This is a genomic window from Nocardiopsis sp. FIRDI 009 (assembly GCF_003386285.1).
Classification (GTDB): Bacteria; Actinomycetota; Actinomycetes; order Streptosporangiales; family Streptosporangiaceae; genus Nocardiopsis.
The window spans coordinates 1-56,029 of sequence record NZ_QPNC01000020.1; the positions used below are offsets into that span (position 1 = coordinate 1).

General features: G+C 71.8%; 53 protein-coding genes and 1 other RNA gene. 21 read left to right on the forward strand and 33 right to left on the reverse strand.

Going from position 1 to position 56,029, the window contains the following annotated elements; all coding sequences use genetic code 11:
* Positions 1-103: 103 nt before the first annotated feature.
* On the reverse strand, positions 104-901 hold the full coding sequence (locus DVR05_RS18045) for a cyclase family protein (RefSeq protein WP_116247085.1): 798 nt from the start codon (positions 899-901) through the stop codon (positions 104-106).
* Positions 902-1,187: 286 nt separating this feature from the next.
* Between DVR05_RS18045 and DVR05_RS18050 the strand changes: the two genes are divergently transcribed.
* From DVR05_RS18050 to DVR05_RS18065, 4 genes are read left to right on the forward strand one after another with little or no spacing between them, the layout of a single operon-like run.
* Positions 1,188-2,219 (forward strand): iron-siderophore ABC transporter substrate-binding protein, encoded by a 1,032-nt coding sequence (locus tag DVR05_RS18050; RefSeq protein WP_116247086.1) that lies wholly within the window; start codon positions 1,188-1,190, stop codon positions 2,217-2,219.
* A 19-nt stretch (positions 2,220-2,238) separates the two neighbouring features.
* Positions 2,239-3,255 carry an iron ABC transporter permease gene (locus DVR05_RS18055; RefSeq protein ID WP_116247087.1) on the forward strand — a complete coding sequence of 339 codons (1,017 nt, stop codon included), beginning with the start codon at positions 2,239-2,241 and terminating at the stop codon, positions 3,253-3,255.
* Positions 3,256-3,290: 35 nt separating this feature from the next.
* Positions 3,291-4,310: an iron chelate uptake ABC transporter family permease subunit gene (locus DVR05_RS18060; protein WP_116247190.1), complete on the forward strand. Its 1,020-nt coding sequence runs from the start codon at positions 3,291-3,293 to the stop codon at positions 4,308-4,310.
* Positions 4,307-5,101, forward strand: a complete 795-nt coding sequence (locus tag DVR05_RS18065) for an ABC transporter ATP-binding protein (protein ID WP_232832206.1) — start codon at positions 4,307-4,309, stop codon at positions 5,099-5,101. Before DVR05_RS18060 ends, DVR05_RS18065 begins: the two co-directional genes overlap by 4 nt.
* Before the next feature lies 1 nt (position 5,102).
* On the opposite strand, the gene DVR05_RS18070 is transcribed toward DVR05_RS18065, so the two are convergent.
* On the reverse strand, positions 5,103-5,591 hold the full coding sequence (locus tag DVR05_RS18070; protein WP_116247089.1) for a GbsR/MarR family transcriptional regulator: 489 nt from the start codon (positions 5,589-5,591) through the stop codon (positions 5,103-5,105).
* Between the two features lie 10 nt (positions 5,592-5,601).
* On the reverse strand, positions 5,602-6,219 hold the full coding sequence (locus DVR05_RS18075; RefSeq protein ID WP_116247090.1) for a TetR/AcrR family transcriptional regulator: 618 nt from the start codon (positions 6,217-6,219) through the stop codon (positions 5,602-5,604).
* Positions 6,220-6,301: 82 nt separating this feature from the next.
* On the opposite strand from DVR05_RS18075, the gene DVR05_RS18080 reads away from it, so the two are divergent.
* The 3 genes from DVR05_RS18080 to DVR05_RS18090 all read left to right on the forward strand — a co-directional run bounded on the left by DVR05_RS18080 (position 6,302) and on the right by DVR05_RS18090 (position 7,972).
* The gene (locus tag DVR05_RS18080; protein ID WP_116247091.1) at positions 6,302-6,712 is read left to right on the forward strand and encodes a VOC family protein; all 411 of its coding nucleotides are present in this window, start codon (positions 6,302-6,304) and stop codon (positions 6,710-6,712) included.
* Positions 6,713-6,802: 90 nt separating this feature from the next.
* Positions 6,803-7,228 carry an HD domain-containing protein gene (locus tag DVR05_RS18085; RefSeq protein WP_116247092.1) on the forward strand — a complete coding sequence of 142 codons (426 nt, stop codon included), beginning with the start codon at positions 6,803-6,805 and terminating at the stop codon, positions 7,226-7,228.
* A 111-nt stretch (positions 7,229-7,339) separates the two neighbouring features.
* On the forward strand, positions 7,340-7,972 hold the full coding sequence (locus DVR05_RS18090) for a TetR/AcrR family transcriptional regulator (RefSeq protein WP_198659235.1): 633 nt from the start codon (positions 7,340-7,342) through the stop codon (positions 7,970-7,972).
* Between the two features lie 79 nt (positions 7,973-8,051).
* Here DVR05_RS18090 and DVR05_RS18095 read toward each other — a convergent pair whose 3' ends face one another.
* The 4 genes from DVR05_RS18095 to DVR05_RS18110 are packed head-to-tail and all read right to left on the reverse strand — an operon-like array spanning position 8,052 to position 11,818.
* Complete coding sequence (locus DVR05_RS18095; RefSeq protein ID WP_116247094.1) at positions 8,052-9,263, reverse strand: acyl-CoA dehydrogenase family protein; 1,212 nt, start codon at positions 9,261-9,263, stop codon at positions 8,052-8,054.
* On the reverse strand, positions 9,263-10,282 hold the full coding sequence (locus tag DVR05_RS18100; protein ID WP_116247095.1) for a phosphotransferase family protein: 1,020 nt from the start codon (positions 10,280-10,282) through the stop codon (positions 9,263-9,265). Before DVR05_RS18100 ends, DVR05_RS18095 begins: the two co-directional genes overlap by 1 nt.
* Positions 10,279-11,061: an SDR family oxidoreductase gene (locus DVR05_RS18105; RefSeq protein WP_116247096.1), complete on the reverse strand. Its 783-nt coding sequence runs from the start codon at positions 11,059-11,061 to the stop codon at positions 10,279-10,281. The genes DVR05_RS18100 and DVR05_RS18105 overlap by 4 nt, the downstream gene beginning before the upstream one ends.
* A 1-nt stretch (position 11,062) precedes the next feature.
* Positions 11,063-11,818: an SDR family oxidoreductase gene (locus tag DVR05_RS18110; RefSeq protein WP_116247097.1), complete on the reverse strand. Its 756-nt coding sequence runs from the start codon at positions 11,816-11,818 to the stop codon at positions 11,063-11,065.
* A gap of 154 nt (positions 11,819-11,972) precedes the next feature.
* Here DVR05_RS18110 and DVR05_RS18115 point away from each other — a divergent pair, with 154 nt between their 5' ends.
* Both DVR05_RS18115 and DVR05_RS18120 read left to right on the forward strand, forming a co-directional pair.
* The gene (locus DVR05_RS18115) at positions 11,973-12,278 is read left to right on the forward strand and encodes a GNAT family N-acetyltransferase (protein ID WP_116247098.1); all 306 of its coding nucleotides are present in this window, start codon (positions 11,973-11,975) and stop codon (positions 12,276-12,278) included.
* Entirely contained in the window at positions 12,275-13,213 is a 939-nt protein-coding gene (locus tag DVR05_RS18120; protein WP_116247099.1) for an LLM class flavin-dependent oxidoreductase, read from the forward strand. Before DVR05_RS18115 ends, DVR05_RS18120 begins: the two co-directional genes overlap by 4 nt.
* On the opposite strand, the gene DVR05_RS18125 is transcribed toward DVR05_RS18120, so the two are convergent.
* Positions 13,191-14,147, reverse strand: a complete 957-nt coding sequence (locus DVR05_RS18125) for an NADPH:quinone oxidoreductase family protein (protein WP_116247100.1) — start codon at positions 14,145-14,147, stop codon at positions 13,191-13,193. The two genes, DVR05_RS18120 and DVR05_RS18125, sit on opposite strands and share 23 nt — an antisense overlap.
* A gap of 162 nt (positions 14,148-14,309) precedes the next feature.
* Here DVR05_RS18125 and DVR05_RS18130 point away from each other — a divergent pair, with 162 nt between their 5' ends.
* The 3 genes from DVR05_RS18130 (at position 14,310) to DVR05_RS18140 (ending at position 19,355) form a co-directional block, all read left to right on the forward strand.
* Positions 14,310-15,785: a carboxylesterase/lipase family protein gene (locus DVR05_RS18130; protein WP_116247101.1), complete on the forward strand. Its 1,476-nt coding sequence runs from the start codon at positions 14,310-14,312 to the stop codon at positions 15,783-15,785.
* A 233-nt stretch (positions 15,786-16,018) separates the two neighbouring features.
* The gene (locus DVR05_RS18135; protein ID WP_116247102.1) at positions 16,019-17,362 is read left to right on the forward strand and encodes an acetyl-CoA carboxylase biotin carboxylase subunit family protein; all 1,344 of its coding nucleotides are present in this window, start codon (positions 16,019-16,021) and stop codon (positions 17,360-17,362) included.
* Entirely contained in the window at positions 17,325-19,355 is a 2,031-nt protein-coding gene (locus DVR05_RS18140; protein WP_116247103.1) for a CocE/NonD family hydrolase, read from the forward strand. The genes DVR05_RS18135 and DVR05_RS18140 overlap by 38 nt, the downstream gene beginning before the upstream one ends.
* A 39-nt stretch (positions 19,356-19,394) precedes the next feature.
* Here the strand turns inward: DVR05_RS18140 and DVR05_RS18145 are convergent, their stop codons facing one another.
* The 15 genes from DVR05_RS18145 to DVR05_RS18215 all read right to left on the reverse strand — a co-directional run bounded on the left by DVR05_RS18145 (position 19,395) and on the right by DVR05_RS18215 (position 33,148).
* Positions 19,395-21,779: a Tex family protein gene (locus tag DVR05_RS18145; RefSeq protein ID WP_198659236.1), complete on the reverse strand. Its 2,385-nt coding sequence runs from the start codon at positions 21,777-21,779 to the stop codon at positions 19,395-19,397.
* Positions 21,780-22,036: 257 nt separating this feature from the next.
* On the reverse strand, positions 22,037-23,242 hold the full coding sequence (locus DVR05_RS18150; RefSeq protein WP_116247105.1) for a site-specific integrase: 1,206 nt from the start codon (positions 23,240-23,242) through the stop codon (positions 22,037-22,039).
* A 79-nt stretch (positions 23,243-23,321) separates the two neighbouring features.
* Positions 23,322-23,540, reverse strand: coding sequence for a helix-turn-helix domain-containing protein (locus DVR05_RS18155; protein WP_116247106.1), 219 nt, complete (start codon positions 23,538-23,540; stop codon positions 23,322-23,324).
* A 76-nt stretch (positions 23,541-23,616) separates the two neighbouring features.
* Complete coding sequence (locus DVR05_RS18160) at positions 23,617-24,726, reverse strand: AAA family ATPase (RefSeq protein WP_116247107.1); 1,110 nt, start codon at positions 24,724-24,726, stop codon at positions 23,617-23,619.
* Positions 24,723-25,625: a bifunctional DNA primase/polymerase gene (locus tag DVR05_RS18165; RefSeq protein ID WP_116247108.1), complete on the reverse strand. Its 903-nt coding sequence runs from the start codon at positions 25,623-25,625 to the stop codon at positions 24,723-24,725. The genes DVR05_RS18160 and DVR05_RS18165 overlap by 4 nt, the downstream gene beginning before the upstream one ends.
* Complete coding sequence (locus DVR05_RS18170) at positions 25,622-26,029, reverse strand: RRQRL motif-containing zinc-binding protein (protein WP_116247109.1); 408 nt, start codon at positions 26,027-26,029, stop codon at positions 25,622-25,624. The genes DVR05_RS18165 and DVR05_RS18170 overlap by 4 nt, the downstream gene beginning before the upstream one ends.
* A gap of 130 nt (positions 26,030-26,159) precedes the next feature.
* Positions 26,160-26,594, reverse strand: coding sequence for an SsgA family sporulation/cell division regulator (locus tag DVR05_RS18175; RefSeq protein WP_157982472.1), 435 nt, complete (start codon positions 26,592-26,594; stop codon positions 26,160-26,162).
* A 217-nt stretch (positions 26,595-26,811) separates the two neighbouring features.
* The gene (locus DVR05_RS18180; protein ID WP_116247111.1) at positions 26,812-29,100 is read right to left on the reverse strand and encodes a cell division protein FtsK; all 2,289 of its coding nucleotides are present in this window, start codon (positions 29,098-29,100) and stop codon (positions 26,812-26,814) included.
* Positions 29,097-30,377 (reverse strand): hypothetical protein, encoded by a 1,281-nt coding sequence (locus DVR05_RS18185; RefSeq protein ID WP_116247112.1) that lies wholly within the window; start codon positions 30,375-30,377, stop codon positions 29,097-29,099. Before DVR05_RS18185 ends, DVR05_RS18180 begins: the two co-directional genes overlap by 4 nt.
* The gene (locus tag DVR05_RS18190; RefSeq protein ID WP_116247113.1) at positions 30,377-30,577 is read right to left on the reverse strand and encodes a hypothetical protein; all 201 of its coding nucleotides are present in this window, start codon (positions 30,575-30,577) and stop codon (positions 30,377-30,379) included. Before DVR05_RS18190 ends, DVR05_RS18185 begins: the two co-directional genes overlap by 1 nt.
* Complete coding sequence (locus tag DVR05_RS18195) at positions 30,574-30,948, reverse strand: hypothetical protein (protein WP_116247114.1); 375 nt, start codon at positions 30,946-30,948, stop codon at positions 30,574-30,576. Before DVR05_RS18195 ends, DVR05_RS18190 begins: the two co-directional genes overlap by 4 nt.
* A 120-nt stretch (positions 30,949-31,068) precedes the next feature.
* The gene (locus tag DVR05_RS18200) at positions 31,069-31,332 is read right to left on the reverse strand and encodes a hypothetical protein (protein WP_116247115.1); all 264 of its coding nucleotides are present in this window, start codon (positions 31,330-31,332) and stop codon (positions 31,069-31,071) included.
* 95 nt (positions 31,333-31,427) lie between these two features.
* The gene (locus DVR05_RS18205; RefSeq protein WP_116247116.1) at positions 31,428-32,003 is read right to left on the reverse strand and encodes an NUDIX domain-containing protein; all 576 of its coding nucleotides are present in this window, start codon (positions 32,001-32,003) and stop codon (positions 31,428-31,430) included.
* A 31-nt stretch (positions 32,004-32,034) separates the two neighbouring features.
* Complete coding sequence (locus tag DVR05_RS18210; protein ID WP_116247117.1) at positions 32,035-32,760, reverse strand: DUF4097 family beta strand repeat-containing protein; 726 nt, start codon at positions 32,758-32,760, stop codon at positions 32,035-32,037.
* 85 nt (positions 32,761-32,845) lie between these two features.
* On the reverse strand, positions 32,846-33,148 hold the full coding sequence (locus tag DVR05_RS18215) for a WhiB family transcriptional regulator (protein ID WP_157982473.1): 303 nt from the start codon (positions 33,146-33,148) through the stop codon (positions 32,846-32,848).
* A gap of 167 nt (positions 33,149-33,315) precedes the next feature.
* On the opposite strand from DVR05_RS18215, the gene DVR05_RS18220 reads away from it, so the two are divergent.
* The gene (locus tag DVR05_RS18220) at positions 33,316-33,693 is read left to right on the forward strand and encodes a GntR family transcriptional regulator (RefSeq protein WP_116247119.1); all 378 of its coding nucleotides are present in this window, start codon (positions 33,316-33,318) and stop codon (positions 33,691-33,693) included.
* Position 33,694: 1 nt separating this feature from the next.
* Here the strand turns inward: DVR05_RS18220 and DVR05_RS26660 are convergent, their stop codons facing one another.
* Positions 33,695-33,859 (reverse strand): hypothetical protein, encoded by a 165-nt coding sequence (locus tag DVR05_RS26660; protein ID WP_157982474.1) that lies wholly within the window; start codon positions 33,857-33,859, stop codon positions 33,695-33,697.
* 254 nt (positions 33,860-34,113) lie between these two features.
* Here DVR05_RS26660 and DVR05_RS18225 point away from each other — a divergent pair, with 254 nt between their 5' ends.
* Positions 34,114-35,262 (forward strand): XRE family transcriptional regulator, encoded by a 1,149-nt coding sequence (locus DVR05_RS18225; protein WP_232832207.1) that lies wholly within the window; start codon positions 34,114-34,116, stop codon positions 35,260-35,262.
* Between the two features lie 1,040 nt (positions 35,263-36,302).
* Here DVR05_RS18225 and DVR05_RS18230 read toward each other — a convergent pair.
* From DVR05_RS18230 to DVR05_RS18240, 3 genes are all read right to left on the reverse strand, one after another.
* Complete coding sequence (locus DVR05_RS18230; protein ID WP_116247120.1) at positions 36,303-36,656, reverse strand: hypothetical protein; 354 nt, start codon at positions 36,654-36,656, stop codon at positions 36,303-36,305.
* Positions 36,657-36,815: 159 nt separating this feature from the next.
* Positions 36,816-37,688, reverse strand: a complete 873-nt coding sequence (locus DVR05_RS18235) for a deoxyribonuclease IV (protein WP_116247121.1) — start codon at positions 37,686-37,688, stop codon at positions 36,816-36,818.
* A gap of 72 nt (positions 37,689-37,760) precedes the next feature.
* Positions 37,761-39,140, reverse strand: coding sequence for an FAD-binding oxidoreductase (locus tag DVR05_RS18240; protein WP_116247122.1), 1,380 nt, complete (start codon positions 39,138-39,140; stop codon positions 37,761-37,763).
* Positions 39,141-39,201: 61 nt separating this feature from the next.
* On the opposite strand from DVR05_RS18240, the gene DVR05_RS18245 reads away from it, so the two are divergent.
* The 6 genes from DVR05_RS18245 (at position 39,202) to DVR05_RS27090 (ending at position 43,318) form a co-directional block, all read left to right on the forward strand.
* Positions 39,202-40,197 carry a YafY family protein gene (locus DVR05_RS18245; RefSeq protein WP_232832208.1) on the forward strand — a complete coding sequence of 332 codons (996 nt, stop codon included), beginning with the start codon at positions 39,202-39,204 and terminating at the stop codon, positions 40,195-40,197.
* 10 nt (positions 40,198-40,207) lie between these two features.
* Positions 40,208-41,068, forward strand: coding sequence for a Nif3-like dinuclear metal center hexameric protein (locus DVR05_RS18250; protein ID WP_116247124.1), 861 nt, complete (start codon positions 40,208-40,210; stop codon positions 41,066-41,068).
* A 98-nt stretch (positions 41,069-41,166) separates the two neighbouring features.
* Positions 41,167-41,928 carry a zinc ribbon domain-containing protein gene (locus DVR05_RS18255; RefSeq protein WP_116247125.1) on the forward strand — a complete coding sequence of 254 codons (762 nt, stop codon included), beginning with the start codon at positions 41,167-41,169 and terminating at the stop codon, positions 41,926-41,928.
* The gene (locus tag DVR05_RS18260; protein ID WP_116247126.1) at positions 41,925-42,584 is read left to right on the forward strand and encodes a histidine phosphatase family protein; all 660 of its coding nucleotides are present in this window, start codon (positions 41,925-41,927) and stop codon (positions 42,582-42,584) included. The genes DVR05_RS18255 and DVR05_RS18260 overlap by 4 nt, the downstream gene beginning before the upstream one ends.
* Positions 42,585-42,599: 15 nt before the next feature.
* Positions 42,600-42,986, forward strand: an RNA gene (gene rnpB / locus DVR05_RS18265) — RNase P RNA component class A.
* Positions 42,987-43,168: 182 nt separating this feature from the next.
* On the forward strand, positions 43,169-43,318 hold the full coding sequence (locus DVR05_RS27090; RefSeq protein WP_198659238.1) for a hypothetical protein: 150 nt from the start codon (positions 43,169-43,171) through the stop codon (positions 43,316-43,318).
* On the opposite strand, the gene DVR05_RS18270 is transcribed toward DVR05_RS27090, so the two are convergent.
* From DVR05_RS18270 to DVR05_RS18285, 3 genes are all read right to left on the reverse strand, one after another.
* Positions 43,267-45,621: a bifunctional SulP family inorganic anion transporter/carbonic anhydrase gene (locus DVR05_RS18270; RefSeq protein ID WP_116247192.1), complete on the reverse strand. Its 2,355-nt coding sequence runs from the start codon at positions 45,619-45,621 to the stop codon at positions 43,267-43,269. The genes DVR05_RS27090 and DVR05_RS18270 overlap by 52 nt on opposite strands.
* 351 nt (positions 45,622-45,972) lie before the next feature.
* Positions 45,973-47,976 (reverse strand): hypothetical protein, encoded by a 2,004-nt coding sequence (locus tag DVR05_RS18275; RefSeq protein ID WP_157982475.1) that lies wholly within the window; start codon positions 47,974-47,976, stop codon positions 45,973-45,975.
* 351 nt (positions 47,977-48,327) lie between these two features.
* Positions 48,328-48,933 (reverse strand): YbhB/YbcL family Raf kinase inhibitor-like protein, encoded by a 606-nt coding sequence (locus tag DVR05_RS18285; protein ID WP_116247128.1) that lies wholly within the window; start codon positions 48,931-48,933, stop codon positions 48,328-48,330.
* A 170-nt stretch (positions 48,934-49,103) separates the two neighbouring features.
* On the opposite strand from DVR05_RS18285, the gene DVR05_RS18290 reads away from it, so the two are divergent.
* Entirely contained in the window at positions 49,104-52,391 is a 3,288-nt protein-coding gene (locus DVR05_RS18290) for a BTAD domain-containing putative transcriptional regulator (protein ID WP_116247129.1), read from the forward strand.
* Between the two features lie 80 nt (positions 52,392-52,471).
* On the opposite strand, the gene DVR05_RS18295 is transcribed toward DVR05_RS18290, so the two are convergent.
* The 3 genes from DVR05_RS18295 to sepH form a co-directional block, all read right to left on the reverse strand.
* Positions 52,472-53,311, reverse strand: a complete 840-nt coding sequence (locus DVR05_RS18295; protein ID WP_116247130.1) for an ABC transporter permease — start codon at positions 53,309-53,311, stop codon at positions 52,472-52,474.
* Complete coding sequence (locus tag DVR05_RS18300; protein WP_116247131.1) at positions 53,308-54,282, reverse strand: ATP-binding cassette domain-containing protein; 975 nt, start codon at positions 54,280-54,282, stop codon at positions 53,308-53,310. Before DVR05_RS18300 ends, DVR05_RS18295 begins: the two co-directional genes overlap by 4 nt.
* Positions 54,283-54,451: 169 nt before the next feature.
* Entirely contained in the window at positions 54,452-55,681 is a 1,230-nt protein-coding gene (gene sepH / locus DVR05_RS18305; RefSeq protein WP_116247132.1) for a septation protein SepH, read from the reverse strand.
* Positions 55,682-56,029 lie beyond the last annotated feature (348 nt).

Below are 56,029 nucleotides of genomic sequence, written 5' to 3' on the forward strand. Positions count from 1 at the left end.
GTGGGTCAGGTGATCATCACGCGGGAGACGGTGATCGACAACGTCAACCCCACCATCGTCCCCCGGCGCCCGGACGGGCGGTCCGGGCGCCGCTCGGCCTGAGTCACCAGAGCGCGAGGACCCGGCAGGGGCCGCCCGAAGCGTCCTGACCGGGGAACACGCCCACCACGATCGTCGCTCCGCTCGGCGGCAGCTGGTCCAGGCCCCGCAGGCACTCCAGGCCCCAGCGGTCGGCCCGTCCGACCACCTCGTGGGCCGGGTACTCCGTGGAGTTCCCCGGGTCGGTGCTCAGGGTGTCCACCCCGACCCCGGCCACGCCGCGCCGCGACAGGAGGAACTCGCACGCCTGTGGGCCGAACCCCGGGAAGTGCCAGGTCCCGTCCTCGCCCACACCCCGCACGGCCTCGTCGCCCCGGTCCCAGCGGGCGTCCCAACCGGAGTTCATCAGCACCGCCGCCCCGGAGGGGACCGGCCCGTGGACCCGTTCGAAGGCCAGCACGTCGTCCACCGTCACCACCGTGTCGGGGTCCTCGGCCGCCCGGTCCCGGACGTCGATGACGACCGCGGGGACGACCAGTTCGTGCGGGAGGATCTCCGGGACGGTCCGGCCGCCGCCGATCACGTGCCCCGGCGCGTCCAGGTGGGTGCCGGTGTGCTCGGTGAACGTCCACCGCTGCAACCAGAAGCCGAACTCCCCCTCGGGCAGGGCCGGGCCGGTCGGCTCCCGGAGCGGTTTCTCGGCGTCGAAGGTCGGCATCGTCGGCGAGACCACGTGGCTCAGGTCGGCGATCCGCCGGTGGCCGCCCGGCAGGGGTCGGGGTTCCGGCGCGACCGCCGGAACCCCGGCCGCCGCCTCCCCGTTGCGGGAGCGGACGGTCTCACCGGTTCCACGCAGGCACATGTCTTCCCCTCGTCTGTCCCGGGCTCCGGCCGCGTGCCGGGCCTGTCCGGATCCACCCTGGCACAGGTCCCCGTGCGCCGGGTGTCAACGCCCCTGAGGTGGGGCGTTGAGGCACCCGAACGTTTCAGATTTTTTGAAATAGCGGAGAAGTGAGGTTAGACTAACCTTGCTTCTCGCCGGGGTCGTCCTGCTCAGCCCTCTGTGGCACCCCCCCGGGGTCCCCACCCCGCGCGGCCTCCCGGACACGAGGCGACCTCCTCCCCGTCACGAAGAAAGCAGCGTCAGCATGGACTCCACCCTCCGCCGTCTGGGCGGTATCGGAACGACCACCCTCCTGGCCCTGGGGCTGGCCGCCTGCGGCGCCGAGCCCGCCGACCAGGGCGGCGGCGAGAGCGCCGCGGCGGACGGGACCTTCCCCGTCAGCATCGAGCACGCCCTCGGCTCGGCCGAGATCCCCGAGGCGCCCGAGCGCGTGGTCACCCTCGGCCAGGGCTCGGCCGAGACCGCGATCGCCCTCGGTGTGACCCCGGTCGGCATCGAGAGCTACGAGTGGGGCAGTGACGAGACCGGCTACCTGCCGTGGATCCACGAGGCCGTCACCGAGGCGGGCGACGAGCTGCCCACCCAGTTCACCGGGGCCGACGACATCGACTTCGAGGCCATCATCGAACTGGAGCCCGACGTCATCCTCGCCCCCTGGTCCGGGATCACCCAGGACCAGTACGACATCCTCACCGACATCGCGCCCACGGTCGCCTACGCGGAGGAGGCGTGGAACGCCGAGTGGGACGAGCAGATCGAGGTCATCGGGACCGCGCTCGGCCAGCCCGACGAGGCAGCCGGGCTCATCGAGGACGTCGAGGACCAGTTCGCCGCGGTCGCCGCGGAGCACCCCGAGTTCGAGGACCTGGTCTTCTCCTACATCTACACCGACGGCCCCGGCACCCTCGGCGTGCTCATGCCCACCGAACAGCGCGTGGCCATGGTCAGCAACATGGGGCTGACCGTCGACCCGGTCGTGGAGACCTTCCCCGAGACCGAGGGCACCGACTCGGCGGTCATCGGGCTGGAGAACGCCGACCAGCTCAGCGACAGCGACCTGATCTTCACCTTCTACAGCGACCCCGAGACCCGGGCGGAGATCGAGGCGCAGGAGCTCTACCAGGCCATCCCCGCCATCGAGCGCGGATCCGTGGTCGCCAGCGACGACACCTCCCTCGTCACCGCCTCCTCCATCATCAACCCGCTCACCGTCCCCTGGGTGATCGACCGCTACGTGCCCCTGATCCAGGAGGCCGCGGAGAAGGTCGACGGCTGACCCGTCCGGCACACCGATCGTGAACACGCTCTCGGCGCCGCCCCGGAGGAGGCCCGTCCGCACCGCCGCCGCGCTCGGCGCGGGTGCGGCGGCCCTGGTCGGGGCGGCCGTCCTCAGCCTCGTCCTCGGCGGGCGGCCCACGCCCCCCGCCGATCTGTGGGCGGTCCTGACCGGTGAGGCGGACGGGTTCACCGCCGCCGTGGTGGCCGCCCGCGTCCCGCGCACCGTCGTGGGAGCCCTGGTCGGAGCCGCGCTGGCCCTGGCGGGCACCCTCATGCAGGGCGTCACCCGCAACCCGCTCGCCGATCCGGGCCTGCTCGGCGTCAACGCCGGCGCGGCCGCCGCCGTGGTCACCGCCACCGCTCTGTTCGGGCCCACCACGACCACCGGGGCCCTGTGGTGGGCCCTGCCCGGCGCGCTCACGGCCGGGCTGGTCGCCCACGCCGTCGGCACCCGGGGCGGAGACGGCGGGATGGCCCGGCTCGTCCTGGCCGGAGCGGTGGTCTCCGCCGTCCTGACCGCCTACGTCCAGGCGGTCTCGCTGAGCATGCCCGAGGTGTTCGACACCTACCGGTACTGGGTCGTCGGCTCCCTGGCCGGCCGGGACCTGGACGTCGCCCTGGCGGTGCTGCCCGTCATCGCCGCCGCGACCGTCGTGGCCCTGCTGTCGTCCGGCGGGCTCAACGTCCTGGCCCTGGGAGAGGAGGCCGCCGTGTCCACCGGCGCCAACACCGCCGTGGTGCGCGCCGGCGCCCTCGTCGCGGCCACCGTCCTGGCGGCCGCCGCGACCGCGGCCGTGGGACCGATCGGCTTCGTGGGACTGGCCGTCCCCCACGTCGTCCGGGCCCTGATCGGCGTGGACTTCCGCCTCCAGGTGCCCTTCGCCCTGCTCGTCGGCCCCACCCTGCTGCTGCTCTCCGACGTCGTGGGCCGCACGATCGCCCGGCCGATCGAGCTCATGGTCGGCGTGGTCACCGCCTTCATCGGGGCGCCCGTGCTGCTGTACGCGGTGCGCCGGATGCGGGGGGCGACGTGAGCCGGGCCGCCGGACGCCGGGCGGCGGCGGGCCCCGTGCTGCGGGTGGGGAGCGTGATCGCCCTGCCGCTGCGTCCGCGCGCCCTGGCGTGGGCGGCGCTGTACGCCCTCCTCCTGGTCGCGGTCGCCGCGCTCACGCTCACGCTCGGCCGGCTGGGCGTCCCGCTCACCCGTCTGCCCGCCGTCGTCACGGGGGCGGGGGAGGCCACCGAGACCTTCGTCCTCGACCGCCTGCGCGGACCGCGCCTGACCGTCGCCCTGGGGACCGGTGCGGCCCTGGGCATGGCGGGCGCCCTGTTCCAGTCCGTGACCCGCAACCCGCTGGGCAGTCCGGACGTGATCGGGCTGGGCGCGGGCGCCGGGGCCGGAGCCGCGGCGGCCGCGCTGCTGCTGCCCGGCACCGTCTCCGTTCCCCTCGGCGCGCTGGCCGGATCGGCGCTGGCCATGATGGCCGTGGCCGTGACCACCGGCACCGGGCTGCGCCACCCCGGCCGCCTCATCGTCGCGGGCATCGGCGTCGCCGCCATGGCGCACGCCTTCACGCAGTACACGGTCGCCGTCCTGGCCAGGAACGAGGCCACCGTCCTGTCCGCCTACCTGTACGGCAACCTGGGCGCCCGGTCCTGGGACCACGCCGCGACCATCTGGCTCGTGGTGGCCCTGGCCGTCCCGTTCGTCGCGGCTCTGGCCGGGCCGGTCACGGTCAACGAGATGGGCGACGAGTTGGCCGAGTCGCTCGGCGCCCGGGCCGGGCGGACCCGGACGGTCGCCGTCGTGCTGTCGGTGGTGCTGTCGGCCGTCGCGGTCAGCGTCGCGGGTCCGATCGCGTTCGTGTCCCTGACAGCGCCGCAGATCGCGCGCCGGACCACCGGGGTCCCCGGACCGAACCTGGCGGTGTCCGCACTGGTCGGGGCGCTCCTGCTGGCCGCGGCGGACCTGGTCGTGCAGCAGGCCCCGGCGGCCGAGGGGTTGCCGGTCGGCGTCCTGACCATGGCGTTGGGCGGCGTGTACCTGGGTTGTCTGTTGGTTCGTGAATGGCGGAAGGGTGTTCTGTGAGTGAGGGCAACGGTCCGGTGCTGGTCGCGGAGGGCCTCACCCTGGGGTACGGGGCCGACCCCGTCGTGCGCGACCTCGACCTGGCGGTGGCCGCGGGCGAGTTCACCGTCATCGTCGGTCCCAACGGCTGTGGCAAGTCCACCCTGCTCAAGGCGCTGGGCCGGGTGACCCGGCCGGTGTCCGGCCGGGTCCTGCTGCACGGCCGCGACATCCGCTCCCAGCGGGCCAAGGCGGTCGCCCGCCGACTGGCGCTTCTCCCGCAGAGCCCCCTGGCCCCGGAGGGCATCACCGTCCGGGCCCTGGCCGCGCGCGGCCGGTTCCCGCACCACACCCTGCTGCGGCAGTGGAGCCCGCGCGACGAGGAGGCGGTCGAGGAGGCCCTGGCGCTCACGGGCATGGCGGACCTGGCCGACTCCCTGGTGGGGTCGCTGTCCGGCGGGCAGCGCCAGCGCGCCTGGGTGGCGATGGTCCTGGCCCAGGACACCGGCGTGCTGCTGCTGGACGAGCCGACCACCTACCTGGACATCGCCCACCAGTACGAACTGCTGGAGCTCTTCGCCGACCTGCACCGACGGGGGCGGACGATCGTCGCGGTCCTGCACGACCTGGCGCAGGCGGCTCGGTTCGCGACCCGGCTGGTGATGATGGGCGGCGGCCGGGTGGTCGCCGACGGCGTGCCGGAGGACGTGGTCACCGCGCGGCTCGTGGGGGAGGTCTTCGGTCTGGACTGCGACGTGGTGCCCGACCCGCGTACCAGGACCCCGCTGGTCATCCCGCACGAGCGGTCCTGATTCAGCGGTCCCGCCGCGCCTTGTACTCCTCCCAGTGCGCCAGGAGGGTGTCATGGTAGTCGTCGAGCCAGGTCATGTAGTCGTACATGTTGCGCAGACGGTTGCGGGAGGGGGCGCTCAGCCGGGGGAGCCGGTCCAGCGCGGACCTGGCCAGATCGCGCTGCTGCCTGAGATAGCCGCGCTCGTTGCGCAGGAAGCCGCCCCACACGTCCTCGTCCATGGTGATCAGCCGCGAACGCCGGTCGGGCGCCTCGGTCAGGGTGACGAAGCCCAGGTCCGCCAGGCGGCGCACCGACTGCGAGACCGACCCGCGGCTGACCTGGGCGCCCTCGACGACCTCCTCGGCGGTGACCGCCTCGCGGTCGGCAACCAGGAGGAAGCCCACGATGCGCCCCTCGGCGCGGGGACGGCCCTGCGACTGCCAGTACTCGGAGAAGCGCCGGACGAAGTCGGCCCTGAACTCCCGCTCCTCCCGTTCGCTCTCCGACATGCGGGTCAGCTTATCGTCCGCCGCTCGCCGTCGCGGCCGGATCGGCCCGCAGCGACTCCAGCATGCCCGACAGGGCGGTCCACACGTCCTCCAGGTCGCGGTCGGTCCCGGACGCGGCCAACCACAGGGCGGCCTCGTTCATCGCGCCGGAGAGCAGGCGGGCGAGCGGCGTGATCGGCTGCGGTCGCAGCAGGCCCGCGTCGGCCGACGCGGTGAGCGCCTCGGCCAGGTGGCGGGCCGACCCCGCCTCGTCCATGGCCCGCCAGGCGTCCCAGCCCAGAACCGCGGGGCCGTCCACGAGCATGATCCGCTGCACCCGCGCGTCTGTGCTGGCGGTGAGGAACGCCCGGCACCCCGCGGTGAGCCGGAGCCAGGGGTCGTCGTGGATCTCGGCGGCCTCCGCCACCGTCGCGGCGACCTCCGCCTGGACCTCCTCCAGCACTGCGCGGAACAGGTCGGCCTTGCCGTCGAACTGGTGGTAGAGGGCGCCCTTGGTCACCGAGGCCGCCGCCACGACCTGGGCCAGGCCGACCTCAGCGTATCCGTGTTCGGCGAACAGCCGACGGGCGTGTCCGACCAGCGCCCTCCGGGTCCGTTCGCGTTGGCGCGCGCGGACGCTCTCGGCCATCGGTTCCTCCCCGCCTATTGACATACCTTCGGTACGCCAATAGCGTACCTTCGCATACCAAGAGTATGCGAAAGGGGCGACTATGCGCCTGACCAGCTTCTATCCCGTGATCTGCACGTCCCGGATCGACGAGACGCGCGCCTTCTACACGGAGCTGTTCGGTTTCGAGGTGACCTTCGAGGCCGACTGGTACGTGAGTCTGCGCCGCCCCGGACCGCCCGCCCACGAGTTGGCTCTGCTCGACCACACCCACCCCACGCTGCCCGAGCCCTACCGGGCTCCCGTCCGCGGGCTGCTGCTCAATCTGGAGGTGGAGGACGTGGACGCGGAGTGGGAGCGGTTGGTCGAACGCGGCGGACTCACCCCGGAGCTGCCGCTGCGCAGTGAGGACTTCGGTCAGCGGCACTTCATCGTGGCCGACCCCAGCGGCGTCCTCGTCGACGTGATCACGCCGATCGAGCCCTCCGCGTCCTTCGCCGACCAGTACCGGTGACGGGTGCCGCCGGGGGGCGAGGGGCGGCGCGCCTCCCGCCGGGAGGACAATGGCCCCGGAACGGCCGAACGAGGAGGAAGGGGGCGGCGGATGCGGCTGGGGGAGGCGTCACGGCTGGCGGAACGGGCGCACGCGGGACAGACCGACAAGGCCGGGCGGCCCTACGTCGAGCACGTCTTCGCCGTGCGCGACCTGCTCGCCGAGCACGGGGAGCACGCCCAGATGGCCGGGGTCCTGCACGACGTGCTGGAGGACACCCCGTTGACCGCCGCCGACCTGCGCGACCAGGGCGTCCCCGAGGACGTCGTGCGCGCCGTGGAGTCGGTGACGCGCCGCCCCGGGGAGTCCTACGACGACCTCGTGCGCCGGGCGGCCGCCGACCCCCTGGGGCGGCTCGTCAAACTGGCCGACAACGCCCACAACTCCGACGAGGGCCGACTGGCCGGGCTGCCTCCCGAGTCGGCCGTGCGGCTGCGCGCCAAGTACGCCCGGGCCCGGGAGATCCTGCGCGGTTGAGCCCACGGCGGGCGTGCGTCAGCACGTGCAGGGGGTACCAGCCGGTCGGTATGCTGTCCTGGGCGATGGCGGTTCGCCCCCGCTGGACGGGGGCGCGAGGTGAGGCTGGACATGGCGCGAGTACAGCGAACGGTCGGAACGGACGACGGAGAGGGAGCCGTGTCCGAACGCGGGGCCGTGCCCGAACGCCTACTCGGGGCGGCGACACGGCTGTTCGCCGAGCGGGGCTTCGAGGGGACCTCGGTCCAGGAGATCGTCGCGGCGGCCGGGGTCACCAAGGGCGCGATGTACCACTACTTCGGCTCCAAGGACGACCTGCTCTACGAGGTCTACGCGCGCGTACTGCGGATGCAGACCGAACACCTGCTCCGGATCGCGGCCAAGGACGCCCCCGTCGCCGAGCGCGTCCGCGAGGCGGCGGCCGACGTCATCGTCACCAGCGTCGCCAACCTGGACGACACCGTCATCTTCTTCCGCTCGATGCACCAGTTGGACCAGGACAAGCAGCGGACCGTGCGCGCCGAGCGGCGCCGCTACCACGAGCACTTCCGCGACCTGATCCGGCAGGGGCAGCGTGAGGGCGTCTTCCGCGACGACGTGCCCGCCGACCTGGTCGTCGACTACTTCTTCGGCTCGGTGCACCACCTGGGCACCTGGTACCGCAAGGACGGCCCCCTGTCCGGAGAGGACGTCGGCCGGTACTTCGCCGACATGCTCATCAGCGGCCTGCGCCCGCGGGACTGAGAACGCCCGGGCATCCGGCTCGGCCGGACGCCCGGGCCCCGTGCGGACACGGGACGGGGCGCGCACGCGCCCCGCCTCCCTACCGGTGACGGGCCAGCTCGGCGCGGGCCAGCGAGCGCAGGTGCACCTCGTCGGGGCCGTCGGCGAGCCGCAGCGCGCGGACACCCGCCATCCACGCGGCCAGCGGCAGGTCCTGGCTGACGCCCGCCGCCCCGTGCGCCTGGATGGCGCGGTCCAGGATCCACTCCACCGTGCGCGGGGTGGCGATCTTGATCGCCTGGATCTCCGTGTGGGCGCCCCGGTTGCCGACCGTGTCCATCAGGTAGGCGGTCTTGAGCACCAGCAGGCGCAGCTGTTCGATGCGCACGCGCGCCTCGGCGATCCACTCGCGCACCACGCCCTGGTCGGCCAGGGGGCGCCCGAACGCCACCCGGTCCAGCACCCGGCGGCAGGTCAGCTCCAGCGCGCGCTCGGCCATGCCGATCGAGCGCATGCAGTGGTGGATCCGCCCCGGCCCCAGACGGGCCTGGGCGATGGCGAACCCGTCACCCTCCCCGCCGATGAGGTGGTCGGCGGGCACGCGCACGTCCTCGAACACGACCTCGGCGTGTCCGCCGTGGTCGCTGTCGTCGTAGCCGTACACGTTCATGCCGCGCCGGACGGTCACCCCCGGGGTGTCGCGCGGCACCAGCACCATGCTCTGCTGCCGGTGGCGTTCGGCGTCCGGGTCGGTCTTGCCCATGACGATGAGGATCTCGCAGTCGGGGTTGAGCGCCCCGGTGATGTACCACTTGCGGCCGTTGACGACGTAGGAGTCCCCGTCCCGGGTGATGGTGGTGGCGATGTTGGTGGCGTCGGAGGAGGCCACGTCCGGTTCGGTCATCGCGAAGGCCGAGCGGATCCGCGCCGCCAGCAGCGGCTCCAGCCAGCGCCGTTTCTGCTCCTGGGTGCCGAACATCGCCAGCACCTCCATGTTCCCGGTGTCGGGGGCCGCGCAGTTGAGCGCGGCGGGCGCCAGCCGGGGGCTGCGGCCGGTGATCTCCGCCAGCGGGGCGTAGGTGAGGTTGGGGACACCGCCGTGCTCGGGGTGGCCCGCCAGGAAGAGGTTCCACAGTCCCTGCTCACGGGCCCTGGCCTGGAGCTCGCGGACCACCGGCGCGGTCGACCACGGGTCGTCGCGCTCGGCGAGCTGGGCCGCCAACACCGGCTCGGCCGGGTAGACGTGGTCGTCCATGAAGGCCAGCAGCCGCGTGCGCAGCTTCTCGGTCTCCTCGTCGAAGGTGAAGTCCATCAGTCCTCCTTCAGGGTGGCGTGGGCGCGCTCGACCAGCGGTGCCACCATCTCGCCGATCCGTTCGAAGCCCGCTCCGACGGTGAGCCCCCGGCTGTGCCGCAGGTGGATGCCCTCGGCGATCACCGCGAGCTTGAAGCAGCCGAACGCCACGTACCAGGCGAGCCGGGACACGTCGCGGCCGGTGGCCGCCGTGTACAGCTCCACCAGTTCGGCCGAGGTCGGGAAGCCCTCGGCGGAGGTCGCGGGGGCGGCGCCACCGCCGACGTCGGTGGCCTGCTCCCGGTAGACGAGCATGAGCCCCAGGTCCACGAGCGGGTCGCCGAGAGTGGCCATCTCCCAGTCCAGGACGGCCGTGAGCCTCCCGTCCGGGGTGACCAGGACGTTGTCGAGCCGGTAGTCGCCGTGCACGATCGCGGGGGACGACTGCTCGGGGATCGTCCCGGCGAGCCGGTCGCGCAGCTCGTCGATGCCGGGGATGTCGCGGCTGCGCGAGGCGTCCAGCTGCTTGCCCCACCGCCGCACCTGGCGCTGCAGGAAACCGGCGGGGCGGCCGAAGTCCCCCAGCCCGACCTCCTCGGGCACCACCGCGTGCAGCGCGCCCAGTGTGCCGACCAGTGACTCGGCCACGGATCTGATCCGCTCGGCGCCCAGCACCGCGATCTCGTCGCGGGTGCGGAAGGGGGTGCCCGCCACGTACTCCATGACGTAGAAGGGGGCCCCGAGGACATCGGTGTCCTCACACAGGGTGTGGGTGCGCGGCACGGGAACGGGTGTGTCCCGCAGCGCCGTCATGACGCGGTACTCGCGCGGCATGTCGTGGGCCGTGGCGAGCACGTGTCCCAGCGGCGGCCGACGCACCACCCAGCTGCCCCGGCCGTCGGTGACGACGTAGGTGAGGTTGGACTTGCCGCCCGCGATGACGCGGCCCTCCAGCGGGCCCGAGACCAGCCCTGGCGCCGCCCGGTCCAGGTAGGCGCGCAGCCGTTCCGGGTCCAGCCCCGGAAGTTCCTCGGTCATGCTCCGCCCTCCTCGGTGAACACCTTCGACCGCAGGTGCCGCATCGCCGCCAGCCAGCCGTCGGTGTCGGTGGCCCGGGCCGCGTAGTACTCGGCGACCCGCGGGTGGGGCAGGATGAGGAACCGGCCGTCCGCCAGCCCCGCCATGACCGCGTCGGCGGCCTCCTCGGGGGTGATCGCGTCCGCCTCCATCAGGGCCTTGCCGGTGTCCCCGCTGGCCTCCAGCATCGCGGTGCGCACCCCCATCGGGCACACGCACTGCACGGTGACGCCCCGGTCTCCGTAGGTGGCCGACATCCACTCGCCGAAGGCCAGGGCGGCGTGCTTGGTCACCGAGTAGGGCGCGCTGCTGAGCATGGTCAGCAGTCCCGCGGCCGAGACCGTGGACACGAAGCGCCCCCGGCCCCGCTCCAGCCAGCCCGGCAGCAGTTCGCGTGCGGCGCGCACATGCGCCATCACGTTGACCTGCCAGGACAGTTCCCAGTCCGATTCGGGGGACTCGGGCCCGAACCCGATGCCCACACCCGCGTTGGCGACGTAGAGGTCGATCGCGCCCAGGTGGGCGCCGGCCTCGGCGATCAGCGCCGTGACGCCCTCCTCGCTGGCGGCGTCGCCGGGGACGGCCACCCCGCCGATCGACGCGGCCACGGCCTCGGCCGCGGCGGCGTCCAGGTCGTTGACGACCACGCGCGCCCCGGACTCGGCCAGACGGCGGGCGAGCGCCGCGCCGATCCCGTTGCCCGCTCCCGTGACGACCGCCCCGCGTTCGCTCAGCTCCATGTCAGAACCCCCCGGTGAGTGTGACGCCGCCGTCCAGGACCAGGGTGCGGCCGGTGACCCAGGCGGCGTCCTCGGACAGCAGGAAGGCCACGGCTCCGGCCACGTCCTCGGGGACGCCGAGGCGGCCCAGCGGGTAGCCCGCCGCCACCTGCTCCTCCCGGCCCTCGTACAGGGCGGAGGCGAACTTCGTCTTGACCACGGCCGGGGCCACCCCGTTGACGCGCACGCTCGGCGCCAGTTCCACGGCCAGTTCGGTGGTGATGTGGCTGAGCATCGCCTTGGTGGCGCCGTAGAAGCCGATGCCGGGCGCGGGTTTGGTCCCGGCCACGGAGGAGACGTTGACGATCGCGCCGCCGTGCTCGCCCATCCACGCCTTGTGCGCCCGCTGCACCCAGCCGATCGCCGACAGGACGTTGACCTCGACCATCTTGCGCGCGGCCGCGGGGTCGAGGTCGATCATGCGGCCGTAGACGGGGTTGATGCCGGTGTTGTTGACCAGCAGGTCCACGCTGCCGAAGGCGTCCAGGGCGGCGGCGATCGCGGCGTCCTGGTGCGCGGGGTCGTCGGCCTTGCCGGGTACGGCGATGGCGTGGTCGGGGCCGCCCAGAGCGCGGACCGCCTCGTCCAGGGCCTCGGCCCCGCGCGCGGTGACGCACACCCGGGCCCCCTCGTCGACGAGGCGCTGGGCGATGGCCAGGCCGATGCCGCGGCTGGCTCCGGTGACGATGGCGGTCCGTCCGCCGAACCGGGAAGTCATCTCGATCTCCTTAAACCGACTGGTCGGTATGTATGAAGGGACTCTACGTGGACCATTGGGCGCGCCGCAAGGGGCGTCCGGCCGACACCGGGTGACAATGGCGCTGGGCCGCATCCGGCCGGAACGCGAACGCGAACGTGGAAACGGGGCTCTCATGGCAACCGAGGTGACCGACGCGCCGGACGAACGCCGCTACGAGATCCGGGTCGAGGGGGAGGTGGCGGGGTTCTCCGAATACGTGCGTACCGGTGACCTGGTCACCTTCACGCACACCGAGGTCGATCCGGCCTTCGAGGGGCAGGGGGTCGGAGGGACGCTCGTGCGCGGGGCGCTGGACGACGTGCGGTCGCGCGGGCTGTCGGTCCTGCCGCTGTGCCCCTTCGTCAAGGGTTGGATCGCCCGCCACCGCGAGTACGCCGACCTGGTCTACCGGGCTCCGGCGGAGGAGGGGGAGGGGTGACCGACTACGGACGCGACGTCTCCTTCGGCGTCTTCCCGTCGCCTGACGCCGCCGACCTGGACGTCCTGTGGGCGGTCGTGGCCGCCGCCGAGCACGGCGGGCTGGAGTTCGCGGGCATCCAGGACCACCCCTACCAGCGCGCGCACCTGGACACCTGGACCCTCATGGCCACCGTGCTGGCCCGCACCGAGCGGCTGCGGGTGTTCCCGGACGTGGCCAACCTGCCCCTGCGCCCGCCCGCGATCATCGCCAAGTCCGCGGCCAGCCTGGACGTGCTCTCCGGGGGGCGCTTCGAGCTGGGGCTCGGTGCGGGCGCGTTCTGGGACGCCGTGGTGGCCATGGGCGGCGGGCGGCGTTCGCCGCGCGAGGCCGCCGACGCCCTCCTGGAGGCGGTCGAGGTGATCCGGGCGCTGTGGTCGGGTGAGCGGTCGGTGCGCTTCGAGGGGGAGCACTACCGGCTGTCCGGGGTGCGTCCGGGGCCCGCACCCGCCCACGACATCGGGATCTGGCTGGGCGTCCTGGGGCCGCGGCTGCTGCGTGAGCTGGGCCGGGTGGCCGACGGCTGGCTGCCCTCCAGCGGCTTCGCCCGCCCCGACCAGCTCGCGGACATGCACGCGCGGATCGACGCGGGCGCCGCCGAGGCCGGTCGCGACCCGGCGTCGATCCGTCGTGCCTACAACGTGTGGGGGATGATCACCGACGGCCCCTCCGAGGGGTTCCTGGAGGGGCCGGTGGACCAGTGGGTGGACGAGTTGACCGAGCTGGCGGTCGACTACGGCATGGACACGTTCCTGTTCGGCCCGGCGACGGATCCGGTCGCCCAGGTGGGGCGGTTCGCCGCCGAGGTGGCCCCGGCCGTCCGCGAGGCCGTGCGGGCCGAGCGGGGACGACCGGTCCGGTCCCGTCCCGGGGCTACTTCGACGGGTCCAGGGTGAGCTTGCCGACGGTCCCGCGCGACCGCAGGTCCTCGTGCGCGCGGTGCGCCTCGGAGAGCGGGTAGGTGCCGCCGAGGACCGGCCGGAGGCGGCCGTCGGCCACCATCGCGAACAGCTCCGTCATGGCCTGGCCGACCACGTCGCCGGGCAGCAGCCAGGCGTGCGGGAGCCACATCCCGCTCACGGTGGTGGAGAAGCGCATGAGATTCGCCGGCCGCACGGGTGTGGGCTCCTCGCGCGAGGCCATGCCGTAGAAGGCGAGGCGGCCGAACGGGGCCAGGGCGCGGAGGCTCTCGTCGGTCACCCGGCCGCCGACCATGTCCAGCACCGCGTCCACGCGGCGGCCCCCGTTGGCGGCGATCAGTGCCTCGGTCATGTCCGGTGCGGCGGAGTCCACGACGGCGTCGGCGCCCAGCTCCAGGGCCAGGTCGCGCTTGGCCTGACTGCTGGCCACCGCGATGACGCGGCCCGCGCCGAAGACCTTGGCGAGCTGGACGGCGAGCGTGCCGACCCCGCCCGCCGCCGCGTGGACGACCACGGACTCGCCCGGGTCCATCCGCACGTTCCTGCGCAGCAGGATCCACGCGGTGGCCCCCTGGACGATCAGGGCGAGCGCGGCCTCGTCGGAGACGCCGTCCGGGATGTCGTAGGTGGACCCGGGGGTGGCCAGGGCCCGCTCGGCGTAGCCTCCGCCCGCGGTCAGGGCGACGACGCGGCGTCCGTCGGCGGTGCGTCCGGCGATCTCCCCGCCGGGGACCATGGGCAGGGTGGAGGGGGCGAGGTAGCTGTTCTCCGCCTGGTGGGTGTCGGCGTAGTTGATCCCGGCGCGGGACACCTCGACGAGGACGTCGTCCGGCCCCGGCTGGGGGTCGGGGAGTTCGGTGGGGACCAGGACCTCGGGTCCGCCGAACTCGGTGATCTGGATGGCGCGCATGGTGGCCTCCGCTCGTAGGAACGTACCGACCGGATGGTATGTCACGTGTCACAGGGCGGCGAACGTCACCCCCGAGCGGACGCCGTGCCCGACCGGCCCTCTTGCGCAGCAAACCTGACGCTGTTAGGAAAGTGGGGTCGAACACCCGACGGGAGGCCACACGTGGACGACGAGAGGATCGTGACGACGGAGGCCGGACGGGTCCGGGGGACACCCTCGCCCCGCTCCGCGGACGGGGGCGTCACCGTCTTCCGCGGGCTACCCTACGCCGCCCCGCCCTTCGGGGAGAACCGCTTCGCCGCACCCGAACCCGCCGCGGAGTGGGAGGGTGTGCGTGACTGCGCCGACTTCGGCCCGCCCGCCCCGCAGACCCCCGGCATGATCGGGGCCCACCCCTGGAACCCCGACACGTCGCTGGACTGCCTGACACTCAACGTGTGGACCGGCGCCCGCCCGGAAAAGCGCGCACCCGTCCTCGTGTGGTTCCACGGCGGCGCCTACATCGTCGGATCCTCCGCCGAACCGATCTACGACGGGACCCGCCTGGCCGAGCGCGGCCTCGTCGTGGTCAGCGTCAACTTCCGCCTGGGCTTCGAGGGCTACGGCCACGTGCCCGGGCGTCCGGACAACCGGGCCATGCTCGACCAGATCGCCGCCCTGCGCTGGGTCCGCGACAACGTCGCCGCCTTCGGCGGGAATCCGGACAACGTCACGATCGCGGGGGAGTCCGCCGGGGCGGGCGCCGTCGTGTGCCTGATGACCTCGCCCCCGGCCCGAGGGCTCTTCCACCGCGCCATCGCGCACAGCGTCCCCGCCGACATGGTCAGCCGGGCGTCAGCGCTGGCCGTCTCCGAACAGGTCGCCGACGCGGCGGGGGTGCCGCTGGACCCCGAGGCCCTGGCCGCCCTGCCGCCGGAACGGATCCTGGCGGCCACCGACGACGTCCTGAGCCGCCGCCCCGGGACGCTCACGTGCTACGCGCCCGTGGTCGGCGGCGCGGACCTCCCGGTCGCTCCGCACCGGGCGGCCGCCGAGGGCGCCACCCGCGACGTGGACCTGCTGATCGGACACAACGCGCACGAGTACCGGCTGTTCACCGGACTGGGCGGCGCCGGGACCGACGACGAGGCGGAACTGGCCAAGGCCGTCGCCAGAGCGGGACTGCCGGAGGGCGCGGTGGACGACTACCGGGCGATCCACCCGAATGCCTCGGTGGCGGAGCTCTACGACGAGATCATGGGCGACGCCCTGTTCTCGAGGTACACGGTGCGTTTCGCCGAGGCCCACGCCGCCGGGGGAGGCCGGTCGCACGTCTTCCGCCTGGCCGCCGAGACGACCGTCATGGAGGGCAGACTCGGCGCGTGCCACGCCTTCGACCTGCCCTTCGCCTTCGACACCCTCGAAGCGGACCTGGCCCGGTTCCTACTGGACGACACGGTCACCGACGCCCACCGTTCGCTGTCGGAGCGCTTCTCGGGCGCCTGGAGCGCCTTCGCCTCCTCCGGCGACCCCGGCTGGCCCCGGGTGACCGCCGACGCGACACCGGTCAGGGTGTGGGACCTCGTCGACGACCTCCACCCGGACGACGTCTCACCGGTGCGCCGACTGTGGGCGGACGTGTCCTTCGACCCCCGGTGACGGGCGGCCGCGCGGCGGCCGCCGGCGATCCCACTTTGAGGCTCCCCGGGCGCCCGGGCACCCGAGGAGAGGGCAAAAATTGTGGAAAACCGCCGACTCCCGCGGGCGCGGGCACGCCGGTTCCGACGACACCGCGGGTGAGGGGCGCACGCCCGCGTTTCGGCGCGCCGGATCCCCGGTAGGACGCTTGGTGAGGATGGTCGAGGCTCGCTGTGTCCCACCGGAGGTGAGCGATGACCACGAACGTCTTCGTCCTCGGGCTCGACGAACCGAACCGCGAGATACTGCACGCGCTGCCCGGCGCCGAAAACTGCCGGTTCCTGACCCTGCTCGATCTTGAGGAGATCGGCCAGGACAGGGACATGGACATGCCCGGCCTGCTCGCGCTCGCGTCCAGACGGCTGGACTCCTTCGACGGCTCGGTCGACGCGATCATCGGCCTCTGGGACTTCCCGGTCAGCTCACTCGTCCCCCTGCTGTGCCGGCCGCGCGGACTCCCGTGCGCGCCCCTGGAGGCCGTCGTCCGCTGCGAGCACAAGTACTGGAGCCGCCTGGAGCAGCGGGTCGCCATACCCGAGGCCGTGCCGAGGTTCGCCGCGATCGACCTCCGGTCCCCCACCGAGCCCGCGGGCCTGTCCTACCCGCTGTGGGTCAAACCGGTGAAGTCCTTCTCGTCCGAACTCGCCTTCCGGGTGACCGACCGCGCCGAGTACGCCTCGGCGGTCGAACGGATCAGGGCGGGCGCCGCACGGGTGGGCGCGCCCTTCCAGTGGGTGATGGACCGGATCCGGCTGCCCGCCGCGATCCGCTCCGTCGGCGGCACCGCCGGGCTCGCGGAGGAGGAGGCCACGGGCGACCAGCTCACCGTCGAAGGCTACGTCCGTGGCGGCGTGTCCCACTCCTACGCGCTCGTCGACTCCCTCCTCTACCCCGGCACGTCGAGCTTCCTGTGCTATGAGTACCCCTCCCGGGCGCCGGAGGCGGTCCGCGACCGCCTGTTCGACCTGACCGACCGCGTGATCACCCGGGTCGGACTCGACGACACCACCTTCAACGTCGAGTTCTTCCACGACCCCGAGACCGACACCGTCACGCTCCTGGAGATCAACCCCCGCCACTCCCAGTCGCACGCCCGCCTGTTCGAGCTCGTGCGCGGGGTGTCCAACCACGAGATCGCCCTGCGGATCGCGCTCGGGGAGGAACCCGTGCTGGAGCGCGAGGGCGGGGCCGCGATGGCCGCCAAGTGGTTCGTGCGCAGTTTCCGCGACGGCTTCCTGTCCGCGGTCCCCACACGGGCGGACGTCGCGCGCGCCGAGGCGCGGGTCCCGAGGGCGAGGGTGGAGGTCACCGCGCGTGCGGGCCGGTGGCTCTCCGAACTGCCGATCCAGGACAGCTACAGCTTCGAACTCGCCGACGTCTTCGTGCCCGGGCGGGACGCCGAGGAGTGCAAGCGCGGGTTCCACGCCTGTGCGCGGGAACTGCCCTTCACCGTCGTGGGCTCCGCCGACGCCGGCCGACCGCGGAGAGGAACCGGAGACGATGAGAACCGTCAGCGAACTGCCGCACGAGGTGCGTGAGGACGTCCACGTCCCCATCCCGCTCAGCGACGGCACCCGGCTCGCCGCGCGCGTCTGGCGCCCCGAGGACAGCGAGGAGCGCCCCGTGCCCGCGATCCTGGAGTTCATCCCGTACCGCAGACGCGACCTCACCGCCCAGCGCGACTCGGTGCACCACCCCTACATGGCCGGGCACGGCTACGCGTGCGCCCGCGTGGACCTGCGCGGCAGCGGAGACTCCGAGGGGGTGCTCACCGACGAGTACCTGGAACGGGAGCTCCTGGACGCCGAGGAGGTGCTCGCCTGGCTCGCCGACCAGCCCTGGTGCGACGGCCGCACCGGCATGATGGGGATCTCCTGGGGCGGGTTCAACGCCCTCCAGGTCGCGGCCCGGAGCCCCGAGAGCCTGCGCGCGATCGTGACCGCCTGCTCCACCGACGACCGCTACTCCGACGACGTCCACTACATGGGCGGCTGCCTGCTCGTCGACAACCTCTCCTGGGCCTCCACCATGTTCGCCTACAACTCCTGCCCCCCCGACCCGGAGCTGGTCGGTGAGCGGTGGCGGCTGATGTGGCACGACCGGTTGGAGCACAGCGGACTCTGGCTGGAGACGTGGCTGCGCCACCAGCACCGCGACGACTACTGGAGGCACGGATCGGTCGCCGAGGACCTGGCCGCGATCCAGGTGCCCGTGATGGCCGTCAGCGGGTGGGCCGACGGCTACTCCAACGCGGTGTTCCGGCTCCTGACGGGGCTGCGCGTACCGCGGCTGGGACTCCTCGGCCCCTGGTCGCACAAGTATCCCCACCTGGGCCAGCCCGGCCCCGCCATCGGCTTCCTCCAGGAGGTGGTGCGCTGGTGGGACCGTTGGCTCAAGGACGTCGACAACGACGTGATGGACGCGCCCATGCTCCGGGCGTGGATGCAGGAGAGCGTGCCGCCCTCCACCTCCTACGACGAACGGCCCGGGCGCTGGGTCGCGGCGGCGGGGTGGCCGTCGCCGACGGTCGCGCCCGTGTCCCGCGCCCTGTGGCACGGCCGGGTGCTGGGCGAGGGGGAGGAGCCCGGCGACGGCACTGTCCTGACCCTGTCCTCACCGCTGTCCACCGGCCAGCACGCGGGCAAGTGGTGCTCCTACAACGCGCCTCCGGACCTGCCCCACGACCAGAGGGAGGACGACGGCGGGTCGATCGTCTTCGACAGCGCGCCGCTCCCGGAACGAGTGGAGATCCTGGGTTCCCCGGTGGTCGACCTCGAACTCTCCGTGGACCGGCCCGACGCGATGGTCGCGGTGCGCCTGAACGACGTCAGCCCCGACGGGGAGGCCGCCCGCGTCACCTACGGGCTGCTCAACCTCACACACGCCGACGGCCACGCGGAACCCCGCCCGCTCGTGCCCGGGCGCAGGTACCGCGTCTCGGTCACCCTCAACGGCATCGCGCAGGCGTTCCCGCCCGGACACCGGATCCGGGTCTCGGTCTCCACCTCGTACTGGCCGCTCGCCTGGCCCTCACCCGAACCCGTACGGCTCGCCGTGTACCCGGGCGCGTCCACGCGGCTGCTGCTCCCGGTGCACCTGACCGGCGCCGCGGACGAGCCGGAGGTGGCGGCCTTCGGCGAGCCCGAGGGCACCGCCCCGGTCACGACGAGCCAGCTCTCACCGCCGGAGCACCGCTGGGACCTGGCCCACGACCTCGTGCACTACCGGGCCTCGCTGAACGTGGTCAAGGACCTGGGGACGGTGCGCTTCGACGACATCGGACTGGAGGTGAGCCGGCGGGCGGAGGAGACCTACGGCTGGGTCGGCGACGACTACGACACCGTCAGGGGCGAGACGGACTGGACGATGGGCTTCGCCCGCGGGGACTGGTCCGTGGAGACGAGGACCCGCACCGTGCTCACGTCGACGCCGACCGACTTCCACGTGCACGCCACGCTCGACGCCTACGAGGGCGACGAGCGGGTGGTGACGAGGATCTTCACCGCGGTGATCCCCCGGGACCACGTGTGACCGGGACCCCGCGGGTCCCGGCCACCGGTGTCGCGGTCCCTACCTGGTCAGACCGGCGCGGCGCAGGGCGTCGGCCATCGCCCCCGACGGCGCGCCGTCGCGGGCGTCGCGACCGCCGCGGCCGCCGCGGCCGCCGCCTCCCCGGCGACCGTTGCCGCCGCCCCCGCGACGCCGGTCACCGCGACCGCCGCGCTCGTCCCGGCCCGCGCGGTCGCCGCGACCGCCGCCGGAGCCCGTCTCCTCGTCCAGGCGCATGGTGAGCGAGATGCGCTTGCGCTGGATGTCGACGTCCTGGACCTTCACCCGGACCACGTCGCCGGGCTTGACCACGTCGCGCGGGTCCTCGACGAACTTGTGCGAGAGCGCCGACACGTGGACCAGACCGTCCTGGTGCACGCCCACGTCCACGAACGCCCCGAAGGCGGCCACGTTGGTGACCACACCCTCCAGGATCATGCCGGAGGCCAGGTCCTCCAGCTTCTCCACGCCCTCCCTGAAGGTCGCGGTGGTGAACGCGGGCCGGGGGTCACGGCCGGGCTTGTCCAGCTCGGCGAGGATGTCGGTGACGGTCGGCAGCCCGAACGTGTCGTCGACGAAGTCCTGGGGGCGGATCCTGGACAGGACGGCCCTGTTCCCGATCAGGGACGGCAGGTCGGTGCCGACCCGGTCCAGGATGCGTCGCACGACCGGGTACGCCTCCGGGTGCACCGCGGAGGCGTCCAGCGGGTCGTCGCCGCCGGGGATCCGGAGGAAGCCCGCGCACTGCTCGAAGGCCTTGGGACCCAGCCGGGGGACCGAGCGCAGCTCCTCGCGGCTCCGGAAGGGGCCGTTGGCGTCCCGGTGGGCGACGATGTTGCGCGCCAGCGTGGAGGTCACCCCCGACACCCGGGTCAGCAGCGGGACCGAGGCGGTGTTGACGTCCACGCCCACACCGTTCACACAGTCCTCCACCACCGCGTCGAGCGAACGCGACAGCTTCGCCTCGGCCAGGTCGTGCTGGTACTGGCCGACGCCGATCGACTTGGGGTCGATCTTGACCAGCTCGGCCAGCGGGTCCTGGAGGCGGCGGGCGATGGAGACGGCGCCGCGCAGGGACACGTCCAGGTCGGGGAGCTCCTCGGAGGCGTAGGCCGAGGCCGAGTACACCGACGCGCCCGCCTCGGACACCATCACCTTGGTGAGCTTCAGCTCGGGATGGCGCTTGAGCAGGTCGGCGGCGAGGCGGTCGGTCTCGCGTGAGGCCGTGCCGTTGCCGATGGCCACGAGCTCCACGCCGTGCGCCGCGCACAGGCGGGCCAGCGTGGCCAGGGAGCCCTCCCAGTCCTTGCGCGGCGCGTGCGGGAAGATCGTGTCGGTGGCCACCACCTTGCCGGTGCCGTCGACGACCACGACCTTCACACCCGTGCGCAGGCCCGGGTCCAGGCCCAGCGTGGGGCGGGTGCCCGCGGGGGCGGCCAACAGCAGGTCGCGCAGGTTGGCGGCGAAGACGTTCACGCCCTCGTCCTCGGCCCGCTGCCACAGCCGCATGCGCACGTCGATGTCCAGCCGGACCAGGACGCGTGTGCGCCAGGCCCAGCGGACGGTGTCCTGGAGCCAGCGGTCGGCGGGGCGGCCGCGGTCGACGATGCCGAAGTGGTGGGCGATCGCGTCCTCGTAGGAGCTGCGGGGGGTGGTGCCGTCCGGGTTCTCGGCGGGCGGCTCCTCCGGCTCCAGGGTGAGGGTGAGCACCTCCTCCTTCTCCCCCCGGTACAGGGCCAGGACGCGGTGGGAGGGCAGCTCGGTCAGGGGTTCGGAGAAGGAGAAGTAGTCGGAGAACTTCGCGCCCGACTCCTCCTTGCCCTCACGGACGGTCGACCGCAGACGCCCCCGGTTCCACAGCCGCTCGCGCAGCAGCCCGGTGAGGTCGGCGTCCTCGGCGAAGCGTTCGACGAGGATGGCGCGGGCGCCGTCGAGGGCGGCCTTGACGTCGGGCACCCCCCTGTCGGCGTCCACGTAGGCGGCGGCGGACTCCTGCGGGTCCCGCGACGGGTCGGCCAGCAGGCCCTCGGCCAGCGGTTCGAGCCCGGCCTCCCGCGCGATCTGGGCCTTGGTGCGGCGCTTGGGCTTGTAGGGGAGGTAGATGTCCTCCAGGCGGGCCTTGGAGTCGGCGGCGTTGATGCGCGCCTCCAGCTCCTCGTCCAGCTTGCCCTGGGACCGGATCGACTCCAGGATCGCGGTCCGGCGTTCGGCCAGCTCACGGAGGTAGCGCAGGCGTTCCTCCAGCGTGCGCAACTGGGCGTCGTCCAGCCCGCCGGTCGCCTCCTTGCGGTACCGGGCGATGAAGGGCACGGTCGAGCCGCCGTCGAGGAGTTCGACGGCGGAGGTGACCTGGTGCGCGCCCACGCCGAGTTCCTCGGCGATGCGCTGGTCGATCGTGGGTGTCACAGGGGTCGTCACTGGTAAACGTCCACTCTCTGGCTGTTCGGTGCTGGGCCATTGTCGCGGCGGGACGGACGGTTGTCATCCCGGCGCTGCCCGTGTCCCAGCTTCCCGTACCCGGCGCGCCCTACGGGTTGTTGCCCTCGGTCAGGTCGGGGGCGTAGTACTCGTCCAGGGGGATGGGCCCCCGGTAGCCCTGGCACATGCACTGCCGGCACGGCACCACATGCAGGTCAGAGCTACTGCGAAGGGGTGTCAGGTGCCTAAGAGGGTGCCTGACCCTCTCCGTTCACCCCCTCATCCGTCAGGATCGCGTCCATCCGCTGTGCCCCCTCGGTGAGGACGGGCCTCAGCTCCCGTCGATAGTAGGTCTCCGTGGTCACTGTCGTGGCGTGTCCGGCGATGCGCGCGATCTCCTCGATCGGCACACCGTCCGCGGACATCATCGAGATGAAGCTGTGCCTCAACTCACGGAGTGTCCAGTTCTCCAGACCGGCCTTCCTGAGGATCGGTAGGAACATCTTGTTCGTGGTGAACCGTGTGTAGGGCTTCCCCATCGCTGTGCAGAACACCAGCCCCGCATCGTGCCAGTTCTCACCGGCCTGTACCCGCTGCCGCTCTTGCTCCTGGCGGCGGTCCCTCAGAGCCTCCACCGCGAGCTCCCCCAGAGCGAGAGTGCGCTTGCTCTTGCGTGTCTTGGTGTCACCGCCGACGCGGTCAGAGCGCCACACAGAGATCGACGGGGGGATAGGCGGGTCCGCTACCGGGTCCCCTTCCAAATCCACCAGGTCCCATTTGAGCGCTCGGGCTTCCTCGTTCCGAATCCCGGTCGTCAGCATCACCACGATGTATGGGTAGAGCGCGTAGCCGCGTGCGGAGTTGAGCAGTGCTCGTGCCTGAACGAGCGTGAGTGATTTGCTGGGTCGGCCGGGCTGGCCTTCGGGTGCTTCCACGAGATCGGCGACGTTCCGAATGACCTTGCCGCGTTTCTGGGCTTGCTGGATCGCTGAGCGGAGGATCCACAGGAGGCGACGAAGCACTGATGTCGCCAGTACGTCGGACCGGTCGTCCAACCATTCCTCTACGTCCTCAGGTTCGAGATCTCGAAGTTTGAGGCGGCCGATGGTGTCCTTGATGTGTACCTTGAATTGTTGCCGGTACTGGTTCACCGTATCCTCTGAGCGTCCTTTCTTCGGGGTCCCGAGCCAGTCGTCAACGGCGTCCGCGACCGTGTACCTTGCAGAGGACTTCACACCTGCATCGAGTTCGTTTCGGAGTTTCCGAAGTTCGTTGCGAACTTCCGTCTTCGTCGCTCCGTAGACCTTGGGTCGGCGGCGTTTCCCTCGGGCATCGAACCCCAAGGAGATCGACCCGACGTAGCACTTCTTATCCTTGTCCCAGTGGATGCTCCCCTCACCCCGACGGCCCCGGCGTTTCTTGCCTTCCTGGGGTTCGTTTTCGCTGGGCATCGAATCCGTGTTCCTTTCTATGAGGTCGAACCAGGGGCGGAGACGTGCGGCCGCATCAGTGATGCGGCCGCACGTCAGATCAGGCGGCCAACTCGGCTTCCTTTTCCAGCAAGGCGACGAACTCGGTGATCGCACTGGCCGGGATTCGGCGGGCACGGCCGACCTTGACGAAGCGCAGGCGTCCGGCGCGCATCTGCTCATACAGCTCCGCGCGGCTCAGACGGAGGGCCTGCGTCGCATCCTCGACGGTGTACAGAGCCTGCGGAAGGCGCTGTGCGGGGATGGGGTGTTCGGTCATGATGGATGTGCTCCTTCCAAGGGGCGCGGTCCCGGCGGCGTGCTTGGCGGCTATTCGCCGGGGCCGCTTTCGTGGGTCAGGAGTCGGACAGTCGGACACCGGGCGGTTCCGGGTGTCCGGCCTGTTCTCCCTGTTCAGCGGGGGCGGTCGGACAGTCGGACACCGGGGACACCTCCGGTGCCGGGGCGGCGGAGTAGCGGCCGGAGGCGTCCTTGGTGAGCTGTCCGGCCTCCGCCATCCGGGAGCAGTACCGACGGATGGTGTCGGCCTCGATGGAGGGCAGCCCGGCCGCGATGTCCTTGGGCCGGACCCCGGGGTTGTCGCGCACGTACCGCAGGACGGCGGCGCGGGTGTCGCTGACGGTGTGGTCGGAGACGGGACCGTCCAGCAGCTGCCAAGCTCCACGGTCCTTGTGGAACTTCAGGGCGTGTTCGGATTCGTCCACGTCGCGGCCGGTGACGTGCAGGATGCCGTCCGCTTGCCCACGTGCCCGTTTGAGCACGAGGGTGGCGTCCGCAGCTCCGGCGAGTCCGTTGGTGCCGGAGACCTCAGCGAGGAAGTCGTCGGAACCGGCCTTGCGGACGTGGTGGACCAGCACCACGGCGATTCCGTAGGAGTCGGCCAGCTTCTTGGCGTGCCCGACGGCGGCGTAGTCGGCGTCGTAGGCCGATGCCCCAGGCGGGGAGGTGCCCCGGACCTTGGCGAACACGTCGATGACGACCATGCGGGCGTCGGGGTTGCGCTCCAACCAGTCCGCGATGGCCTGAGTGCCGCCCTGCGGCAGGGGTGGGCACTGGGTGGCCAGCGTCAGGGAGGCGGGGGCGGCGCGCCCGTTGAGGATCTTGCCCATGCGGCTCTGCAACCGCCGTGGGGTGTCCTCCAACGCCAGGTAGAGGACCGGCCCCGCTTGGACGGGGACGGACTCCAGGGCGGTGCCCCCGGCAGCGACCGACAGCCCCAGTCCGAGGGAGAGCCAGGACTTGCCGACCTTGGGCGGTCCGGCCAACAGGTTGACCCCTTCCGAGAGGATGCCGGGCACGGCCCACCGGGGTTCGGGGAACTGGGCCGCCATCAGTTCAGCGGCGGTCCACGCGGTGCGCCTGCGCACCTGTGCCGCCTCCTCCTGCGGACTGGGCGGAGTCTCAGCCACGGGCTGGAGGTGCTGCGGGCTCAACGGGTTGCTCATGCGGCGACCCTCCGGGGACGCTTGGCCCCGGCTCGCAGGCCGGAGGCGATCGTCTTCGGGATCTCGCGGGGTTTCTGGCCGACTTGGGCAGCGGCTTCGGAGAGCCAGCCGGTCACCTCGTGTTCGGTCAGTTCGCCTCCGGCCACCAGCTGTCCCAGGGCGACGGCGGCCTGGTAGAGGGCGTTGTTGTGGTTGCGAGGCGCGGACTGGGTGACCCGCCGAATCTCATCGGTGACAGCGGAGCGCAGGTAGGCCGAGCGGCGGTCGTGCGCCACCAGGGGAACAGAGACCGGGCGCTGGGGCGGCACCGGAGTCGGTCGCAGCAGTTCCGCCAGCCAGCTGGGGAGTGGTGCCACGTCCGCAGGGTTCGTGACGGTGTAGGAGCCGCACCCGTCGGCGTCGGCGACGTAGGACCCAGGGCCGACCACGTACCCACCTATGGCGCGGGTGTCGATCAGCCACCCGAGCTTGCCCGTGGTATTGCGGTAGGCCGCGTGCTCAGGGGCGGCGAAGTACAGGTGCAGTCCGCCCCTGCGGGTGGTCACGGTGAAGGTGTTCAGCCAGCTGGTGTCACCGTCGGCGTGCTCCTTGGCGAGTGTGACGAACACGCTGACCCCGTCGGTGATGCCGGGGCGCGCCCACTCCGGAGGCGGTGTCTCGCCGTCCTTGGGGGTGTCCAGGTCGACCACGACCAGTCCCGAGGGGCCGCAGGCGACGGCGACGTTGTGGGTGGGGTGGGCTCCCCAGTAGGCACGGATGGCGTTCTCGTCGCGGGTGGCGTGCCGCTCCCAGTCGGTGAAGGTGCGCACGGGCCGCTTGGCGCGGGTGCGCAGCGGGAACACCGACCAGCCGCGGCGGGCAGCCGCGATCGCGTGCGGTAGGACGTTGATCGGGGTCATGCCGCTGCCTCCAACTCCCAGGTCTCCGGAGCGCCGCCCTCGTGGCAGGCCGGGCACTGCCCGAGTGAGGTGGGGATGACGTAGACGAACACCAGGCGGCAGGTCGGGCAGGTGCGACGGGCACGCATCGCGGCGGCCAGCCCCCGGGCGCGAGCCTCGGTGAACTCCTCCTTCGGGCGGGCCTCGCTGATGCGGTAGAGGGCAGCGGTGCGGACACCGTTCTTGGCCCTGCGGGAGCGCCACATCAGCTGAGCGGTGGGCTCGCTGGTTCCGGGGCGCAACCCCATGTTGGCCAGCTGTTTACGGGTGGCCAGGTCGTCGTCGGCCAGCCAGGCGGTGCCCCAGGGGTAGGTGGGCAGGCCGTAGCGGGAGCCGTCGGGGTCGAGGAAGCGAAGAGAGGTCACAGGGTGACCTCCGAACGGGTCTGGGGCATGATGGTTGATGCCTTCCGGTCGTTGATCGGGTGGTGTTCCTTCTGGGAGCGAGGCCCTGGTGGTTGCTTGGCGGCTATGCACCAGGGCCTCAGTCGTGTATTCAGGCCGCGTCCATCAGGCGGCTGATGGTGGCCTCGATGTCGAGGCGGGCGGCCTCGGCCCCGGCCCGCACCGCCTCGTAAGTGGCGGCCAGAAACTCGCGCAGGTCGGTCTGGTTGAGGACCACCCGCCCGAACTCGCCCGGGGCGAAGAAGTCCACCGCGATACCCCGAGGCGCGCTCTGGGGTCGGCCATGCCGGGTGTGCGGACCCACCCGCACGTCCCCGACCCCGGAAGGGCGGATCAGTCCCTGGGACAGGACGTCGCGGTCGATCTCCCACACGCCGCCGTCCGGGTGGGGATCGGTGGGCTCGAAACCGAGGCGGACCATGAACGGGTCAGCGGGGTCGTAAGACAGCGCGAGGGTGGTCACCGTGTCGTGGGTGGGACCGACGACCATCCCCAGGACGTGGCGGGTGAGGGGCCGTGCGGGCATGTTCTGCACCATGAGGTTCGCTACTTTCCGTGATTGCTTTTGGGTGGGTGGTGGCGGACCGTGGGAGGGGTCCAACCCCACCCCCCAGCGGTGTTTCGGGGTGTTGTCGCAGGTCGCTCTAGTGCTCTATATCCCTGCTCATCGATGGTTTGGTGCGCTAGTGGGGTCGCTAGTACTAGCGATGGGCACCGCTAGTACCAGCGCCGCATTCCGGCTCTCATCCGGACCGCTTTTCGTCACGCTCAGCGATCGCGGCGGTGATCTCGTCCAGGACGATCCCGTACTTGGTGGACCGCTTGCCGTTCACGGTCCGCCCGACCGGCCTGGCCTTGATCCCGTAGGGCTTGACGGCGGTGTTGAGCTGGCGGGCCTTGGGCGTGTCCTCCATCTGCGCCCACGGCCCGTAGACGTCGGGGCGCAGGTTGGCCAGGCGGTCGACCAGGTCCACCGACCAGACCTTGTCCTCACCGGCTGGCCAGATCGCGGCCAGGTCTTCGAGCACGTCGCTCGTGGCCGGGGTATCAGCGGTGGCGGTGTCCTCTCCGGCGGCGACCCCGGTCAGGCGCCCGGCCCGCTCGCGCAGGGTGCGGGCACGGTCAGCGACCCTCTCGGCGTCGGGGCCGTCCACGAACGCTGACCGGCAGATCAACGGGTCGTCGGCCACCCCGACCGCGTAGGCGATGCCCTTGTCCGACATGGTGAACGTCGTGGCCCGCAGCCCGTTCTTGTAGCTGGACGTGCCCAGCACCATGTCGTTCTCGACCTGACCCATCACCTTGAAGCACAACCGCAACCCCACGTTCGCGGACACCCCCGTGGGGATGGCGTCCTTGTCCGGACGCTGGGTCGCGGCGATCAGGATGATCCCCAGCGCGGGACCCAACCGGATCATCTCCTCAGCGATCTCACTGGCCTCGCTGCCCAGCTCCTTGTGGTCGAAGAGCATCTGGCACTCGTCGATCGCGAACACGATGGGCTGCAACCCCAGCTTCTTGTTCGCGGCCAGTTCGGGGGTGACCTTGTTTTCCGGGCACAGATCCCGGGGCAGGTTGGCGATGACGTCGGCCCGGCGGACCAACTCCCTGCGGACCTCGCGCAGGGAGCGCAACGCTCGCTCCAGGACCGGGTCGGTGAACCCTTGGCCGTAGTCGTGGCAGACCTTCTCCAGCATGGACAGGTCCCCGGTGCCTTTGAGTTCGAAGATCCGCAGTTCGACGGTGACGTCCAACGCGGCGGCCAGCAGCAGCACCCGAAGCGCGAACGTCTTGCCCATGCGCGGGATCGCGCCGATCAGCAGGTTGGCGAACATCAACGTGATCGACACGGGCCGCCCGCGCTGGTCGACCCCGTAGGGCAGCGGGTCGAAGATACTGGCCGAACCGCTCTCCAGCAGCGGCCAGGGGGCCTGTTTGGCCTTGTTCATGGGCTGGTCGCCCACCCACAGCACCAACCGGCCCGGGTGTTCCTCGGACACGCCCTCGGGCCACACGCACCCCAGTGGCCTGCGGAGACCGGAGGCGAGTTTCTCGCGGCGCTCGACCACGTCGGCGGCGGTCACCCCGTAGGGCAGGTCGACCTCGGCCCGCCACCCAGGGCCGTCCCTGGTAATGGGGGCGGTGAAGTTGATCCCCGCTCCCTTGGGCGCCAGAGCCTTGGTGATCTCGCTGATCCCCAACGCCCCGAGGGCGCGTAGGACGGCGTCGGAGTCGAGCTTGGCCACGTGGGTGGGTAGCACCGCCCGGTCGATGAGCGGCCGGTCCGGACGCCTGCCCAACAGTCCGAACACCAAGGAGGCGCCGAACAGCGACCACCACAGGCCGACCGTGGCCACGCTGGCGGCCCCGACGGTGACCAGCACGGGCAGAACGGCCACGACGGTCAGAATCACGCGGGCCTTGACGCGGTGGTCGTGGCGCATGGTCAACATCAGGTACCGCTGGGAGTCGCCGTTGACCTTGCTGACCAGACCCTCGGACAGGTCCATCTTCAGCTCACGCCCGGCGGCCTCCTTGATCAGGGCACGGGATTCGGTGTCGGCGACCCAGCGGGTGTAGCCACCCACGACCCGGGCCAGCCCACGCGGAGAACGTCCCATCAGCCGAAGCAGATAGAGGGGGGAGCGGGTGGCGTGGTAGGCGGCCACGTGCGCGTGGTAAGCGGCCACCCACCGCATCACCTGTGCGGCTTCCTGCCGGGACTGCATCCAGCTGGGCAGGATGGGCCGGGCGGTGCGGGAGCGCTCGGCCAGGTCGGCCAGCCAGCGCGACTCCTTAGCCCACGCATCGACCTGGGCATCCACCCGCAGTGCCGGGCTGGTGTCGTCGGTGTCGAGGACCTCCACATCGGCGTCCTCGATCACCTCCACCTCGGGGTTGGTGGCGGGGGTGGGGGGCTCACGGTCGGGTTCGGATGCCTGGGTGCGGTCGGGGAAGGGCAGCACCCGCCCGTCGGTGTCTGCCCCGTGGGGCAGTTCCCAGGGCGCGTGGTGCGGGGTGGGGCGGCTCATGCGGCGTTCTCCTCACGGGCAGCGTGGACGACGGACAGGTGCTCGGGAGCGGCAACGGTCTCGGTGCGCTCCTCGCGGGCGGCGAGAACACGCTTGGCCCGGTCGTAACCACAGCCGAGAGCGGTCATCGCACGGCGCACGGAAACACCCTCGGGAACCTCTCCGGCCTCGATCAGGGCGTCCAACTTCGCGGTCAGGTCGGCGTCGGACAGCTCCCGGGTGGACGGCTTCGCGGCGCTGGGAGTGGCGGTCTTGGGAAGCTTGCGGCCCTTGTCGACACGCCTCTTCGGGGGCGTTTCCGAACCCCGGTGTCCTTGCTGGTCAGGGGTCGAACGGCGACCGGTGTCGGCAGCTGGTTCGGAAACGGTCTGGGGCGGGGGCGGGGTGTTCTTCCCAGGGGTAGGGCGAGAGCACCGCACGACGGCCAGCCGGGTCGACCCGGCTGGGATCATGAGAGCGTTCTCGGCAAGCCGGGAACGGTCCATCACGGCCGTGGCCGGGGTGTTCTCGTGCTTGTTTTCGGGGGTGCTCTCGCGGGTGTTGTCGTCGCGGTCGGCGGTGAGTTCAGCGAGGGTCTTGACACCGTCCCCTTCGGTGGGGCGTGCGTGGGTGATGCCCTTCTCGATGACACCGACCAGGTGCGCGGTCATCGCGGCCCCGATCGGCCCCAGCGAGTGCGCGATCAGACCCCCGATCGCGGTGCCGCTCAACTCGTTCGGCCAGTGTCCGACGGTGTTGAGCAGAATGCTGACCGCCAGACAACCCCACATGATCTTGTTGGCGTCCTCGGGCAGGGAGCCGCCGGAGGACTCCAGCCGTGCGCGGCACAGGATGACCCACCCGACGATGCCGATCAGGGCCGGTTCCAGCAGCCACAGCGCCCACCACATGGCGGTGAACGGTTCGGTGCCGGTCATGGCGGCGGCTCCGGCGTGCACCCCGGCGGTCGACCAGGCGGCGAACGCGGCCAGCACCGGCATCAACGCCGACAGGGTCAGGGTGCGGGTGCGCTGCACCCGCAGGGCGCGGGCCTCGGCGGACTGGGCGATGTCAGCGGCCAGCTTGGCGCGTTCCAGGTCGGCGCGGTGCTTGTCGCGGGTCAGGTCCTGGCGGATGGCGCGGGCGGTCATCGCACGGCGGGCCTTGTCGCGGAACCGCTCGACACGGTCGTCCTTGCGGGCGGCGACCCGCTTCCGGCGGGCGGCGAGTTCCTCGCGGATCTGCTCGGGAGTGCGCTCGGTGTCGGTGGTGGGGGTGGTGTCGGGCTGGGAAGTCATCAGCGGGTGCCTCCTTCCGCGTGTCGGGTGGGGATGGGGGGCAGGGGGCGGGCGACCAGGGCGGCGGTGTGGTCCAGGGCCAGGGCCGCTCCGGCCAGCGGCAGGGCCGCCAGCCGGAGCACGACCACGACCAGGGCCAGCAGCAGCACCGCGGCGAGGGTGAGGACACCGGCGGCCTGGATCATGTGCGTGGTGGTCACCGGCCCGCCTCCCCACGCTGGGCAAGGACGGTGGCCTGAGCCGCGACGGTGATGCCGGTGCCCTGCCAGTCGCGGTGGTAGAGCGTGGCGATACCGGTTCGGGGCGAAGGGGCCTCGACGGGCTCACCCAGGACACGGGACAGGTCGGCCAGCCAGGCGGCCCGCTCGGCGGGGGTGGTGCCGGTGTCACGGATGATCAGGTCGATCAAGGGGCTGGCGGTGTCGCCGCCGATGTAGCTGAGGTAGACGGTCACCCCGGTGTGGGCGGACCACCGCTCATCCATCTGGCCGATGATCACCGACGCGATCACGGCCAGCTCGGGCGTGGACAGCGGGCGCGTGGCCTGAACGGTCTGGGGCTTTGCGATCATGGGAAGTGCTTCCTCCTTGGGAGCGGCGGCCCCGGCGGGCTTTGGCGGCTTAGCGCCGGGGCCGCGTCATGTGCGGTGTGGCTCCTGCTGGCGGCTATGAAGCAGGAGCCGCGTCACAGATCAGAGGTCGCGCAGCTTGCGACGCGCGTAGTTCAGGTCGTTGACGAGCTGGTCGCGCATGCGGCGGTCGGCCGCGGTGATCCGGCCGGCGTTGAGGTTGCGCTTGGGGTCCCGGATCAGGTCGTGGACGCGGATCTCCTCCTCCGTCTCGCGGATGCTCTCTTCCAGCTGCTTCTTGAGTTGCTTGCGGGTCGCCTCGTGGCGGGCGCGGTCCTCAGGGGTCTGACCGGTCAGTGCAGTGCGCAGACGGTCACGCAGGCTCATGGAAGCTCCTTTGATACGGGCGGTGTGTGGTGGACCGTGTGGTCCCGGCACCGCCCCGAGGGACGGCACCGCCAACACACGGCGGGTGTGGAGGGTCAGCCCAGCCAGTACTCATCCGGCGGGGTGCTGTAGAGCCGCTCCACAGCGGCCAGCCCGGCGGGGGTGACGGTGATGTCGCCCGTCGCCGCGAAGTGGGCCACCCACACGGCTTCCAGCGCCTGGTGGGGCAGGTCACGGGCGTGGCCTTCGGCCAGCGCGTGGGAGACGGTGACGTCGGCCAGTTCCTGGAGTTTGGCCGCGCTCACCCACCGGGCGCCGGTGGTCTCCTCCGGGTCCGGAGCCAGCTGTCCGTCGGCCTGCACGTCGTAGAGCCACCAGTAGTGGCCCGGGGTGGGCTCAGCTGGCAGGGACTGGCACAGGTTGGTCAGGCGCACCTCGTGAAGCAGCTCGTAGGACAGGACGGTCAGCCCGACTTCCTCACGCATCTCCGCGACCAGGGCGTCGATGACGTCGGTGTGCGCGTCGTAGACGTGTCCGGCGACCGGGGCCTGTCCGACGGGCCACCAGGCGCGGCCGATCAGCAAGTACTCCCAGCCGGTGGTGGTCTGGCGGCGCCCCCGGGCGCCCACCGAGGTCCCACAGCAGCGCGTGGTCTTGGTCGTGCTGGTCATGGTGTTCTTCCCTTCGCGGCGGTGGGCGTGTTCAGCGGATGCGGCCGGAGACACTGGTGGTGGTCAGTCGCGGCTGGTGGCCGGGCCTGGTGTGGGTGCGGATGCCACCAGAGACCGTGGCCAGGGACACCGACTCGTCGGTGGCCAGCTCAGCGCGGACGTCGCCGCTGGTGGTCGAGACCGTGACCTGACCGGCGGCCGTGAGGGTGATGTCACCGGAGACGCTCTGGACTGTCGTGGTGGGACCGGTCAGGTCCAGGTCCACATCCCCGCTGGTGGTCTGCACCTGAGCCGCTCCGGTCACCTTCTGGATCTCGACGTCGCCGGAGACGGTCACGGCCCGCAGGGAGCCGACCGTCTCGGCCTCCAGGTCGGCGGCGGTGCCGTGGTGCTTCCACCCGGCCAAGAAACCCCGCACCCGGACCAGCCCGGCGTCGATGCGGCTGGCCAGGTGGGACCTGGCGGACATGACCACGCTGCCGTTGATGCTCCCGGCCTGGATGACGGTGCCCCGACCGGAGAAACCGAAGGTCATGGAGGTCGTGTTCGTCCGCTCCGGGGGCAGGGACACCGTCCACTCGCGTCCGGTCTGCTCGTTGGTGGCGGCCTCGACCACGTCGGCGGGGCCGCTCAGGCGGACGCTGGCCGCGTGGGCGGTCGGGTCCACGGTGACGGTGGTGTGCAGGACCGGGGCGCTGATCCGCAGGGTGATCGGTCCGGTGATCTGGCTGGTCAGGGTGCGCTCGATGCTGGTCACGGGCGGGCTCCGTTCAGGGTGATCAGGGCAAGGACGGCGTAGGCGGTCAGGCACAGGGCGGCCAGGATCCACAGGGACAGGTCCATCACGCCGCCTCGCTGACGTCGTCGCGGAGACGGTCGATCTCCTTGGCGGTGTAGCCAGCCCACACACCAGCGGCGGGCTTCACGCGCAGGGCCAGTTCCAGGCACAGCGCCCGGGCGGGGCAGGACTCGCACAGGGCGGCTGCGGAGCGCTCGCGGAGCTTCTTGGCGGCGCGAGTCTCGCTGTAAGGGGTGGCGGTGTCGGGCTCGAAGAACAGCTCCGGCTGTGCGGCGCACGGGAGCGTGTGGTCAGCCAGATCGGCACGGAGTCGCGCCGTGGTCTGGTCCCTCAGGTCGGGGATCACAGAACCTCCTCGGGTCGGAAACGACGCCCAGATCCTGCTGGCGGCTATGAAGCAGGAGCCGAGCAACTCATCTAGGCAACATGGTTGTCTGGGTTGCATGGGTAAGTCAAGAGGGTGGGAAGATTTTTCTTCTGGGTCTCCTAGGCAGGCGGGCGTAGGCTGGGGGCATGAGCGTTGAGCCAGCAGAAGCCCCCCGACTCGATCCGACCGACACGCGCCCCAAGTTCCGCCAGATCGCGAGCGCGATCCGCGCGTCGATCGAGGCGGGGGAGTACCCCGACGGCAAACTGCCGTCCGGCCCCCAGCTCGCAGAGCAGTACGACGTGGCTCGAATGACCATCTCGGATGCCATACGCGAGCTGAGGGACGAAGGTCTTGTGGTCTCCAAGCAAGGTGTCGGCGTGTTCGTGAGGGAGCGGAATCCAGCGGACGGAGAGAGAAGCGCGAAGGCCGAACTACGAGAGGTCCATGATGAACTGGCACGACTCCAAGCACAGCTCGAAAACGTCCAAGTGAAGATTCGCTCACTCATCGATCAGTCCTGATCTACAAGGACTCGACAAACGTGCCGACAGCATCTGCGGCAGTGAAGAGACCGCTTGCGATTCCGGACACGATGCTGGCGGCAACCTCAGGGCTCTGAATTACGAAGATCAGGAACACGATCGTGACGACATACGGCCAGATCTTCTTCGGCTGAGTGGGAATCATGGATTCTTCTTCCCGTGGGGGGATCGGGCTCTTAAAAGAATCCATGAACCACTGTCTGCGGGTAAGTGACATCACAGGTGTCAGTGGGTGACAAACCTGGTGACAAGCGCTTGTCACCAGGGCACCACTGGCACGCGGGCCGGGGGTAAGGAAAGCTAGGAACACCTATCTAGGAGGCGCAGATGGATGATCGTCCCGCGTGGGCAAGACGACTCACAGCCGAACGAGAGGCCCGGGGTTGGTCGCAAACTCGAGTGATCACGGCGATGCGCCTGCACTCGAAGAGCGCTCTCCCCAGTGATGACTCTCTGCTCCGCTCCTGGAAGCGCTGGGAGACGGGGGCCGCGAAGCCTTCATCCCAGTACCAGTCCCTGATCGCCTCGGTCTTCGGGACGGTGACCACCAGCATCTTTCCGGTGCAGGCACGCCGTGACGCAGGGGCGGAACTCGCTGTCACGGGTATGGAGACCTATGACATCTTGGCCAGGCTCCAAACCTCGGACATCGACGCCTCGATGATCGAGGCCCTGCACATCACCACTGACCGTCTGGCGTCCGAGTACCCCTACATGCCCAGCGAACAGCTGTTGGTCGAAGCACGCCAGTGGCTGCGCAGGGTCGCCGGACTCCAGAGTCAGCGACTGACCTTCTCCCAGCACCGTGAGGTCCTGGTGACTGCGGGATGGCTCGCGCTTCTCGTGGCGTGCCTGGAGCACGACATGGGAGACCCCCGATCAGCTGAGGCGACGAGGAAGGCCGCTATGGCACTCGGGCGTGAGGCCGGTCACCCGGAGATCGGTGGTTGGGCTCACGAGATTCGTGCCTGGATGTCCCTCACCCGTGGAGATCTGCGAGGTGTGGTCGCAGCGGCGCAGGAAGGTCGCGAGGTCTCGGAAGGCTACGGGGTCAACGTTCAACTTGCGGGGCAGGCCGCCAAGGCGTGGGCGCGGTTGGGTGATCGCCGCCAGACCGAGTTGGCCTTGGAGGAGGGGAGGAAGGCCCTGGAGCGACTCCCCCACCCCGAGAATCTCGAGAATCATTTCGTGGTCGACCCCACGAAATTCGACTTCTACGCAATGGACTGCTATCGCTACCTCGGTGAGGATGCCCTCGCTTCGAATCTTGCGCGTGTGGTCATCGAATCAGGAACCGACTTCGATGGAACCGAGCGAACGCCGATGCGTATCGCTGAGGCCCGTATCACCCTCGGTGTGGCAGCTGCGAGGGAAGGCGACCTCGACCAGGCCATCGCGTACGGTGATCAAGCACTGGAGTCTGGAAGGAAGTCCATCCCATCCCTCCTTATGGTGAGTCGAGATCTAACAGAGGTGCTCCGCGCGCGCTACCCCTCAGAAAAAGAGTCAAACGAGTTCTTCGAGCGCCTTTCTGAGATCCGTCCCTGAATATTCACATGATCCAACCCCCACTCCTCAACGGAGGGATCAGAGAATGTTCAAACGCGGTGACGGAGTCATCACAACCAAGGCGCTCGGGATGCTGGGAGATGTACCCAGCGGCTCATTCGGCGTAGTTCAGGAAGCCGGATTCCTGGGTGACTACACCGTCCAGGTCATCCCTGGAGATCGTGTTCTCCACGGAGTCAGGGGCAGCGACTTGACTCCGGCGACAGACCTCCCTTGGTGGGCTCAGCGGGCACCGCAACGTCAGGTCGACATCGAGGATGCCCCCCTGAGTGTCTCCACACCACCTCGTGACGGAGTCTCTGTCCTCGGATGGCTGGTGCGTCTCGTAGTGGCTGGACTGCTGGTGCTTATGGCTCTCTACGGACTGAGCGCTTGGACGTGAGCGGTGTAGGGGACGTGGCGTAAGGAGTGTCCCACGTGTCCGACTGTCCGACTGAGTCTTTGACCAGCAAAAACAGCCCGGACACCCCAGGATCGGCAGTGTCCGACTGTCCGGTCGAGAGGCTGAAACACGGGGGGTGTTTCAGCCAGCTTGGTTCGCGGTGGACCGTGAGCAGGTGCTCAAGGACCTGAAAAATCGACCTCACCAGATGCTCTCAGACAGGCGAACGTAACCGTTCGAAGGTGATCCATCGTGGTCTCAACAGCCATGCGCACAGGGCGTCTCAGGAAGCCGTCGACGGCAGACAACCACGGCATCCCGTGGACGTCCGTGGACGGATGAGACTGAGCTGTTGAAGTGCGTGGATCTGACGATCGACATCGGAGTGATGAGCGCAAAGGAGGCCGCGGCCGAGATCCTCGGAGCGTTCGTCCATCAGGCGGGGGACGTCTCCAGTTGAGCATCGGTCATCGAATGCGGCGGAGAGGAAGGGGGCCAGACGCTGTCTGCGTCTGGCCCCCTTGGCGTTCTCGGGGCCTGCCGAACCGGTGTTTCGCTCTCTCCTTGGGGTGCCTAACAGGGGGCCTAACCCAGACGGACGCCTATGGACACCGTCGGACGTTGACGGACTTCCAAGTCAGGGTCCGTTGCCCTCGGTCAGGTCGGGGGCGTAGTACTCGTCCAGGGGGATGGGCCCCCGGTAGCCCTGGCACATGCACTGCCGATAGGTGGAACCGGCCTGCCCGGTCCACCTACCGGGGATGACCACCTGGGTCTGGCACTTCTTGGTCTCCTTGTCGTGGAAGACCAGGTGGTGGCCGCAACCGCAGAGCGGCTGCGGTTGCTGCTGTCCGCCCTGCACGGCCCGGTGCTGCTCGTACTGGCGCTGGTGGGCCAGGGAGGCGCGCACCTGGCGCCTCGCCACCTGGCGTCCGGCGACGAACCCGACCACCGCGATGACCGCCCCGACCACCATAGACACCGGCTCCATCGGGCGGCTCCCTTCCCTTGTCGCACACGGCGCCCGGTTCCGGGCGCCACCATTGTCTCCCATCATTGGGCGCACAGGAATCCGGTTCCGTTCCCGCACCGTGTCCGTGGCCGCTCCGCGTGCCCGGGACGGAGCCACGACCTCGCCCGGCCCGTCCGCCTACGACCCGGTCCGGTCCTCGCGCAACCCCTTGAGCGTGGCGACGTCGGCCGCGTGCGGTTCGGCCGGGCCGGGCGTCTCCAGGATCAGCGGAACTCCGGCGGTCACCGGGTGCGTGAACAGCTCCCCGAACGGCTCGGAGCCGATGTGCCCCGCGCCGATGTTCTCGTGCCGGTCCTTCCTGCTCCCGCACGGCTCCTTGGAGTCGTTGACGTGGATCACCCGCAGCCGGTCCCGCCCCACGACCTCGCCGAAGCGGTCCAGCGCCTCGCGCATGCCCTCCGGGGTGGAGATGTCGTGCCCGGCGGCGAACATGTGCGCCGTGTCCAGGCACACGCCCACGTTCCCGTGCCAGTCCAGGGCCTCGAGGTAGGGCACCAGGTCGTCGACGGTGGCGCACAGCACCTGCCCCTGCCCGGCCATCGGCTCCAGGAGCACCGGCGGCACGTCGTCGCCGAGCCGCTCCAGCAGCGGCATCAGCCGGTCCCGGGTGCGCTCCAGGCCGGCCTCCCGGCCGCCCGAGACCGCCGACCCGGTGTGCACGACCACCCCGCGCGCGTTGATCTGCCCGCCCCGGACCAGGGCGTGCTCCAGGGAGCGGACCGACTTCTGCGCGGTCTCGTCGCTGGGCGTGCCCAGGTTGATCAGGTAGGGCGCGTGCACGAAGAGCGGCAGTCCGGTGCGCTCGCGCATGCGCGCGTCCTGCTCCGGGTCGCCTCCGTTGGTCGCCCATCCGCGCGGGTTGGACACGAACACCTGTACCGTCTCGGCGCCGATCTCCTCGGCGTAGGCCAGACCCTTGGTCGCCATGCCGCCCGCGACCGGGACGTGCGCTCCGACCGGGGACTGGGGTCGCTGCTCTTCTTTGTTCATAGCGGGGACCAGCCTAGACGCAGATGGTCGCGGGTCCGGCCGCGCCGGGCGGGCGCGGCCGCAGACGCCCGCTCACCCCAGCGGCGGGATCCGGTGGTTGGGCAGGATCACCTCGCGCGGGTCGTACCCGGCCCTGATCCGGGACAGGCGGTCGAAGTCCTCCGCCGCGAAGGCATCCCGGACCTCGGCGTCGGTGAGCGGACCGAAGCTGAACCCGAGCGAGCGCCCACGGGCCCGGTCGGCCAGGAGTGACGCGACCTCGTCCCGGAGCGCGCGCCGCTCGGGACCGTCCTCGCCGCCGACGGTGAGCACGGTCACCGAGTAGGCGGCGTCGCGATGGCCGACCGCGTTGGGCCGTTCCGGCGGACGCGCCAGGGCGCCGCCGAGGTGGCGGAGCCCGACCACCGCAGTGAACGGCAGACCGGGGCCGGTCAGTTCGGTCAGCCGCGCGGTGGCGGCCGGGTCCAGTCCGTCCACCAGGAGGTTGCGCGACCGGTAGCCGTGCGGGCGGTCGGGTTCGGCGTAGACCCCGCCCGACTCCGCGTAGGGCAGCTCGCCCAGCGCGTCCATGAGGACGGGCCCGGCGGAGCGCAGCGGTTCCACCACGGCCGGCCCCCGCTCGGGTCGGCCCGCCCAGGCCACCGCCACCTGCGCGACGTGCCTGCCCCGCAGCGGTCCGGGCACCCCCGGCGCGTCGGGCAGGACCAGCTTCGTCAGGCCCGAGGTCAGCTCCTCGGGCACCGCCTCGGTCCACGAGCGCCAGGCGTCCAGGATCTCGGGCGCCCGGTCGGCGTCGAGGTACAGGCTGCCGCCGTAGAACCGGTCGACCGGGAAGAGCGCGATCTCCATCCCGGTGACCACGCCGAAGGAGCCGCCACCGCCGCGCACGGCCCAGAACAGGTCCGGTTCCTCCTCGGCCGAGACGCGGCGCGACCGCCCGTCCGCGGTCACCACGTCGAACCGCCTCACGTGGTCGGCGGCGTACCCGTGGGTTCTGCCCAGCAGACCCACACCCCCGGTCAGCGTGTACGGAACCGCGCCGACACCCGGGGCGCTCCCGGACAGCGGGGCCAGCCCGTACTCGGCGGCGGCCGCGATGACGCGGGCCCAGGGGGCGCCCGCCGCCACCCACGCCGTGTGCCGGTCGGGGTCCACCCGCACCTCCGCCAGCCGCCGGGTGCTGATCAGCACGCCCCCGTCCAGGGGAACCCCCACCCCGTGGCCGCTGGCCTGGACCGCGACCCGGAGCCCGTGGTCCGCCGCGACGGCCACGGCCACGCCGACATCCCGTGCGTCGGCCGCGCCGACCACGGCCGCGGGCCGGTGCCCGCCCAGCAGTTGGAGCCCGGCGCGCTCCGCGTCGTACCCGTCCTCCGCCGGTGACAGCACCGGTCCGGAGACCCGCGCGACCAGCGCCCGTGCCACGTTCGTGTCCTGCGTCGTCTGCGTCATGCGGCCAACCTAGGAGGCGATGCGGCCACATCCTGGCCGCGATTCCTGGCATTCTGGGCGCATGTGCGAGGACTCGGTCCGCAGGGGCATGCCGCAGCGGCTGCTGCGTCTGCTGTCCCTGTTGCAGAGCCGACGCGAGTGGTCGGGCGCGGAGCTGACCGAACGCCTCGGCGTCAGCGCCCGCACCCTGCGCCGCGACGTCGACCGGCTCCGGTCGCTCGACTACCAGGTGGAGGGCGTTCCCGGGGTCGCGGGCGGCTACCGGCTCGCCCCCGGACACGACCTCCCGCCGCTGCTGCTCGACGACGAGGAGGCGGTGGCCATCGGGCTCGGCCTGTCGACCGTCTCTGGCGTCGAGGAGAGCGCGCTCCGGGCCCTGGCCAAACTCCAGCGGGTGCTGCCGACCCGGCTGCGGCCACGCCTGGCCGCGGTCAGCGGCACCATCACGGCGGTGCGCCGTGCCGGGACCCCGAGGGTCAGCCCCGGCGACCTGGCCGTGCTCGGCTCGTGCTGCCGCGAGTACGCGGTCGTGGACTTTGACTACCGCGACCGCGCGGGACGTACGCAGGAGCGTCGGGTCGAACCCCACCACCTGGTCGACCACGGGGACCGCTGGTACCTGGTGGCGTACGACACCGGCCGCGGGGACTGGCGTACCTTCCGGGTGGACCGGATGGACCGCGTCCGCCGCACCCACCGCCGCTTCACCCCCAGGGAGCTTCCCGCCGCCGACCCCGCCGAGTACGTCGTCCGCTCCTTCGCCGGGGCGACCCACCGCCACACCGCGCGGATCGTCCTCGGCCTGTCGGCCGCGACCGCGCGCTCCCGGCTGCACGGTCCGATCCCGGGAGAGATCGAGGCCGCGGGGGAGGACTCGTGCACGGTGCGGATCAGCGCCGACTCGCTCGACCTGGTCTGCCAGTACACGATGGCGGTGCTCTCCCTCGGCGCCGACTTCGACCTCGACGCGCCGCCCGAGGTCGTCGATCGTCTGGGCTCCGTGTGCGGTCGACTCGCGGACCGCCCTCCCGCGCACGGCGGCCCGCCGAAGCGCTAGGGTCGGGGCCGTGAACACCGCGACCCCACCCCACAGTCTGGCCGACGTGATCTCCGCCTTCGAGGAGATGTACCCTCCGAGCTGGGCCATGTCCTGGGACGCCGTCGGCCTCGTGTGCGGGGACCCCGAGCAGACCGTGCGGCGCGTCCTCTTCGCCGTCGACCCCGTCGCCGCGGTCGTGGACGAGGCCCTGGAGTGGGGCGCGGACCTGATCATCACCCACCACCCGCTCATGCTGCGCGGCGTCACGAGTGTGGCCGCCGACACCCCCAAGGGCAACGTCGTGCACCGGCTCATCCGCGCCGGGGCCGCCCTGTACACCGCGCACACCAACGCCGACACGGCCGCGCCCGGTGTGTCCGACGCCCTGGCGCGCGCGGTCGGCCTCAACGGGGAGCTGCGCCCCCTCGACCCCGACACCACCGACCCCGAGGGGCGGCGCGGCATCGGACGGATCGGCATCCTGGACCAGCCGATGATCCTGCACGACTTCGCCGCCCAGGTGGCCCAGGGGCTGCCCGCGACGGCCCCCGGGATCCGTGTCGCGGGCGACCTGGACCGCCTGGTCACCATCGTCGCCGTGTCCGGCGGGGCGGGCGACTCGCTGCTCGGCGCCGCACGGGCGGCGGGGGTGGACGTGTTCGTCACCTCGGACCTGCGCCACCACCCGGCCTCGGAGTTCGTCGAGGACCCCGGACCCGCCCTCATCGACACCCCCCACTTCGCCAGCGAGTGGCCCTGGCTCGCGGACGGGGCGATCCACCTGGCCGACGCACTCGCGCGCGCGAACGGCTCCGATGGGGCTAACGTGGAGATCCGGGTGTCGACGATCGTGACGGACGCCTGGTCGCGGGCCTTCTCCCACATCTGACGGCCCCCTTCCGCCCCGCCGGGCGGTCGAACCAACTGCACAGAGACGGGCGCGGACGGCGACCCCGCCTTCCCCAGCCACTCCAGGAGACGTGACAAGTGAAAGCCGAACCCGCCGCACAGGCCAGACTGCTCGACCTCCAGGCCCTGGACACCGAGCTCCAGCGTCTGGACCACCGTGCCCGGAACCTCAAGGAGGTCTCCGAGGCGGCGGAGCTCAAGGAGCGCGTGGAGGCGATCGACGCCGAACTGATCGCCGTGCGGACGCGGATCTCCGACGTGGGCCGCGAGCAGCGCAAGGCGGAGAGCGACGTCGACCAGGTGCGGGCGCGCGCCGAACGCGACTCCAAGCGCCTGGAGTCGGGTGCCATCACCAACGCCAAGGAGTTGCAGAACCTCCAGTCGGAGATCGCCTCCCTGGGCCGCCGCCAGGCCGAACTGGAGGAGGTCGTGCTGGAGGTGATGGAGCGCGCCGAGGGCCTGGAGGCCGAGGCGGCCCGTCTGGCCGCCGAGCACGAGGCGACCGCCGCCAAGTACACCGAGGTCGTCGCCCGCCGCGACACCGCCGCCGCCGAGATCCGGTTGGACCGGGACCGGATCGCCCGGAACCGTGAACGGGTGGCCGCCGACGTGCCCGCCGACCTGCTGGCACTGTACGACAAGCTGCGCGACCAGTACGACGGGCTGGCCGCCGCGCCGCTGCGGTACGGGCGCTGCGGCGGCTGCAAGCTCGCCCTGAGCACGGTGGAACTCAACGAGATCCGCGCGACCCCCGCGGACGAGGTCGTCCGCTGTGAGGACTGCCGTCGCATTCTGGTGCGCACCGAGGAGCCGGGTCCGGGCGCCCAGACCGCGCAGTGAGCACCGGCTGGGGGACCGCGGAGGAGCACCCGACCCGGCTGGTGCTGCTGCGGCACGGGCAGACCCCGCTGTCCGTGGAACGCCGGTTCGCCGGGCGTGGTGACTTCCCGCTGACCGACCAGGGGCACGTCCAGGCCCGGGCGGCGGCGCGCCGCCTGGCCGCCTGGCCGATCGACGCGGTGGTCTCCTCCCCGCTCCGGCGGGCCCGCGACACCGCCGCCTACGCCGCCGAGGAGCTCGGGCTGCCGGTCGAGGTCGACGAGGGGTTCGTGGAGACCGACTTCGGTGCCTGGGAGGGGATGACCTTCGCCGAGGCGCGGGAGCGGGCGCCCGGTGACGTCGACGCGTGGCTGGCCGACCCGGAGACGGCGCCGCCCGGGGGCGAGAGCTTCGCCAAGGCGGCGGAGCGGGTCGGTGCCGCGCGCGAGGCCCTCCTCGACCGGCACCGGGGACGCACCGTCCTGGTGGTCACGCACGTGACCCCGATCAAGGTGGTCGTGCAGCAGGCGATGCTCGCCCCGGTGACGGCCCTGTACCGGATGTACCTGGACACGGCCTGTCTGACCGAGGTGGACTGCTACGCGGACGGGCCCATGGTGGTGCGGTCCCTGAACGACACCGCCCATCTGGACGAGAGCCGCGGCGAACGTGCGTAGAATGCGGGGTGAGGGGGAGTCGGCCAGACGGTCGCGGCCCCGTGCCGACGGCACGGGTTCGAGGAAAGTCCGGACTCCACAGGGCAGGGTGGTCGGTAACACCGACCCGGGGTGACCCGCGGGACAGTGCCACAGAAAACAGACCGCCACCGCTCGCGGTGGTAAGGGTGAAACGGTGGTGTAAGAGACCACCAGCGGCCGGAGTGATCCGGTCGGCTAGGTAAACCCCACCCGGAGCAAGGTCAAAAAGGGGGCCTTCGGGTTCCCGCGCGGATGTTCGAGGGCGGCCCGCCCGAGTCCGCGGGTAGACCGCACCGAGGCCGTCGGCAACGGCGGTCCCAGATGGATGACCGTCCGGTCCCTTCGGACCGACAGAATCCGGCTTATCGGCCGACTCCCTTCCTCACACCCTTCCCCGGCCCCGCCGCCACGGCGCTACAGCCCTCCGGTGATGGCTGAATCCCCGTGTCCGTGGGAGGATTGGCACCGTGCTCCGTACCCGGGTGGCGTCCGGAGCGCGTCCGCCCGTGGGCCGCGAGGTCGGCGGCCCGACGGGCATCGGCGTCCACGGGAATGGGTGACTCTTGTTCGACTCCACCATCTTCTGGGTGATCCTCTTCGGCCTGCCGGGCCTGGCGATCGTCGTGATCATCGCGCTCGCCTCCTACCAGGCCTCGGGCGTTCAGCAGGACGGTCGTGACGACGCACCCGACGACGACTCGTCGATCAGCTGACCCCCGCCCGTGCGCGGCGGTGGGACGGGACCGGCGATGTCCTGGAGACCGCGCACCGGGGTGAACCGCCCCGTCTCGGGATCCAACAGGTGCACCTTGGCCGTCTCTAGGTCGTAGTACATCCCCGTCAGCGTCAGAGCCCCCGACTCCACCCGTTCCCGTACCACCTGGTAGCTCATCAGGTTGCGGAGCTGTTCCTCCACGTTGGCCTGGGCCAGACGGCACAGGGTCCGCGTGGTCGGTGTGCTCTCCGGATCGCTCTGCGGGACGTCGACACGCGCCAGGCTCGGCGCCGCGTTGGCCAGCCAGCGGCACATGTGCGTGGTGCCGGTCTCGTCCGCGTCCGTGTGGGCGCCCTCCAACAGGGCCTTCATCGCCCCGCAGTGGGAGTGTCCGCACACGACGATCGAGGGCACCCCCAGCACCGTGACCGCGTACTCGATCGCGGCCCCCACCGATCCGTCCCCGGGCGTGCCCGACGGCGGCACCAGGTTGCCCACGTTGCGCAGGGTGAACAGGTCACCGGGGCCGCTGGAGGTGATCACGTTGGGCACCACGCGCGAGTCGGCGCACGTGACGAACAGCGCGGTCGGGTACTGGCCGTGCGCGAGCCGGCTCATCACCGACCGCATCCGGTCGGCCGTGCTGGCGTGGTACTCACGGGCGCCAGCGGTCAGCAGCCCCAGCGCGTTCACCTCGTTGTCGGCCTCTCCGCGCATCTCCCAGGGCGCCCACCACCGCCCCGGTCCGGGAAGGGAGGTCTTGGCCGCCGGAGCGGTCCGCGCGGAGCTGCGCGTGTACCACTGCTCGTGGGTCTCGTCGATGTCGACGCTGCCGCCGCCGCGCTCGTGGTCCACGCGCCAGGCGTGGATGGACTCGAAGGCCGCGTGGTCCATGAAGTCGACGTGCAGGTCGAGGTCGACCCGGGCCCCGGACGGGATCGTGCGCAGGACGTGCGCGAGTCGGGGCACGCCCAGGAAGGTGAGCGATCCGTGGACGGAGACGTGTACGCGGTCGCCGCGCTCTTCGGTGCGGACGGTGAACCGGGTGAGCCGCCGCAGTGACACGATCATCGCCAGCGCGAACCCGAGGAACACCCCCTCCAGGAGTCCTAGGAAGACCACACCGAACAGAGTCACCAGGTAGACGCTGGCCTCGTGGTGACGGCGCAGGTCGCGCAGGTGGGCGATGGAGACCATCCGTGCCCCGACGAAGACCAGCAGCGCTGCCAGCGCGGCCATCGGGATGAGCTCGACCACGCGCGCGAACAGGGCGACGAACAGCAGGATCCACACGCCGTGCAGGATCGCCGACAGGGGTGTGCGGCCCCCGGCGCGCACGTTGGTCGTACTGCGCACGATCACCCCGGCCACGGGCAGCCCGCCCAGGGCCCCGCTGACGGTGTTGGCCGCGCCCTGGCCGAACAGTTCGCGGTTGAGCCGCACGCGGCGTCCGCCGTGCTCGCGGTCCACGGCGATCGCCGACAGCAGCGACTCCACGCTCGCGACCATCGCCACCGCGGCCACGGCCATGGCCACGCCGTGCCACTGACCGGCCTCGGGCAGGGCGGGGCCGGACCAGGCGTCGACGAGGGAGTCGGGCAGGGAGACGGTCTGCACCTCCCACCGTCCCAGGGTGGCGATGGCGGTCGCCGTGCCCACCGCGACCAGGGAGGCGGGAACGACCGAGGGGCGGATCCGGCCGATCGGCGGCAGCTTGCCCCAGCCGAACATGATGGCGATGGTGATGACCCCGACCGCGACGGCGGCCGTGTGGTTGTGCGCGACCTGGTGCGGCAGGTCGGCGATGTTCCTGAGCGCCGAACTCTGCGGCGCCCCGCCCAGCACCACGTGCAGTTGGGCGAGGGCGATGGTGGCGCCGACCCCGGCCAGCATGCCGTGGATGACGGCGGGGGAGACGGCCAACGCCGCGCGGGCGATGCGGACGGCGCCGAGGGCGATCTGGAGCAGTCCGGCGAGGATGGTGATGAGGCAGGTGACCCGCCAGCCGTAGGTGGTGATCAGCTCGGCGACGATGATCGTCTGTGCCGCGGTGGGCCCGCTGACCTGCACCATGGATCCGCCGAGCAGCCCGGCCACGATACCGCCGACGATGGCCGCTGTCAGGCCGGCCATGAGGGGAGCGCCCGCGGCGACGGCGATGCCCAGGGACAGCGGGACGGCGACCAGGAAGACGACGAGGGAGGCCCCGACGTCGGTCATGACGGTTCTCCGGTCGGGGAGACGCCGGGAGGAGGCCGGGTGCGGCGGTGTGGTCGGTGGCCCCTGGGCATCGGTGCGCATGGTTGCTCCGTTCGGGTCGGACCAGGCGGTCGGGTGGCGGTGCACACGGACGTCGGTGTCCGGACGGGGGATGCGCGTGGGAACGCGGAACGGCACTTCGGACGCGAAGAGTCCGTAGCTAGTTACCAACTGTAGTCAATGGAGGGCATGCGATGTGACGGACTGTCGTGGTTCTGGCAACCGTTTTCTTGGTTTCACACCGCGTTCCGACTCCGGGAACGAAGAACCGCCGAGGCGAAGGGGGTCCGTCGTCGCCTCGGCGGTGTGAAGTGACCGGGTGCGCGGACCGGAAGGTCCCGATATGTCGTCACGCCGCGTCACGGTGGGCGTCGGCCCGTCGTGCCCTCCGGCTCAGAGGAAGCGACCGTCCTCGTACCCGCCTTCGTAGTACTCCCGGCCGTACGGGTCGCGCGCCCCCTGCGGGTCGAGCGCGTCGGGAGAACCGGGAGGGGGCCCGTAGGGCGTCCCGGGGGGAGCGCCGTAGGGGTGGCCGGGCGTCGGCGGGGCCCCGTTCCGCCCGTCCTCCCACCCCTGCCAGCCGCCGGTGGCCGGGTGGCCGCCGCCGTGCCCGGGCTGCTGGGGGTGGCCTCCGTCCAGCGCGTCGGGGTGGAGGGCGTCGGAGGCGGGGTGGCCGCCGTAGGACTCGGGGAACCGGGGTGGCTGGACGGCGTGGTCGGGACGGCCCGGTACCGGATGGTCCCCGGGGGGCGGCCCCACCGGATAGCCGCCGCTGGGGAAGCCCTGCGGCGTTCCCGGGAAGGCGCCGCCCGGGGTGGGCGGATCGACGGGGAACCGCGGGTTCCCGCCCGTGTCGAACGGCGACGGGCCGGGCGAGGGGGGAGCGGCGTGGCCGCCGCCGAAACCGCCGGACGCGTAGCCGGACCCGGGGTCGGCGGGCGCGCCCGGCCCGCTGAGGCCCTCGTCGGTTCCGCTCCACAAGGCGTCGCCCGGGTACGGGCCGCGTGTGTGGGTTCCGGTGTCGTACTCCGGGCGCGGGGGAGTGCCGTGGTTCCCGTGCGTGTGGGTTCCGGTGTCGTATTCGGGTTGGTAGGGCGCGGGGGTGGCGTGGGTTCCGGTGTCGTACTCCGGGCGCGGGGGAGTGCCGTGGTTCCCGTGCGTGTGGGTTCCGGCGTCGTAGCCGCCGAAGCCCCCGGAACCGTCCTGGCCGTAACCGAGCGGGGGCCGCGCCGTCGGACGCCGGTGGGCTCCCGTGTCCATGCTCGACCATATGGGGGAGCCCGCGTCCTCCCCGGAGGACGAGGGGCGGAAACCGGGGTCGAGGGGGTCGGCGGACCCGGCCCGCTCCGACCGGGGGGCACTGAGGGGATCGCCGGACCCGGGACCGCCCGAGCCGTACCCCGACGGTCCCGACAGCGGGTCGCCCTGGACCGGGGAACCGCCGGACGCTCCACCGGAGGCGGAGGGGGCCGCGAAGGAGGAGCCCGAGGAGGAACCGGTGTACGAGGAGCCCGGAGCGCCGTGGGACGGGGTTCCCGGAGCGGCGCCGCCGGAGTAGGGGGAACCGAGCGGGTCCTCAGCCCCGCGACCGGCGAACGGGCTCGGGGAGTCCGAACCCGTGCCGTCGAGCGGACCGCGGTCGGCGGTTCCGCTCCACGGTTCCGGGGACGCGGAGGAGGGGACACCACGGCCGGGCGTCCAAGGCCCGGTACCGAGCGGGTCGTCGTCACGCGGAGCCTCGGCCCCCGCCGCCTCGGCCCGGGGGCGAGGCCCGCCCTCCCGGGGCTCGGCCGGGGCGGGTCCGGAACTCTGCCCGAGGCTGGCCAGGATCGCCAGGTCGTCGGACGGACCCGGGTTCACCTCCGACGGCTGCTGAGCGGTGACCCCGCCGCTCCCCTCGGCGCCGCGCGCCGGTTCCGGAGCGGGGTCGCGCTCGTCCTCGTACCCCTCGTCGTAGTCGTCGTACCCGTCCTCGTAATCGTCGTCGTAGTCGTCGTCCTCGTAGTCATCGACGTCGTCGTAGGCGTCCGCCGCGCGGGGATCCGCCCCCTCGTCGGCAGGGCGCTCGTCCCCGTCGTCACCGTCCAGACTCGACCAGAATCCGTTGTCGGCCAGGTCGGAGTCGTCATCCCAGGCCGCGCCGCGCCGCCGTCCCCTCCGCGGACGACCTCCGGCCCCACCGTCCTCGTCGGCCCGTGCGCGCCGGGATCGACGGGACGCCTCACCGCCGCGTCCGCGCCCGCGCTCCCCGGCGTCCTCGCGGTCCTCGTACTCGTGGTCGTCGCCGTGATCGTCCTCGGGCGAGCCCGTGCTCAACGCGCGCATGCCCAACAACAGGAGCACCAGCACGGCCAGCACGACGATGATGGCGATGATGATGATGACGGTGACGGTCATGGTGTACGCACTACCTTGGAGAGGTCGGTCGCACCCGGGGAACACCGCGACCCGGCCTGGTCAGAGCCGGTCGGGGGGAGACGGCGGCTGCCCGGGGCCGCGTTCGTCCGGGCTGCCGGACCCGCGCGCCTGACGCGACACGGGCGGTCCGGTGCGGTCCAGGGTCGGGATACCGGGCGACGGGCGGACGGATAACGGTCATCTGAAACGGGGTGAGGGGCACGGCCCCACTGTATGCCTTGTCGTGCTCCGTGTGCAGTGGGCCGCGCGAGCTTCCTCGTGTCGAACCCGGTGCGCGGGGGTCGACGGGGGTGGAACCGCGTGGGACGCATCGTCCGACCGACGATCCGGTCACTCGCTGGTGACCACCAGCGACCCCCGAGCGACCGCCTGGTCGGCGATCGCCTCCAACGCCCGGCCCAGTTCGGCGCCGTCGGGCAGGTCCAGGGGGGCGTCCAGCGCGTAGACGGTGAACCGGTACTCGTGGACGTCACCGTCGGTGGGGCACGGGGCCCCGTAGCGGGCTTCCCCGGCACTGTTCAGAGCCTGCTTGGCGTCGGCCGGGACGGTGTTCTGGCGCAGTTCCACCAGCTGCGGGTCCAGGTCGAAGACCACCCAGAACACCTCGGCCGCCTGGGGGTCGTCCACGACCAGCGCGATCGAACCCACCCCGTCCGGCAGGCCGGACCAGCGCACCGGCGGGGACACGGCCTCCCCGTCCTCCGACTCCCCGCCGCACGCGTAGGCGTCCGGCAGCGGCTCCCCCTGCTGCATCAACGCGCTCGTCACGCTGATGTCGGTGGGCATGTCGCCGTTCTGCCCGGGTGAGAGCACGCCGCACCCGGTGGCCAGGGCCAGGGCGACACCCGCTCCGACCACACCCGCGCCCCGGAGTACAGACCTACGGGGCGCGCTGCGCGCACGGGTGATCCAAGAGGAAGGGAGGGCCGGGAACAATGGGACTCCTGCTGGGCTTGCGTGCCGGTGGGGCACAACTCGACGTACTGAGCGAACCCTACTGCGGTCCGCGGCCCGATCCGTCGCCGATCCTCGACCGTGTCCTCCCGACCTTCCGTCCGGACGGGTGATCCCGGGCACCGGGTGACCGGATGGGTGATCATGGACCCGTGCGGTTCTCCATCCTCGGTCCCCTCCTGGTGCACGACGCGTCCGGACGGCCCATCACCATCGGCGGCGCGCGCCTGCGCACCCTGCTGATACTGCTCCTGCTCCGACCCGGCCAACGGGTCCCCACCGAACAGCTCACCGACGCCATCTGGACCGAGGGGCCGCCGGTCTCGGCGGGCAACGCGCTCCAGGCCCTGGTCTCGCGGCTGCGGCGGGCGCTGGGACCGGAGACGGAGATCCACGGCGACGCCTCCGGCTACCGGTTGGACATCGATCCCCGGCAGGTGGACCTGGCCGAGTTCGACACACTGGCCAAGCGCGGCCGGGCCCAGTTCGTGTCGGGTGAGTACGCCGCCGCGGTCACCACGCTCGGCGACGCCCTGGCCCTGTGGCGCGGCCCGGCTCTCCCCGAGCTCACCTCACGGGGAGTGGCGGAGGACACGGCGCTCCGACTGGCGCAGACACACGACGCGCTCGTCGAGGACCACCTGGCCGCCCTGCTCGAACTGGGACGGGCCGACGACGCCCTGCCCGAGGCCGAGGCCCTGGTCCTTCGCGAACCGCACCGCGAACGCCCCGCCGAACTCCTCATGCGCGCCCTGGCCGGGACCGGCCGCACCGCCGATGCGCTGGACGTCTACGACGCGTTCCGCGACCGGCTCGCCGAGGAACTGGGTCTGGACCCCTCACCCCGGCTGGCCGACGTCCACCTGCGCGTGCTGCGCGGGGAGTTCACCGTCGACGCCGCGCGCGGCGTCGCACGGCCCGCCGCGACGCAGACCCCCCAGGTGCGGCTGCCCGCCACCCTGACCAGCTTCGTGCCGCGCGAGGCGGAGGTGGACGCCGCCGTCGCGCAGCTGACCCAGGCCCGGCTGGTGACCCTGCTCGGCCCGGGCGGGGCGGGTAAGACCCGACTGGCCATCGAGACCGCCGCCGTGCTGACCGACCGGGCCCCCGAGCTGCTCTCCCGCGGAGGCTGGTTCGTCGAACTCGCCCCGGTCGACTCCGGCGACGACATCGTCGACACGATCGCCGCCGCCATGGACCTGCGTGACCACGCGATCGTCCAGGCCCGCTCCAGCGCGCCCGCGACCCCGTCCGAGGACCGTGTCGTGGCCTACCTCGGCGACCAGCCCGCGTTCGTCGTGCTCGACAACTGCGAACACCTCGTCGAGGACGTCGCGCGGGCGGTGGGGGCGCTCCTCGCCCGCTGTCCGGGGCTGCGGCTGCTCACCACCTCCCGCGAACCCCTCGGCGTGCAGGGCGAACGGCTCGTCCCTGTCCCTCCGCTGGCCCTGCCGCCCGAGGACGCCACCGCCGAACGGGCCGTCGGGTTCCCCTCCGTCACCCTGTTCACCGAACGCGCCCGCGCCGTGCGCCCCGACTTCGCTGTCACCGCGGACAACGTCGAACACGTCGTGCGCATCACCCGGGCTCTGGACGGCATCCCCCTGGCCCTGGAGTTGGCCGCGGCGCGCCTGCGGTCGATGTCCCCCGCCCAGCTGGTCCGCCGTCTCTCCGACCGCTTCCGCATCCTGACCGGGGGCAGCCGCCTGGCCCGACCGCGCCACCGCACCCTGCGCGCCGTCGTCGACTGGAGCTGGGACCTGCTCGACGAGCCCGAGCGCCGCGTCCTGCGCCGCCTGTCGATCTTCGCGGGCGGAGCCACCCTGGAGGCCGTCGAACGGGTCTGCGCGGACCCGGGCGAGGAGGGCGCGGTCGGGGGCCGCGACGTGTGGGGCGTGCTCTTCGCGCTGGTCGACAAGTCCCTGGTGATCGCGGAGAACCCCGACCGGGAGGACGCCCCGCCCCGCTACCGTCAGCTGGAGACCGTCCGCGCCTACACCGCCGAACGGCTCGCCCAGAGCGGCGAGGAGGCCGAGGTCCGCGACCTCCACGCCCGCTACGTGCGTGACCTGTGGCGCGAGGCCGATCCGCTGCTGCGCGGGCCCCGCCAGACCGAGTGGATCGTCCGGCTCCAGGCCGAGGCGGACAACTGCGGCCCCGCGGTGCGCTGGGCGGTGCGCCGAGGCGACGTCGACCTGGCCCTGGACCTGGTGGAGTACACCCAGTGGTACTGGATCCTGGAGGGCGGTTGGCACCAGTTCTGCCGCTGGTGCCAGGAGGTGCTCGCTATGGTCGGCGACCACGCGCCCGAGGGGCGGGCCGTGGCCTACGCCAGCTGCCTCTTCCACAGCGCGTCCGAGAGGGGGAGCTCCCACGAGCTGATCCTGTCCAACGTCCGCGCCGTGCGGAAGCTGCTGGCGGAGGCGCGTGAACAGCCCGAGCGCCACCCCACGCTGATGTACGGGCTCGTGTACGAGGCGTTGAACGAGGGCCCCGACGGGCCGGCGCGCGAGCGCGTCGAGCGCGCCGCCGACCAGGAGGACCCGTGGATGCGTGCGATGGTCCTGCTGATGACGGCGCTGCTCGACGGAGTCTTCGGGGACGCCAAACGGTCCGTGGAACGCGCGCTGGAGGCGCGTGAGGGCTTCCGCGCGGTCGGCGACAGCTGGGGTGAACTCCAGGCCCTGATCCAGCTGTCGGACGTGCGGCGGTTCGACGATCCGGAGCGGTGCCGCGTCCTGCTCGGAGACGGGATCGGTCTGGCGGGGCGGGCCGGACTGACCTCGATCGCGATGGTGTTCCGGGTCAAGCGCGCACGGATCCTCATCGACCTCGGCGAACTGGAGGCGGCCCGGCGCGATCTGGAGTCCGTGGCCGAGCACGGCCCCCCGCGCGAGGACGACCACGTGGTGATCGTGCGGTTGGCCGAGGCGGAGCTCCTGCGGGAGGCGGGTGAGCTGGAGCGTGCCAGGGCCGTGGTGGACGACCTGGAGCCGATCGTGACCCGGCTCGGCGGTTTCGCCTCGGTCTACGTCGAGCCGTACTGGCTGCTCGTGTCCGCCACCACCGCGTGGCGCGCGGGCGAGACCGCCCGCGCGTGGCGGGAGGCGGGGCGGGCCTGGTGGCGGGCCTCGCGCGGGCTCGATCCGGTCTGCGCGGACGTGCTGGATGTCCTCGGAGCCTTCCTGTCCGGGACCGACCCGGAGCGAGCGGCCACGATGCTCGGCTACGCGCAGGCGTTGCGGGGGGTCCCGGACATGGCGGGCCCGCTGGTGCGCCGGGCGAGGGGGGAGCTCATGGAGGGGCTGGGCGAGGCGGAGTTCACCCGTCTGGTCGCTCTGGCGGGGCGGGAACGCGCGGTGGACGTCCGCGCCCGGGTGGGCGAGTGGCTGGCTCCGCTCGTGCCCGACGACGTCGAGGACACCGGACGGACGGTGTGACCGCCCGGGTCGGCGTCAGCCGTCCGACGTGGTCGGGGGCGGTGCCGCCTGAGGGGCGGCACCGCCGTCGCTCGCGTCGCTCAGGTGCGGCGCCGGTAGGCCCACACGGCCAGCGGACCGAAGATCGCGATGAAGATCGCGGTCCACACCAGGGTCCAGGCCACCGGGGCGGCGACGTCGCCACCGATCATCAGGCCGCGCATGGCGTTCACCACGTGCGTGATCGGGTTGTTCTCCGCGACGGCCCGCATCCAGCTGGGCATGGCCTCCGGGGCGACGAAGGCCGAGCTGCCGAAGGTCAGCGGGAACATGAGGATCATCCCGAAGCTCTGCACGGCCATCGGGGTGCGCACCATCATGCCGACGAACGCCGACATCCAGCACAGCGCGAAGGCGAACAGCAGGATGAGCGCGGCGGCGGCGACCACGCCGACGACGCCGCCCTCGGGTCGGAACCCGATGGCCAGACCGACCAGCAGCACCATCACCACGGTGACCGAGTACCGGACCAGGTCGCCCAGGATGGCGCCGATCAGCGGCGCGGACCGCGCGATGGGCAGGGACCGGAACCGGTCGAAGATGCCCTTCTCCACGTCCTGGCACAGGGTGAACCCGGTGCCGAGCGTGGCGAAGACCACCGACTGGGCGATGATGCCGGGCATGAGGAAGTCCCGGTACTCCTGCCAGTCGCCCATGATCGCCTGACCGAAGACGAAGACGAACAGCGTCACGAACATGATCGGCATGAACGTGAGCCCGAGGACCTCCTCGGGGTTCGCCTTGATCTTCAGTACGCTGCGCCAGGCCAACTGGAGGCCGTTGCTCACCGTGGTCAGCGGGTCGATCCCGCGTGGCGCCTCGGGCGCGGCCGCGTCCCCGCGCACCCCCTCGGAGGACTTGAGTGTGGTCGCGTCGCTCATGCCGGGGTCCCTTCCGCCACGGTCTCGCCCGTGGACTCGTCTTCGGCGGTGTGGCCGGTCAGCGCGAGGAAGACCTCGTCCAGACTCGGCTTGCGCAGTGACAGTTCGGCGAGGGCCACCCCCTGCTCGTCGAGGCGGCGGACCACCTCGGGCAGGACGGCCGCGTCCGTGACCGGGACGCTCGCGCCCAGTCCGTCGGCGGTCACGGGGCTGCTGGTGACCGCCTCGACGATCCGCACGGCCAGGTCGAGCTGTCCGGGGTCGATCGTGCGCAGCTCCAGGACCTGCTTGCCCGCGTGGTTCTTGAGCTCCTCCGGCGTGCCCCGGCTGATCACCCTGCCGTGGTCCAGCACGACGATGTCGTCGGCGAGCTGGTCGGCCTCCTCCAGGTACTGGGTGGTGAGCAGCACCGTGACCCCGTCGTCCACCAGTCCGCGCACCACGTCCCACAGGCCGTTGCGGCTGTGCGGGTCCAGGCCGGTGGTCGGCTCGTCCAGGTACAGCAGCGAGGGGCGGCCGACGAGGCTCGCGGCCAGGTCCAGCCGTCGGCGCATGCCGCCGGAGTAGGTCTTGGCGGGACGTCCGGCGGCGTCGGTGAGCTCGAAGCGCTCCAGCAGCTCGGTCGAACGCGCCCGCGCGGCGGAGCGGCCGAACCCCAGCAGGCGCGCGATGAGCATCAGGTTCTCGGTGCCGGTCAGCTCGGCGTCCACCGCCGCGTACTGCCCGGTCAGACCGATCAGGCGGCGCACGTCGTGCGGCCGCCTGACCACGTCGAACCCCCCGACCTCGGCGCGGCCCCCGTCGGGGCGCAGCAGGGTCGACAGGATGCGCACGGTGGTGGTCTTGCCGGACCCGTTGGGTCCCAGGACGCCCAGCACGGCCCCCGTCCTCGCCGTCAGGTCCACCCCGTCCAGGGCACGCTTGCCCTTGAACTGCTTGACCAGACCCTCCGCGCGGATGGCGTCAGTCATCATGCCTCCGTTTCTACCGTTCGGTCCCAAGTGTGCCGATCCGGTCTGACAGAACGCTGACGCGCAGTCCGGAGGCCCGGACACGCAACGGCCGCGGCGGGGAGCCTCCCCGCCGCGGCCGTGGTGAGCGGATCGCGGTGGCGTGCGTGGGCGCGTCACCGCGATCCGGTCAGTCGCCCTTCTTGGAGCCGAACATGATCTCGTCCCATGACGGAACGGAGGCGCGGCGGCCGCGCCCCTTGCGTTTGGGCGCGGCGTGGTCGGCCGCACCGCCTCCCGCGGCCCCGGCCGCCCCGGCCGCCGCAGGCGGCTCGGGCGCGGCGCGCCGCGCGGGCCCGGAGTCGGCGGACAGGTCGATGGTGGCCCGGCGCCGCCGCGCGGGGCGGGGCTGGGCGGGCGGTTCGGCCGCCGGGGGCGGGCTGTCGGGTTCGGCGGCGGGAACGGGGCCGGAGGTGTTCGCCGGAGGCGCCCCGCCGGTGAGGTGGTCGGGAGCGAGCCGGTTGATCGCCCGCTCCGGTGCGCGGTGGTTCGCGGCCGGGTCGGCCCGTGGGGCCTCCCGGGGCGGAAGCGGGTTCCGCGGTCGCTGGTGGCGCTCGTCGTGGGCGGGCGTCTCGAAGGGGTCGGGGTGGGGGCGGGTCGCCGGGCGCAGCGGTTCGTCCTGGGGCGTGTCCCGTGCGGGGGACAGTCGCCGGGTGGTCGGCGCGGGGCCGGTCCGGAGTTCGGCGGGCGGCTCGGGTTCCGTCCGCGGCCGCTCCACCGCCCCTTCGGGGCGTCGGGGGGAGAACGGCGTGACCGTGGTGTCCGGCGGGGCCAGCGGGACGGAGGAGGGGGACTCGGAGAACCGGGCCGCCTCCTCGTCCGCGGGGGTGACGCTGTTGTGTCTGGGCTCGTACAGCCAGTGGGCGACGCGTTCGTCGCCCCCGTGGAGGAAGACGAGCTTGATCTGCCAGGTCCGGTCCTCGCGCCTCCAGGAGTCCCACGAGGCGTCGCCGGTCTCCAGCTGGTGGGCGCCGATCCGCTTGGTGACCACCTCCTCCAGGGAGGGGCCGGGGGCGGCGTCGCCCGAGGTGCGCACGGTCGCGCGCTGGGCCTGTTGGGCGATGTACTCGCGCTCCTGGAGCACGGGGCCCTCGAACCAGCGCACCCGTTCGATGGGGATCCCGGAGATCTCGGAGATGGCCTCCGCGGTCTCGCCGGACCGGATGCGGGCCTGGATTTCCTTGGGGCGCAACGGATTCTCCACTTCGATCTCGTACTGGCCGAGCCGGGAGAACTGGCCGCGTACGGCGGCGCGGAGGCGGTCGTCGACGGGCAGCATGAAACGGGTTCCACGGCCTGTGCTGGCGAGCACCAGGTAGGTGCCGTCCTCGCTCACGGCCACGAGGCGAAGCTCGTGCATCGCCCTCCCTTTCGCGTCCCGTCGAGGGCAGGTTCGGCGGCCAACCCCCGCGTTCTCCAAGTCTGGTCGGCCGACAACGGTTCGGCCAGTACCGCGCCTGGCATGTCCGAACTGTGTGCCCGCCTCCCGTCCGCGGTCTCACCACGGTTGGGAGCCGCCCCGGGGAGGCCCGGGGCCCTCACGGTCGTCTCCGGTGCCAATCCTGACACGCGGACCCTGCTCTGACCGGGAGCGGTCGCTCGCGGAATGTCTTCCATCCCGCGCCAAGGCTCCGCCGCGATGGTATCCCGCGGGGACCGAATCACCCCAGGGCTGTGGAAAACTCCGATCTCGGACTCGGGTCACGCA

Excerpts from the sequence above, each read along its gene's own strand:
- DVR05_RS18275 (WP_157982475.1), bottom strand. The coding sequence starts at position 47,976 with ATGACCGTCACCGTCATCATCATCATCGCCATCATCGTCGTGCTGGCC.
- DVR05_RS18205 (WP_116247116.1), bottom strand. The coding sequence starts at position 32,003 with ATGACCAGCACGACCAAGACCACGCGCTGCTGTGGGACCTCGGTGGGC.
- DVR05_RS18135 (WP_116247102.1), top strand. The coding sequence starts at position 16,019 with ATGACCACGAACGTCTTCGTCCTCGGGCTCGACGAACCGAACCGCGAG.
- sepH (WP_116247132.1), bottom strand. The coding sequence starts at position 55,681 with ATGCACGAGCTTCGCCTCGTGGCCGTGAGCGAGGACGGCACCTACCTG.
- DVR05_RS18165 (WP_116247108.1), bottom strand. The coding sequence starts at position 25,625 with ATGACCCCGATCAACGTCCTACCGCACGCGATCGCGGCTGCCCGCCGC.
- DVR05_RS18150 (WP_116247105.1), bottom strand. The coding sequence starts at position 23,242 with ATGCCCAGCGAAAACGAACCCCAGGAAGGCAAGAAACGCCGGGGCCGT.
- DVR05_RS18175 (WP_157982472.1), bottom strand. The coding sequence starts at position 26,594 with ATGCCCGCACGGCCCCTCACCCGCCACGTCCTGGGGATGGTCGTCGGT.
- DVR05_RS18200 (WP_116247115.1), bottom strand. The coding sequence starts at position 31,332 with ATGAGCCTGCGTGACCGTCTGCGCACTGCACTGACCGGTCAGACCCCT.
- DVR05_RS18115 (WP_116247098.1), top strand. The coding sequence starts at position 11,973 with ATGGCAACCGAGGTGACCGACGCGCCGGACGAACGCCGCTACGAGATC.
- DVR05_RS18075 (WP_116247090.1), bottom strand. The coding sequence starts at position 6,219 with ATGGCCGAGAGCGTCCGCGCGCGCCAACGCGAACGGACCCGGAGGGCG.
- DVR05_RS18080 (WP_116247091.1), top strand. The coding sequence starts at position 6,302 with ATGCGCCTGACCAGCTTCTATCCCGTGATCTGCACGTCCCGGATCGAC.
- DVR05_RS18085 (WP_116247092.1), top strand. The coding sequence starts at position 6,803 with ATGCGGCTGGGGGAGGCGTCACGGCTGGCGGAACGGGCGCACGCGGGA.
- DVR05_RS18155 (WP_116247106.1), bottom strand. The coding sequence starts at position 23,540 with ATGACCGAACACCCCATCCCCGCACAGCGCCTTCCGCAGGCTCTGTAC.
- DVR05_RS18230 (WP_116247120.1), bottom strand. The coding sequence starts at position 36,656 with ATGGAGCCGGTGTCTATGGTGGTCGGGGCGGTCATCGCGGTGGTCGGG.
- DVR05_RS18300 (WP_116247131.1), bottom strand. The coding sequence starts at position 54,282 with ATGACTGACGCCATCCGCGCGGAGGGTCTGGTCAAGCAGTTCAAGGGC.
- DVR05_RS18050 (WP_116247086.1), top strand. The coding sequence starts at position 1,188 with ATGGACTCCACCCTCCGCCGTCTGGGCGGTATCGGAACGACCACCCTC.
- DVR05_RS18140 (WP_116247103.1), top strand. The coding sequence starts at position 17,325 with ATGAGAACCGTCAGCGAACTGCCGCACGAGGTGCGTGAGGACGTCCAC.
- DVR05_RS18045 (WP_116247085.1), bottom strand. The coding sequence starts at position 901 with ATGTGCCTGCGTGGAACCGGTGAGACCGTCCGCTCCCGCAACGGGGAG.
- DVR05_RS18235 (WP_116247121.1), bottom strand. The coding sequence starts at position 37,688 with ATGAACAAAGAAGAGCAGCGACCCCAGTCCCCGGTCGGAGCGCACGTC.
- DVR05_RS18105 (WP_116247096.1), bottom strand. The coding sequence starts at position 11,061 with ATGGAGCTGAGCGAACGCGGGGCGGTCGTCACGGGAGCGGGCAACGGG.
- DVR05_RS18090 (WP_198659235.1), top strand. The coding sequence starts at position 7,340 with ATGGCGCGAGTACAGCGAACGGTCGGAACGGACGACGGAGAGGGAGCC.
- DVR05_RS18180 (WP_116247111.1), bottom strand. The coding sequence starts at position 29,100 with ATGAGCCGCCCCACCCCGCACCACGCGCCCTGGGAACTGCCCCACGGG.
- DVR05_RS18195 (WP_116247114.1), bottom strand. The coding sequence starts at position 30,948 with ATGATCGCAAAGCCCCAGACCGTTCAGGCCACGCGCCCGCTGTCCACG.
- DVR05_RS18070 (WP_116247089.1), bottom strand. The coding sequence starts at position 5,591 with ATGTCGGAGAGCGAACGGGAGGAGCGGGAGTTCAGGGCCGACTTCGTC.
- DVR05_RS18110 (WP_116247097.1), bottom strand. The coding sequence starts at position 11,818 with ATGACTTCCCGGTTCGGCGGACGGACCGCCATCGTCACCGGAGCCAGC.
- DVR05_RS18245 (WP_232832208.1), top strand. The coding sequence starts at position 39,202 with ATGTGCGAGGACTCGGTCCGCAGGGGCATGCCGCAGCGGCTGCTGCGT.
- DVR05_RS18295 (WP_116247130.1), bottom strand. The coding sequence starts at position 53,311 with ATGAGCGACGCGACCACACTCAAGTCCTCCGAGGGGGTGCGCGGGGAC.
- DVR05_RS18095 (WP_116247094.1), bottom strand. The coding sequence starts at position 9,263 with ATGGACTTCACCTTCGACGAGGAGACCGAGAAGCTGCGCACGCGGCTG.
- DVR05_RS18220 (WP_116247119.1), top strand. The coding sequence starts at position 33,316 with ATGAGCGTTGAGCCAGCAGAAGCCCCCCGACTCGATCCGACCGACACG.
- DVR05_RS18160 (WP_116247107.1), bottom strand. The coding sequence starts at position 24,726 with ATGAGCAACCCGTTGAGCCCGCAGCACCTCCAGCCCGTGGCTGAGACT.
- DVR05_RS18240 (WP_116247122.1), bottom strand. The coding sequence starts at position 39,140 with ATGACGCAGACGACGCAGGACACGAACGTGGCACGGGCGCTGGTCGCG.
- DVR05_RS26660 (WP_157982474.1), bottom strand. The coding sequence starts at position 33,859 with ATGATTCCCACTCAGCCGAAGAAGATCTGGCCGTATGTCGTCACGATC.
- DVR05_RS18270 (WP_116247192.1), bottom strand. The coding sequence starts at position 45,621 with ATGCGCACCGATGCCCAGGGGCCACCGACCACACCGCCGCACCCGGCC.
- DVR05_RS18125 (WP_116247100.1), bottom strand. The coding sequence starts at position 14,147 with ATGCGCGCCATCCAGATCACCGAGTTCGGCGGACCCGAGGTCCTGGTC.
- DVR05_RS18100 (WP_116247095.1), bottom strand. The coding sequence starts at position 10,282 with ATGACCGAGGAACTTCCGGGGCTGGACCCGGAACGGCTGCGCGCCTAC.
- DVR05_RS18185 (WP_116247112.1), bottom strand. The coding sequence starts at position 30,377 with ATGACTTCCCAGCCCGACACCACCCCCACCACCGACACCGAGCGCACT.